This is a genomic window from Actinomycetota bacterium (assembly GCA_040757835.1).
Classification (GTDB): domain Bacteria; phylum Actinomycetota; class Geothermincolia; order Geothermincolales; family RBG-13-55-18; genus SURF-21.
In genome coordinates this window covers 199,281-256,951 of the sequence record JBFLWJ010000001.1, presented here as the reverse complement: position 1 = coordinate 256,951, position 57,671 = coordinate 199,281, and the positions used below count along the sequence as shown (strand labels likewise).

The 57,671-nt window shown below is 64.4% G+C and carries 52 protein-coding genes and 2 tRNA genes (2 of these 54 cut by a window edge); 12 read left to right on the top strand and 42 right to left on the bottom strand.

What is annotated here, in order from left to right; translation table 11 throughout:
- From murC to AB1384_01060, 21 genes are all read right to left on the bottom strand, one after another.
- Positions 1-1,350 carry the 5' portion of a UDP-N-acetylmuramate--L-alanine ligase gene (gene murC, locus AB1384_01160; protein ID MEW6552881.1) on the bottom strand. The gene continues 54 nt to the left of window position 1, outside the view, so the window shows 1,350 of its 1,404 coding nt (coding positions 1-1,350); it begins with the start codon at positions 1,348-1,350; its stop codon lies off the left edge, out of view.
- Entirely contained in the window at positions 1,351-2,451 is a 1,101-nt protein-coding gene (locus AB1384_01155; protein MEW6552880.1) for a UDP-N-acetylglucosamine--N-acetylmuramyl-(pentapeptide) pyrophosphoryl-undecaprenol N-acetylglucosamine transferase, read from the bottom strand. It abuts the gene before it with no gap.
- Entirely contained in the window at positions 2,369-3,757 is a 1,389-nt protein-coding gene (gene ftsW / locus AB1384_01150) for a putative lipid II flippase FtsW (protein ID MEW6552879.1), read from the bottom strand. The genes AB1384_01155 and ftsW overlap by 83 nt, the downstream gene beginning before the upstream one ends.
- Complete coding sequence (gene murD / locus AB1384_01145) at positions 3,750-5,186, bottom strand: UDP-N-acetylmuramoyl-L-alanine--D-glutamate ligase (GenBank protein ID MEW6552878.1); 1,437 nt, start codon at positions 5,184-5,186, stop codon at positions 3,750-3,752. Before murD ends, ftsW begins: the two co-directional genes overlap by 8 nt.
- A 5-nt stretch (positions 5,187-5,191) precedes the next feature.
- A complete protein-coding gene (mraY, locus tag AB1384_01140) occupies positions 5,192-6,211 on the bottom strand; it encodes a phospho-N-acetylmuramoyl-pentapeptide-transferase (GenBank protein MEW6552877.1) in 1,020 nt (339 codons plus the stop codon).
- A 74-nt stretch (positions 6,212-6,285) separates the two neighbouring features.
- Complete coding sequence (murF, locus tag AB1384_01135) at positions 6,286-7,686, bottom strand: UDP-N-acetylmuramoyl-tripeptide--D-alanyl-D-alanine ligase (GenBank protein MEW6552876.1); 1,401 nt, start codon at positions 7,684-7,686, stop codon at positions 6,286-6,288.
- Positions 7,683-9,176: a UDP-N-acetylmuramoyl-L-alanyl-D-glutamate--2,6-diaminopimelate ligase gene (locus AB1384_01130; GenBank protein MEW6552875.1), complete on the bottom strand. Its 1,494-nt coding sequence runs from the start codon at positions 9,174-9,176 to the stop codon at positions 7,683-7,685. The genes murF and AB1384_01130 overlap by 4 nt, the downstream gene beginning before the upstream one ends.
- Positions 9,173-10,888 carry a penicillin-binding protein 2 gene (locus AB1384_01125; protein ID MEW6552874.1) on the bottom strand — a complete coding sequence of 572 codons (1,716 nt, stop codon included), beginning with the start codon at positions 10,886-10,888 and terminating at the stop codon, positions 9,173-9,175. The genes AB1384_01130 and AB1384_01125 overlap by 4 nt, the downstream gene beginning before the upstream one ends.
- 108 nt (positions 10,889-10,996) lie before the next feature.
- Positions 10,997-11,467 (bottom strand): hypothetical protein, encoded by a 471-nt coding sequence (locus tag AB1384_01120; protein MEW6552873.1) that lies wholly within the window; start codon positions 11,465-11,467, stop codon positions 10,997-10,999.
- Between the two features lie 5 nt (positions 11,468-11,472).
- Positions 11,473-12,414, bottom strand: a complete 942-nt coding sequence (gene rsmH / locus AB1384_01115; protein MEW6552872.1) for a 16S rRNA (cytosine(1402)-N(4))-methyltransferase RsmH — start codon at positions 12,412-12,414, stop codon at positions 11,473-11,475.
- Between the two features lie 104 nt (positions 12,415-12,518).
- Positions 12,519-12,950, bottom strand: coding sequence for a division/cell wall cluster transcriptional repressor MraZ (gene mraZ, locus AB1384_01110; GenBank protein MEW6552871.1), 432 nt, complete (start codon positions 12,948-12,950; stop codon positions 12,519-12,521).
- 235 nt (positions 12,951-13,185) lie between these two features.
- A complete protein-coding gene (locus tag AB1384_01105; protein MEW6552870.1) occupies positions 13,186-14,478 on the bottom strand; it encodes a glycosyl transferase family 2 in 1,293 nt (430 codons plus the stop codon).
- Positions 14,479-14,494: 16 nt separating this feature from the next.
- Positions 14,495-15,721, bottom strand: coding sequence for a hypothetical protein (locus AB1384_01100; GenBank protein MEW6552869.1), 1,227 nt, complete (start codon positions 15,719-15,721; stop codon positions 14,495-14,497).
- Between the two features lie 357 nt (positions 15,722-16,078).
- Positions 16,079-17,083 carry an NAD(P)-dependent oxidoreductase gene (locus tag AB1384_01095; GenBank protein ID MEW6552868.1) on the bottom strand — a complete coding sequence of 335 codons (1,005 nt, stop codon included), beginning with the start codon at positions 17,081-17,083 and terminating at the stop codon, positions 16,079-16,081.
- Between the two features lie 8 nt (positions 17,084-17,091).
- Positions 17,092-18,195, bottom strand: a complete 1,104-nt coding sequence (gene hisC / locus AB1384_01090) for a histidinol-phosphate transaminase (GenBank protein ID MEW6552867.1) — start codon at positions 18,193-18,195, stop codon at positions 17,092-17,094.
- Between the two features lie 149 nt (positions 18,196-18,344).
- The gene (locus AB1384_01085; GenBank protein ID MEW6552866.1) at positions 18,345-19,124 is read right to left on the bottom strand and encodes a metallophosphoesterase; all 780 of its coding nucleotides are present in this window, start codon (positions 19,122-19,124) and stop codon (positions 18,345-18,347) included.
- A gap of 1 nt (position 19,125) precedes the next feature.
- On the bottom strand, positions 19,126-20,076 hold the full coding sequence (locus tag AB1384_01080; protein ID MEW6552865.1) for a GGDEF domain-containing protein: 951 nt from the start codon (positions 20,074-20,076) through the stop codon (positions 19,126-19,128).
- A 16-nt stretch (positions 20,077-20,092) separates the two neighbouring features.
- Positions 20,093-20,971, bottom strand: coding sequence for an ATP phosphoribosyltransferase (gene hisG, locus AB1384_01075; GenBank protein ID MEW6552864.1), 879 nt, complete (start codon positions 20,969-20,971; stop codon positions 20,093-20,095).
- 22 nt (positions 20,972-20,993) lie between these two features.
- Positions 20,994-21,359, bottom strand: a complete 366-nt coding sequence (locus AB1384_01070; GenBank protein MEW6552863.1) for a cupin domain-containing protein — start codon at positions 21,357-21,359, stop codon at positions 20,994-20,996.
- Positions 21,360-21,421: 62 nt separating this feature from the next.
- Positions 21,422-22,225 (bottom strand): alpha/beta fold hydrolase, encoded by an 804-nt coding sequence (locus tag AB1384_01065; protein ID MEW6552862.1) that lies wholly within the window; start codon positions 22,223-22,225, stop codon positions 21,422-21,424.
- Between the two features lie 80 nt (positions 22,226-22,305).
- Positions 22,306-22,776, bottom strand: coding sequence for a MarR family transcriptional regulator (locus AB1384_01060; GenBank protein ID MEW6552861.1), 471 nt, complete (start codon positions 22,774-22,776; stop codon positions 22,306-22,308).
- A gap of 176 nt (positions 22,777-22,952) precedes the next feature.
- Here AB1384_01060 and AB1384_01055 point away from each other — a divergent pair, with 176 nt between their 5' ends.
- The 3 genes from AB1384_01055 (at position 22,953) to AB1384_01045 (ending at position 26,201) form a co-directional block, all read left to right on the top strand.
- Positions 22,953-23,168, top strand: coding sequence for a hypothetical protein (locus tag AB1384_01055; GenBank protein MEW6552860.1), 216 nt, complete (start codon positions 22,953-22,955; stop codon positions 23,166-23,168).
- On the top strand, positions 23,165-23,923 hold the full coding sequence (locus tag AB1384_01050; protein MEW6552859.1) for a M48 family metalloprotease: 759 nt from the start codon (positions 23,165-23,167) through the stop codon (positions 23,921-23,923). Before AB1384_01055 ends, AB1384_01050 begins: the two co-directional genes overlap by 4 nt.
- A 199-nt stretch (positions 23,924-24,122) precedes the next feature.
- Positions 24,123-26,201, top strand: coding sequence for a glycoside hydrolase family 3 C-terminal domain-containing protein (locus tag AB1384_01045; GenBank protein ID MEW6552858.1), 2,079 nt, complete (start codon positions 24,123-24,125; stop codon positions 26,199-26,201).
- On the opposite strand, the gene AB1384_01040 is transcribed toward AB1384_01045, so the two are convergent.
- Positions 26,198-27,337 carry a xylose isomerase gene (locus tag AB1384_01040; GenBank protein ID MEW6552857.1) on the bottom strand — a complete coding sequence of 380 codons (1,140 nt, stop codon included), beginning with the start codon at positions 27,335-27,337 and terminating at the stop codon, positions 26,198-26,200. The two genes, AB1384_01045 and AB1384_01040, sit on opposite strands and share 4 nt — an antisense overlap.
- Positions 27,330-28,850, bottom strand: coding sequence for an FGGY family carbohydrate kinase (locus tag AB1384_01035; protein ID MEW6552856.1), 1,521 nt, complete (start codon positions 28,848-28,850; stop codon positions 27,330-27,332). Before AB1384_01035 ends, AB1384_01040 begins: the two co-directional genes overlap by 8 nt.
- A 98-nt stretch (positions 28,851-28,948) precedes the next feature.
- Here AB1384_01035 and AB1384_01030 point away from each other — a divergent pair, with 98 nt between their 5' ends.
- A complete protein-coding gene (locus tag AB1384_01030; GenBank protein ID MEW6552855.1) occupies positions 28,949-29,701 on the top strand; it encodes a class I SAM-dependent methyltransferase in 753 nt (250 codons plus the stop codon).
- Between the two features lie 81 nt (positions 29,702-29,782).
- A complete protein-coding gene (locus AB1384_01025) occupies positions 29,783-30,745 on the top strand; it encodes a carbon-nitrogen hydrolase family protein (GenBank protein MEW6552854.1) in 963 nt (320 codons plus the stop codon).
- A gap of 5 nt (positions 30,746-30,750) precedes the next feature.
- Here the strand turns inward: AB1384_01025 and AB1384_01020 are convergent, their stop codons facing one another.
- Together AB1384_01020 and AB1384_01015 are read right to left on the bottom strand one after the other, a co-directional pair.
- Positions 30,751-32,343 (bottom strand): DUF5719 family protein, encoded by a 1,593-nt coding sequence (locus tag AB1384_01020; protein ID MEW6552853.1) that lies wholly within the window; start codon positions 32,341-32,343, stop codon positions 30,751-30,753.
- Between the two features lie 334 nt (positions 32,344-32,677).
- Positions 32,678-33,577, bottom strand: coding sequence for an IPT/TIG domain-containing protein (locus AB1384_01015; protein MEW6552852.1), 900 nt, complete (start codon positions 33,575-33,577; stop codon positions 32,678-32,680).
- A 248-nt stretch (positions 33,578-33,825) separates the two neighbouring features.
- On the opposite strand from AB1384_01015, the gene AB1384_01010 reads away from it, so the two are divergent.
- Positions 33,826-34,383 (top strand): DUF2231 domain-containing protein, encoded by a 558-nt coding sequence (locus AB1384_01010; protein MEW6552851.1) that lies wholly within the window; start codon positions 33,826-33,828, stop codon positions 34,381-34,383.
- Positions 34,384-34,444: 61 nt separating this feature from the next.
- On the opposite strand, the gene AB1384_01005 is transcribed toward AB1384_01010, so the two are convergent.
- Complete coding sequence (locus tag AB1384_01005) at positions 34,445-36,250, bottom strand: AMP-binding protein (protein MEW6552850.1); 1,806 nt, start codon at positions 36,248-36,250, stop codon at positions 34,445-34,447.
- Between the two features lie 44 nt (positions 36,251-36,294).
- Positions 36,295-36,795, bottom strand: coding sequence for a flavodoxin family protein (locus tag AB1384_01000; GenBank protein ID MEW6552849.1), 501 nt, complete (start codon positions 36,793-36,795; stop codon positions 36,295-36,297).
- Positions 36,796-37,023: 228 nt separating this feature from the next.
- Here AB1384_01000 and AB1384_00995 point away from each other — a divergent pair, with 228 nt between their 5' ends.
- Complete coding sequence (locus AB1384_00995; protein MEW6552848.1) at positions 37,024-37,395, top strand: response regulator; 372 nt, start codon at positions 37,024-37,026, stop codon at positions 37,393-37,395.
- A gap of 109 nt (positions 37,396-37,504) precedes the next feature.
- Here the strand turns inward: AB1384_00995 and AB1384_00990 are convergent, their stop codons facing one another.
- On the bottom strand, positions 37,505-38,005 hold the full coding sequence (locus AB1384_00990; protein ID MEW6552847.1) for a hypothetical protein: 501 nt from the start codon (positions 38,003-38,005) through the stop codon (positions 37,505-37,507).
- Positions 38,006-38,234: 229 nt separating this feature from the next.
- On the bottom strand, positions 38,235-38,531 hold the full coding sequence (locus AB1384_00985) for a hypothetical protein (protein MEW6552846.1): 297 nt from the start codon (positions 38,529-38,531) through the stop codon (positions 38,235-38,237).
- 241 nt (positions 38,532-38,772) lie between these two features.
- Here AB1384_00985 and AB1384_00980 point away from each other — a divergent pair, with 241 nt between their 5' ends.
- A complete protein-coding gene (locus AB1384_00980) occupies positions 38,773-39,312 on the top strand; it encodes a signal peptidase I (GenBank protein MEW6552845.1) in 540 nt (179 codons plus the stop codon).
- An 87-nt stretch (positions 39,313-39,399) separates the two neighbouring features.
- Positions 39,400-39,639 (top strand): SDR family oxidoreductase, encoded by a 240-nt coding sequence (locus AB1384_00975; protein MEW6552844.1) that lies wholly within the window; start codon positions 39,400-39,402, stop codon positions 39,637-39,639.
- An 89-nt stretch (positions 39,640-39,728) separates the two neighbouring features.
- Here AB1384_00975 and AB1384_00970 read toward each other — a convergent pair whose 3' ends face one another.
- The 7 genes from AB1384_00970 to gltX form a co-directional block, all read right to left on the bottom strand.
- Entirely contained in the window at positions 39,729-40,814 is a 1,086-nt protein-coding gene (locus AB1384_00970) for an alpha/beta fold hydrolase (protein MEW6552843.1), read from the bottom strand.
- 30 nt (positions 40,815-40,844) lie between these two features.
- Complete coding sequence (locus AB1384_00965; protein ID MEW6552842.1) at positions 40,845-42,689, bottom strand: hypothetical protein; 1,845 nt, start codon at positions 42,687-42,689, stop codon at positions 40,845-40,847.
- A gap of 344 nt (positions 42,690-43,033) precedes the next feature.
- A tRNA-Glu gene (locus tag AB1384_00960) sits at positions 43,034-43,111 on the bottom strand.
- A gap of 20 nt (positions 43,112-43,131) precedes the next feature.
- Positions 43,132-43,205: transfer RNA gene (locus tag AB1384_00955), tRNA-Gln, on the bottom strand.
- 85 nt (positions 43,206-43,290) lie between these two features.
- On the bottom strand, positions 43,291-44,304 hold the full coding sequence (locus AB1384_00950) for a YhdH/YhfP family quinone oxidoreductase (GenBank protein MEW6552841.1): 1,014 nt from the start codon (positions 44,302-44,304) through the stop codon (positions 43,291-43,293).
- 106 nt (positions 44,305-44,410) lie between these two features.
- Positions 44,411-45,172, bottom strand: a complete 762-nt coding sequence (locus AB1384_00945; GenBank protein ID MEW6552840.1) for an MBL fold metallo-hydrolase — start codon at positions 45,170-45,172, stop codon at positions 44,411-44,413.
- Between the two features lie 2 nt (positions 45,173-45,174).
- A complete protein-coding gene (gltX, locus tag AB1384_00940) occupies positions 45,175-46,614 on the bottom strand; it encodes a glutamate--tRNA ligase (GenBank protein MEW6552839.1) in 1,440 nt (479 codons plus the stop codon).
- Between the two features lie 209 nt (positions 46,615-46,823).
- On the opposite strand from gltX, the gene AB1384_00935 reads away from it, so the two are divergent.
- The 3 genes from AB1384_00935 to AB1384_00925 are packed head-to-tail and all read left to right on the top strand — an operon-like array spanning position 46,824 to position 48,142.
- The gene (locus AB1384_00935) at positions 46,824-47,030 is read left to right on the top strand and encodes a type II toxin-antitoxin system VapB family antitoxin (GenBank protein MEW6552838.1); all 207 of its coding nucleotides are present in this window, start codon (positions 46,824-46,826) and stop codon (positions 47,028-47,030) included.
- Positions 47,017-47,427 (top strand): PIN domain nuclease, encoded by a 411-nt coding sequence (locus AB1384_00930; GenBank protein ID MEW6552837.1) that lies wholly within the window; start codon positions 47,017-47,019, stop codon positions 47,425-47,427. The genes AB1384_00935 and AB1384_00930 overlap by 14 nt, the downstream gene beginning before the upstream one ends.
- A gap of 40 nt (positions 47,428-47,467) precedes the next feature.
- On the top strand, positions 47,468-48,142 hold the full coding sequence (locus AB1384_00925; GenBank protein ID MEW6552836.1) for a RibD family protein: 675 nt from the start codon (positions 47,468-47,470) through the stop codon (positions 48,140-48,142).
- Between the two features lie 113 nt (positions 48,143-48,255).
- Here AB1384_00925 and AB1384_00920 read toward each other — a convergent pair whose 3' ends face one another.
- From AB1384_00920 to AB1384_00895, 6 genes are all read right to left on the bottom strand, one after another.
- The gene (locus AB1384_00920; protein MEW6552835.1) at positions 48,256-52,173 is read right to left on the bottom strand and encodes an MJ1477/TM1410 family putative glycoside hydrolase; all 3,918 of its coding nucleotides are present in this window, start codon (positions 52,171-52,173) and stop codon (positions 48,256-48,258) included.
- A 175-nt stretch (positions 52,174-52,348) separates the two neighbouring features.
- Positions 52,349-53,335, bottom strand: a complete 987-nt coding sequence (locus AB1384_00915; GenBank protein ID MEW6552834.1) for a hypothetical protein — start codon at positions 53,333-53,335, stop codon at positions 52,349-52,351.
- 349 nt (positions 53,336-53,684) lie between these two features.
- The gene (locus tag AB1384_00910; GenBank protein ID MEW6552833.1) at positions 53,685-54,443 is read right to left on the bottom strand and encodes a fumarylacetoacetate hydrolase family protein; all 759 of its coding nucleotides are present in this window, start codon (positions 54,441-54,443) and stop codon (positions 53,685-53,687) included.
- 126 nt (positions 54,444-54,569) lie between these two features.
- Positions 54,570-56,141, bottom strand: coding sequence for a citramalate synthase (cimA, locus tag AB1384_00905; GenBank protein MEW6552832.1), 1,572 nt, complete (start codon positions 56,139-56,141; stop codon positions 54,570-54,572).
- Positions 56,142-56,186: 45 nt separating this feature from the next.
- Complete coding sequence (locus tag AB1384_00900) at positions 56,187-57,104, bottom strand: branched-chain amino acid transaminase (protein ID MEW6552831.1); 918 nt, start codon at positions 57,102-57,104, stop codon at positions 56,187-56,189.
- Positions 57,105-57,162: 58 nt separating this feature from the next.
- Positions 57,163-57,671 carry the final stretch of a 3-isopropylmalate dehydrogenase gene (locus AB1384_00895; GenBank protein ID MEW6552830.1) on the bottom strand. 550 nt of this gene lie beyond the right edge of the window, so the window shows 509 of its 1,059 coding nt (coding positions 551-1,059); the start codon falls outside the window, past its right edge — the gene reads right to left on this strand; the stop codon is at positions 57,163-57,165.

Genomic DNA, 57,671 nt, shown 5'->3' with positions numbered 1-57,671 from the left:
GATCTCCGCGGCGCACTGGGTGATGTCCCCGGCCCCCATGGTCAGGACCAGGTCTCCTCCGTGCAGAAACGAGGCCGCCGCGCTCCCCAGCTGCGAACGCCTGGGGATGTACACGACCTGCTTTGCCGGATCGGCCTCCAGGATGGCATTGACGATCAGTTTTCCGTTGACGCCCGGGAGCGGGTCCTCTCCCGCCGCATAGACGTCCGTGACTATCACCAGGTCCGCCAGGAGCAGCGCATCGCCGAAACCCTGCCACATGGCGGCGGTGCGAGAGTAACGGTGGGGCTGGAAGATGCACACCAGGCGGCGTGCCCCTTCCATGGCCGCCGCCTTGAGCGTGGTCATCACTTCCGTAGGATGGTGGGCATAATCGTCGACCAGCCTGATCCCCGCCACCTCGCCCATGTTCTGGTAGCGCCGCTGGACGCCCCGGAATCCCTCCAGCGCCCGTGCCGCTACCTCGAAATCCACCCCTATGGTCAGGGTGAGCGCCAGGGCGGCCATGGCGTTGCGCACGTTGTGCTCTCCCGGTATGCCCAGGTCTACCCGCCCCAGGCTCCGGCCGCAGTGGCTGACCCGGAAAGAGCTTCCATCTGGGGACAGCTCTACACCCTCACTGCGAAAATCGTTGTCCTCGCCTTCCCCGAAGGACACCGCACGGCCCGGCCCCTGGCGCCGCAGTGAAGCGGCACCGGGGTCGTCACCCGCATACACCAGCAGCCCGTCCTGTGGCAGCAGGGAGACGAAGCGCTGGAAGTAATCGCGTACCTCCGATTCGTCGTGGAAGAAGTCGAGGTGGTCCTCCTCGATATTGGTTATCACCTCCGCCCAGGGCCGCAGGAAAAGAAAGGACCCGTCGCTCTCGTCGGCCTCGGCGATGACATACCCGCCGCTGCCGGCATGGGCTCCACTGCCCACATCGTTGAGCTCACCCCCTATCACGTAGGTGGGATCCAGCCCAGCCTCGCGCATGATCATGGCGATCATCGACGTGGTGGTGGTCTTGCCGTGGGTGCCGGCCACCGCGATGCCCCTTCCCTCCTCCATGATCATGTTGAGCATGGCCGCACGGGGGATGATCTCCAGCCCCAGTTCGCGCGCCCGTGCGATCTCGCGGTTCCTCTCCGGTATGGCCGACGAGGCGACCACGAGGTCGGCATCGTCCACGTTCTCAGCGTGGTGGCCTATATGGATCAGCGCCCCCATCTGCTGCAGGCGCCGGGTGTTCCGCGACTCCTTGAGGTCTGAGCCGCTCACCTGTATGCCCCTCGCAAGGAGCACCACGGCGATGGCGCTCATGCCCGCGCCGCCGATGCCCACGAAGTGTATCTTCTCGTTTCCTTCCACTCATGCCTCCCGGGTCTGCGCCAGTACCAGTCCAGCCAGACGGGCCGCGGCGTCCGGTATTCCCACCTTTCCCGCCGCTTCGCGCATGCACCGCAGCCTCTCCACGTCTCCCAACAGCGCGTCCACCTCCACGCTTAGACGGTCCCCGTCCAGCTGCCGGTCCTCCACCACCACCGCTGCGCCCACGCTGGCGAGGACCTCGGCGTTGGCGTCCTGGTGTGCCGCGGTGGCGTAAGGATAGGGCACCAGGAGCGACGCGCACGCCGCGGCGGCCAGCTCGGCGATGGTCGAGGCCCCCGCGCGGCACACCACCAGGTCTGCTACCAGGTAGAGGAGGTCCATGCGCTCTATGAACTCTATAGGCTTGTAGACGAGGGAGCCGCTGTCCACCTTCGCCGCCTGCTCCATGAATTCCCGGTACTTGTCCCTGCCCACCGCGTGGACAACCTGCAGGTCGCGGCGGCCGCTCCACGCGGGCAGCGCCTCGAGCACCGCCACGTTGAGGGTGCCCGCGCCCTGGCTCCCCCCCACAACAGCCAGGGTCTTTCTCCCGGCCTCCAGGCCGAAGGTCCGCAGCGCCTCCCCTACCGACCCCTTGGCCGCCTGCCTGAGCAGGGGGTTGCCGGTCACCACCGCCTTCTTCTTCCATCTTGGGAGCTTGACCAGGGTCACCCCGAAGGCGACGGCGATTACCCTGGCCACCGGGGCCAGCATGCGGTTGGCCATGCCGGGGATGGCGTTCTGCTCGTGCAGGACCAGGGGAACGCGCAGGCTGAGCGCGGCGATGGCCCCGGGCACGCTGGCATAGCCCCCAAATGCGGCAGCCACCGCCGGGGGATCTTTCTTCATCTCGCGGCGGCAGACCGCGACGGCCTTGAGAAGCGCGATGAAGGCCTTGAGGTTTGTGGGGTCCAGGCGGCGGGCGAAGCCGCTCACCTCGAGGGGTATGACCCTCTTTCCTTCCAGTAGGGCGCTGGACGGGGACTTGCGGCTCAGGTAGAGCGTGACCTCCACGCCGTCATGCGATACGAGCTCCTCTGCCAGGGCGAGCAGGGGGTGGAGATGTCCTCCGGTCCCTCCTCCGCATATCGCCACGTTCACGCGCTTTCCTCCCATCGTAAGCCGCGGTCGCCCTGCCTTCCTGGCGGGAGACGTTTATGAGTATACCTGCAAGGCACATGCAAATCACCAGCGAAGAACCCCCGTAACTGAAAAACGGCAGCGTGATACCGGTTATGGGCAGGACGCCGGACGCCGCTCCCATGTTGATCAAGGCCTGTACCCCCAGCATACAGGTTATCCCCATGGCCAGCAGCCGCCCCAACCTGTCCGGGGCACCCTTGGCGGTGCGGAACCCGAGGTATATGAAGCAGGCGAAGAGGAGCAATACCGACAGGGTCCCGATGAGGCCCGCCTCCTCGCCGATGATGGAAAAGATGAAATCGGTGTGGGCATTGGGAAGATAGAAGAACTTCTGCCGGCTCATACCCAGCCCCAGCCCGGTGACGTTACCCGAGCCCAGGGCGATCATGGACTGGATGATGTGAAAGCCTCCCTCGCGGGGGGCGCTCCAGGGGTCGAGGAAGGCAAGAAAGCGCGCCTTACGGTAAGCGGACGTGAAGATGAACACCAGCGTGGCCGATCCCCCCAGCAGCGCCAGCGCGGCCATCTTGCGCGGTGGCGTCCCGGCCAGCCACAATACCGCGTAGACGGAGATAGCCACCACGAGCATGGTACCCAGGTCGGGCTCGAGGATGATGAGCAGGCATGCGATGGCGGTCGCCGCCAGGACGGGCATGATTATCTGGCGCCAGTCGTCCATCCTGTCCTTGCGCTTACTGTAGATATAGACCGCGAAGACCAGCAGGGCCAGCTTGGCGACCTCCGAAGGCTGTATGACGATGGGCCCGAAGATGATGGAGCGCTTGCTGCCGTAGGCCTCGGTGCCGATGAAGGGCACGGCCGCCAGGGCAGCCAGGGCGATGACGGTGAGCACGGGGGAGAACTCCGCCACGCGGTGATAGTCGGTATAGGCCAGGGCTGCCAGGGCGACCAGCCCTACCGCGAACCAGATGGCCTGGCGCACCAGGAAATAATAGCTCGAACCGTAGGTGTGCAGGGCAAGTCCGGAGCTGGCGGAAAATATCATCACCATGCCGTAGAGGAACATGATCAGCGAGATGCCGAGGATGCCGTATCCGTTGCGCGTCAGTCCTCCTGCCGCAGGGAGCTGCCGCGGCCGCTCCGCCGGGACGGCGCGCAGGGTCCTGTTCCCGCGCGCGGCCGGCGTGGGTGCGGTTTGCGTGGCCGTCGTCTTCCTCTCCTGCCTCCGCCGTGCCTCCACCAGCGCCCGCGGGGGCTCCTTGCCCCTGGCGCCCCCTTTCCTCGCCGCCGCCTGCTCACCCACCGTCGCTACCCCCCGCCCTGTACGCGGCGAACAACTCCTGGAAATGTCTTCCTCTTTCCTCGTAGTCCCGGTAGCGGTCGAACGACGCGCAGGCCGGGCTGAAGAGGACCGTGTCCCCGGCCCTCGCGGTACGCGGCAGGTCCGCGAAGACATCCTCCAGTCCCGGAACCACCATCATCTTCACGCGTTCTTTCTCTTCACCAAAGGCGGCGGCTATCTCGCCGGCCGCCTCGCCGATGAGGTATACCGCCCTCACCTCGCCCAGGTCCGCACGGCGTATCAGCTCCGCGGCGAGCCCGTCGAATCCCAGGCCCTTGTTCCTCCCACCCAGGATGACCACCAGCGGCCCCGCGAAGGCGCCGAGGGCGCGCAGCGCGGCATGGGGGTTGGTGGCCTTTGAGTCCTCGTAGAAGGCCGCTCCGCCCGCCTCGCCCAGGTACTGCAGGCGGTGTGGAAGGGCGCGGAAGCCCGCGAGGGCTTCTCCCGCCGCCCGCGGATCGACGCCCAGGGCGATGGCCGCCGCCGCCGCCGCCATGGCGTTCTCCAGGTTGTGGTCCCCGGGCAGCTGCAGTTCCCGCGCCGGCATGATCTCCCGTGCCGCCTCCCCGTCGCCATACGTCCCTGGCTGGCGGAAATACATGGTGTCGCCGCTCATGAACACCGCCGCCTGTTCGAGCGGTCGCATGGAGAAGAAGAGCACGTCCACGGGAGCACCGGCCGCGGCCCGCGCGCATGCGTCATCGTCGAGGTTGCATACCACCATGTCGTCTCCGTGCTGGTTTAACCACATGCGGCCTTTCGCTGCCACGTACTCGTCCATGTTCGCATGCCAGTCGAAATGGTCCTCGCCTATGTTCAGGAGCACCGCGACGGCGGGGCGGAACTCCACGATATGGGAGAGCTGGAAGCTGGAGACCTCGGCCACCAGCAGGGTACCTTCCCCCGCCTCCTCCACCGCCGTGATGAGCGGATAGCCGATATTGCCCGCGGCTACGGCTGGCATGCCGGCCTGGTTGCAGATCCAGGCGATCATGCTCACCGTGGTGGTCTTGCCGTTGGTGCCCGTGACCGCGACCATCCTGGCGCGGGTCAGCCTCCAGGCCAGCTCGACCTCGCTCCAAACCGGGATGGACCTGGCCTCGGCCTCCCGCAGCAGGGGCAGCCGTGGCGTCACGCCCGGGCTCACTACCACCACGTCCACGCCGTCGAGCAGGGTGAGGTCGTGGCTGCCGAGGACACTCTCCGCGCCGCGTTCCCGCAATACCTCGGCCGCCTCGCGCACATCCTCCGTAGTGGAGATATCGTTGACGGTCACCCTCATCCCCTCGCGCAACAGCCGGTCCGCGGCGGCCCGTCCCGAGATGCCCAGGCCGACCACCAGTGCCGTGTCGATACCCCGCAGCTCCCGTGCTCTTTTCCCCTCGACCATCTCCACTACTTGCCCCCCACATAATTTATATAGAAAAGTATGAAGCCGACTCCGACAAAAGACCCCGCCACCACCCAGAACCTGATGAGCGTGGTCACTTCCGACCACCCCTTGAGTTCGAAATGGTGGTGCAGCGGCGCCATGCGGAAGACCCTCTTGCGCGTGGCCTTGTACACCAGCACCTGGATGGCGACGGATAGGGTCTCGAGGACGAAGAGGCCGCCCAGGACCACCAGCAGCAGTTCGGTCTTGGAGAGTATGGCCACCGTGGCCAGGCTGCAGCCCAGGGCCAGGGAACCCGTGTCCCCCATGAAGATATACGCCGGCGGCGAGTTCCACCACAGAAAACCGATGCAGCTGCCCATGAGCGCCCCGCAGAAGATGGCGATGTCCAGCGAGCCCTGCACGTGATAATAGAGGTACTGGTGGTTGCGGAATTGCGTGAAAGCGATGAGGATGTACGCGGTCAATACCAGCATGGCCGTCCCCGACGCCAGGCCGTCCAGTCCATCGGTGAGGTTCACCGCGTTGGAGGCCCCGATGATCATGATGAAGACGAGCAGGTAGTACAAGGGGCCGAGGTCGCAGATGACCGCATCCGAGCGGAACCAGTAGAGCTTGGTGTCCACCCCGAAGTGCTGCGTGGCCAGGTAGGCCAGGGCGATGGACAAGGCCAGCTGCCACAGCAGCTTGGTGCGCCCCTTGAGGCCCAGGGATCGCGCGTAGCGCAACTTGGTGTAGTCGTCGGCAAAACCCAGCAGCCCGCCGCAGAGCAGGGCCAGCCCCAGGGCGAACCCCGTGCCCGCCTCCAGCTGCTGCGCCCAAGCCAGGAAGCCCACCAGCGCACCGAGGACGATGAGCACGCCTCCCATGGTGGGAGTGCCCTGTTTCGCCAGGTGGGCCTGGGGCCCGTCCTCGCGGATGAACTGCCCGATGCCCCGCCTGCGCAGCCAGCCGATGAGCAGGGGCATGCCGAATATGCAGATGATAAGGCCAGTCAATAACGCGGCCAGTACCCTCAGCAAGGGTATCTTCCTCCTTGCCGGTCAGGAGACCGGTACCCCCGGTCCCTCAAGCGACCATTCTAAGTCAACCGCGACTACGCCACCAGGTCCACCAGCCTCTCCAGGCCCAGGAAGCGCGAACCCTTGATGAGGACGACGTCTCCCGGCTCGATGATGGCGCGCAGTATCTCCGCCGCCTTGTCCACGCCGTCGGTGGTGAAGACGCTGCCCCGCGGCAGGCCCTTCTCCCGCGCCGCCTGGGCGGTCTTACGGGATTTCCTGCCCACGGTGATAAGGATATCGGTGCCGTAGTCGACGGCCTGCTTCCCCACTTCCTGGTGCGCCTTCTCCGATACCGGTCCCAGTTCCCCCATGTCGCCCAGTACGGCTATGGCCCTCTTCTGGCGAGAGATCTCTCCCAGGGCCATCAGGGCGGAGCGCATGGACACGGGGTTGGCGTTGTAGGCGTCGTTGATGATGGTGATCTCCTCCGGTTTCCTGATCATCTCCATCCTCCATGCTGTCGTATCCGCCATGGCTATCCCCTCGGCGATGCTTTCCATGTCAACCCCCATGATCTTTCCTACTGCCGCGGCCGCCAGCGCGTTCTCCACGTTGTGGCGGCCGGGCAACGGCACAGCGATTTTCTTCACACCACCTCCTTTCGACCTCAGGGTGAAGACTACCTTCCCATATTTATCCACAAGCACGTCCTCCGCCCGCAGGTCGGCGGCGCGCGAGTACCCGAAGGTGACCACCGGGCACGGGCTGAGGCCGCGCAGGAACTTGGCATATTCGTCGTCGGCGTTGATCACCGCCCTGCCACGGCGGGGCAGGGACTGCAGGAGTTCCCCTTTCGCACGGGCCAGGTTGTCGCGGGTGCGGAAGAACTGCATGTGCGTCCACCCGATATTGGTCACCACTCCCACCTCCGGCCGCGCGAACGCGCACAGCTCCGCGATGTGCCCTTTCCCCCGCGAGCCCATCTCCAGCACCAGGAAAGAAGTGTCTTTGCGCAGGGACAGCAGGGTGAGGGGAACCCCGATCTCGTTGTTGAAGCTGCCCTGGGAGGAGACCGTCCTGCCTGCCCGTGCCAGGACCGACGCCATGAAATCCTTGCTCAGGGTCTTGCCGGTCGAGCCGGTGACCGCCACCACCCGCGCCGTGCTCAACCCGCGCTGCCATGCCGCCAACCTGGTCATGGCGGCCACGGTTCCGCGTGCGCGCAGCACCGCCGCCCCCCGCTCGCGCGCCATGCGCAGGAACTCGGGGGATATGCGCGCGACCAGCAGCGCCGCCGCCCCCTTCTCCAGGGCCCTGTCCAGGTAGTCGTGGGCGTCGAAGCGCTCTCCCTTCAGGGCTATGAACAGGGCCCCCCTCTCCAGGGTGCGCGTGTCGGTGCTCACCCGGGATATGGGCCGTGCCGGCCTTCCACCCTCCGGCAGCAGCACGGCTCCGGCCGCGCGCGCTATCTCGTCCGCGTGCATGGGGATCATCGTTGCCTCATCCTCCTTCTCAGGGCAACCCTGGCCTCCTCAACGTCGTCGAAGGGGACCACGCGGTCCGCGAAGATCTGCCCCTTCTCGTGGCCCTTGCCCGCGATGACCACCACGTCGCCGGCCGCAGCCGCGGCTATGGCCGCCGCTATGGCCGCGCGCCTGTCGGCGACGACCTCATATGGTGAGCCCGCCGCCACGGCTTTCGCCCCCGCCTCGATCTCCGCGATGATGGCCATGGGGTCCTCGCTGCGCGGGTTGTCGGAAGTGATAAAGACCGCGTCCGCCGCCGTCACCGCTATCTCTCCCATGAGGGGACGCTTTCCGCGGTCGCGGTCGCCACCGCAGCCGAAAACGGCGATGACCCGGGCATGTGTCGTCTCCCTCGCCGCCTCGAGAACGCGGCGCAGCGAATCCGGGGTGTGGGCGTAGTCCACCAGGACCGCGAAGTCCTGTCCCTCCTCCACCGCCTGGAACCTGCCGGCCACGCCTGGCTGGGACAGTATGCTCTCCAGGGACGGCCCAGCCTCCATCCCCAGCATGATGCAGGTCCCCATGGAAGCCAGTATGTTGTAGAGGTTGAAGCGGCCGGTGAGGGCGGTCTCCCCCACGTGTCGCCCGCCTTCGTATTCCACCTCGACCCGGCTCCTCTTCAGCCCCGCCTCCAGCAGCGTCCCCCGCAGTCCGGCCCCGGGGAGAGTGCCGTAGGTGAGTACCCTGCCGGTCGAGACGGCGGCGAGCCGGCCGCCGTACGGGTCATCGGCGTTTATCACCGCCGCGCGCGCCTCCAGGCCTCCCCGCGAACGCGGCAAGAACAGCCTCTCCTTGGCGCGGAAATAGTCTTCCATGTCCGTGTGGAAATCCAGGTGGTCCTGGCTGAGGTTGGTAAAGACCGCCACCTCGAAGTCGCAACCGTCCACACGGCGCAGGGCAAGTGCATGGGAAGATACCTCCATGCTCGCCACCTCGCATCCCTCTCCGGCCATGGCGGCCAGTATCTCCTGCAGGTCGGCGGATTCCGGCGTGGTACGTCCCACTGGCAGGTCACGCCCGGCCACGCGGTAGACCACCGTGCCGATGAGCCCGGAGACCATGCCCGCCCGGGAAGCCGCCGCCTCCACCAGGTGGGCGGTGGTGGTCTTGCCGTTGGTGCCGGTGATCCCCACCAGCTTCAGCCTGCCGCTGGGGTGCCCCCAGAAGCGGTCGCTCAAGAGCGCCATGGCCAGGCGGGTGTCGCCCGCCCTCAGTAGCGGGAACCCGGCGGGGACGGTATCGCCGCCGTCCCATCCTTCCGCGACCAACAGGGCCGCCGCGCCTCGCGAAAGGGCCTCCTTTATATATAGATGACCGTCGGTGACGTGGCCGGGCACCGCCACGAAGAGGTCTCCCGCCCGCACCCGCTGGGAGTGGTAGGCGATGCCGGTCACCTCGGCATCTCCGCCCTCGCGGCGCAGCATATCCAGTCCCTCAACCAGCTCCAGCAGCCTCATTGCTGCACCACCCTGTCCTTGGTGTTGACCTTCTCCATGCTCGGGGGCACTTCCAGGCGCTGCAGCGCGAACTCCATCACCTGCGAGAAGCACGGCGCCGAGGCCAGGCCGCCGTAGACCGTCCCCGGCTCGTCCAGGGTTATCACCGCCACCAGGGCAGGGTCCTCGCTGGGGGCGAACCCGGCAAAGGTGGCGATGTAGGCCTCGCGGTAGCCGCCGGTGGGGTCAGGTTTCATGGCCGTGCCCGTCTTGCCGGCGCAGTTGTAAAGGGTCATGGCGGCGCGGGTGCCGGTCCCAATCCTCACCACTTCCTGCAGGATGTAACGGAGAGAGGCAGCGCCGTTCTCGGAGATGACCCTCTCCCCCTCGCGCACCTCGTAGCCCTCCGAGCTCATGTCCGTGCCTATCTTACGCAGCAGGAAATGGGGGGTCACCCTGGTGCCGCCGTTGGCCACCGCCCCGGTTATCACCGCCAGCTGCAGCGGCGTCACCGAGATGCCCTGGCCGATGGCGATGGTCGGCAGCGAGGTGAGCGACCACTTGTCCAGGTTCAGCACCACCCCCGGGTTCTCCCCCGGGAAGTCCACCCCCGTCAGCTGCCCCAGCCCACACTTGGCGATGTAGGCGCTCAGCGCTTCCTTGCCCAGGGCCTGGGCGGTCTTGATGGTGCCTATGTTCGAGGAGTAGGCGATGATCTCAGCGAAGGTCATGTCGCTCTTGGGCATCTCATGGTCGTCGGTGAACTCGTAATCGGCCACCTGCAGCTTGCCCGGCACGTTGATCACCGAACCCGGGGTCACCACCTGCCCCTCCAGGGCGGCCATGGCAGTGAGTATCTTCAGCACCGAGCCGGGCTCGAAAGCGTCCGTCACCGGCTGGGTCCTGGTGATCTCCATGGGCACCAGGCTGACCAGGTTGGCATCGTAGTCCGGGACCACGGCCATGGCCAGGATCTCGCCGTTGCGGCAGTCCATGATTATCCCCGAGCCGCTCTTGGCGCCGCTCTCCTGCACCGAGGCAATCAGCTGTTCCTGGAGTTTGAACTGTACCTCGGAGTCGATGGTCAGCTGGATGTCGATGCCGTCTATGGGCTCGGTTATCATCTCGGTGACGCCGGGGATGGGTTCGCCGCGCGGGTCGTACTCCACCCCCGCCTCCCCGGGTACGCCGGCGAGGTCGGATTCGTACTGCAGCTCCAGGCCGGAAAGCCCTACGTTGTCCATGCCCACGAAACCAAGGACCTGCGCCGCCAGCGACCCCTGCGGATAGTACCTCTTGCTCTCCTTCTCCAGGCCGATACCGGCCAGGCCCAGCGCCTCTATCTCCTCCGCCACCTCGGGCGACACCTTCCTCTCTATATAGACGAACCCGCCCTCGGAGCGCAGCTTCTCCTCCAGTTCCTGGCGCGGCACCTGAAGCGCCAGGGAGAGCTCCGCCGCCGCCAGCTGTACGTCATCCACCAGGTAGGGTGTGGCGTAGATGGAATACGCCTCCTTGCTGATGGCCAGGACCTCGCCGTCCCGGTCAAGGATGCAGCCGCGCCGCGGCTCCAGGTCGGTGAGGTGGTATCTCTGGTCCTCGGCTATGCCCTTGAAGCGGTCGGCTTTCACGATCTGGAGGTCGAACATGCGGTAGGCGATAAGACCCAAGCCCAGCAGTAGCAGCAGGGCTGCCAGGTTAATCCTGGCATCCCCTCTCTTTCTTCTTGACACCTCGTCCTCCTCGGATGCCTCTCTATGTGCGGGCCGTCCCGCCGGCCCTAAGATGGGGTTCGCCGCCACGGCGCCGGTGACCTCTTTGCTCGCACTGCTCCAACGCCGTCAGGGTGCCCCTTGTGTCGCCTCGGTGACCATCCCCTCCCCGTTTGTTTCGTCCTGTCTCTGACGCGTCTCCATGGCGGTCCTGTAGGACGGTGTCTCCAGGTATTCCACCTGCGCCACCTGCACCATGCCGAGCTGGCCCACCGCCGCGCTCTCGATGCGGGCCGGCGATTCCAGGGACGCTATCTCCACCCTCATCGCCTCGTGTTTGCGCCTCTCCAGCTCGATCTCTCTCTCCACCTCGTTCACCTTCATCTCGTTCTGTACCACCATGACGTGCAGGCAGATGATGAGGATGAGCAGGGCGCTCACGAATGCCGCTACGCTGACGAAGCAGATGAAGGTCAGGCGCAGGCGGCGGCTCTCCCGGGCGCACTTGCGCCGGTGCAGCTCCTCACCGTTGCGGGCACGGTCCTCCGTCCGCTCCCGGGCGGGATAGCTGTGCTCCTTCCACTCCAGTGCCAGCGACATAGCCCCTACCTCTTCCGTGCCGCCCGCAACTTTGCGGAGCGGGCTCTCGGGTTCTCCTCGACCTCGCGCTCCGAGGGCCGCAGGGGGCGGGACGTCAGGATGCGCAATCCCTCCGCGGCGCCGCAGGTACATTCATCTGCCTGCGGTGCGCACGCGCAGCGCGACCCGTTTGCAGCGAAGAACCTCTTCACCAACCTGTCCTCCAGAGAGTGATAGGAGATAGCGACAAGCGTGCCCCCGCTTGCGAGCGCATGCAGCGCCTGCGGCAGTGCCTGCTCCAGCTCGCGCAACTCCCCGTTCACCTCCATCCGTATCGCCTGAAAAGTCCGCCTCGCCGGATGCCCGCCCGTGCGGCGAGCCGCGGCGGGGATCGACTCTCTTACAACCTCAGCAAGTCTATCCGTGGTGTCGATGGACGAGCGCTTTCGCGCGAGAGCGATGCCCCGAGCGATACGGGCAGACCAACGCTCTTCGCCGTACCAGCGGATAATACGCGCCAGCTCTCTCTCCTCATACTCGTTCACCACCTTCCAGGCATCGAGTTCCTGTCCCGCGTCCATGCGCATGTCCAGCCGCGCCGGCTGGTGGAAGGAGAACCCCCTCTCCGCTTCCTCCAGCTGCAGCGAGGACACGCCCAGGTCGAAGAGGACGCCGTCCACTGCGGCTACCCCCAGCTCCTCCAGCACCTCCTGCAGGCGCGAGAAGCGCGCGTGGAATAGGGCCAGGCAGGGCTGCCCCCGCAGGCGCTCCAGCGCCCGTTGCAGCGCTTCCGCGTCCCGGTCCAGTCCGATCAGGCAACCCTCTCCCCCCATTTCCTCGAGGAGAGCCAGGGCATGCCCCCCCTCGCCGAGGGTTGCGTCAACGAGTACGCTTCCGGGGCGGGGGCGCAGACAGCCCACGACCTCCGCGAGCATGACCGGTACATGCTTGACCTCACCTTCGTCCATTGATCTCTACGAGATGGCGCAGGATACGGTGCATATCGCACTCCTGTCGCGGCCAGTGGCGGCGGCCCTGCATGATTAGCTCCAGCATCATACGTCCTCCCCTTCTAGAAGCCGAGCTCCGAGAGCTTCTCCGCCGTCTGCTCGAAGCGGTCCAGCCCCCCGCGAGTCGACTCCTCCCAGCGGGCGCGGTCCCAGACCTCCACGCGGTCCATCATCCCCACCACCTCGACCTCGCGGTCGAGCCCCGCCACCTCTCGCAGCTTGGGCGGAACGGTGATGCGCCCCTGGCGGTCCGGCACGCCCTCGTAGGAATGACCGAAGAACACGCGGCTGAACTCCCTCTTCTCGAGGTTCCCCTCCGGGAGGGCCTGGATACGCTCGGCCATCTTCTCGAACTCGCTGCGCGGGAAGATGGCCACGCACTGTTCGAGCCAGCGGGCCATCACCACTCCTTCCTCCAGCTTCGCACGGAACCTGGAGGGCATGATGATGCGGCCCTTATCGTCCAGCGCGTGTTCGAAAGACCCGAAAAACATCCTCGTTGCCTCTTTCGCTCCCCTTGTTCCCGTCCCGGGCTGTATTTGGTTCGTCTCTCCACATATTCGCCACTCGGGACGGCCTATCCTCCACTCTGTTCCATTGCAAACCATTTTACTCCATTATGGCTATATATTCGACCCCGAAAACCTAAAAATCAACCACTTTTTACAGGGATTTCGGGAAAAACAACATAGTGTGGTAGACAAAGCAAGAAAATAACAAATTGTAGGGTTATGAGGAGACAGGGAGGAGGTCCTGGGGTTCGCTGCTGGCCCTGGCCTTGGCCTTGAGCCACTTATCCACCAGGTAAGGCTTCAGCCACTCGAACTCCTCCGCCTGGCGCTGCACCAGGAGCTCGGCCTCCATGGTGGTCATGTTGCGCGTCCGGATGGCGTTGTCCGCTGTGCGCGCGCAGTAGAGCGGCACCATGGACCTCACCAGTTCCTGCCTCGGCACGTCGCAGTCGAAGTTGTAAGCCACCGCGAAATCGTAAACGATCTTCGCCCACAGCTTCTCGGGGAACGAGAAGCCCTGGGGGGACAGGGCCTGTGCCGCGTAGGACACCTCCAGCAGGTTGGCGGGCTCCAGTACTTTCTCCCACAGCTCGCGGTAGTTCGCGAAGCCGTCCTCGAAGTGGTCGATGAGGTTCTCCACGTTGATCTCGATGGGCGACGGCTCCACGTGGCCCGCGTCACCGAAGACGCGCGTGGCGGTGGATCCTTTCGTCCTCATCCATTTCACCTCGTGGAGGCCCATGAGGTAGAAGATGGTGGAGGTCACCTGGGTGAACATTGAGGCCAGGTCGCTCCCGGGGTCCTTGATGTTGTGGATCTTCACCCCCATGGCCGACTGGCAGATGCGGAATCCCTCGGTGAGGGCGGTGGTGGTCATCCAGATGTCGATGCCGAACTTGGCGATGTCCGACTGCCATACGTCCATGTGGGAATAGAGCAGGGCCAGGGAACCGGTAAAGCCGAAGTCGCCGCCGATGGGCTGGCGGATGCGGCGCCCGTACAGCGCCTGGGTGAGTGGGAAAGCCAGGTTGTTGGTTATGGTGCCGTCGTACTTATGGCGGATGTAATATGGGGCCACGAACCCGTAGGAGCTCACCCACACCGGCTCTCCCAGCAGCCGGATCCACTCCGGGGTGATGCTGCGCAGGTCCGAGTCGACCACGATGCAGATGCGCGTGCGCAGGCGGCTGGCGATCTCGAAGATGGCGTGGAAGGCCGAGCCCTTTCCCGGCAGCCCCCTGTAGGGGGTAACGATCTTCTGTACCTCCGGGGGTACCAGCGTCTGCAGCACCACGTCCACGGTGTCGTCGGTGGAACCCCCGTCGGAATTGACGATGACCGGCTTCAGGCCCGGGAAGTACTTGACCATGCCGGCGGCGGCGGCCTGCACCACGTGGGCGATGGTGTCGGCATTGCGAAAACTCGGTATGCCGACCACGATGTCGGCGCACCCGATGTCATCGCATCGCCCGATGACCTCGGCGTCGAGGACGCTGCGTGACTCCGCCATCACTCGCTCACCACGCTCACGCGAACTGCTCCATCATATATTCGTGCAGTCCCCTGTCCGCGGAGATGAAGGCCATGAACTCTTCCCAGCGGTCCCTCCAGTCCAGATACCACTGGTAAGGATCTCCGCCTGCCTGCGCGCCGGTGCGGGTCCGCAGGACATTGGCCATACACTCCTCATAGCCCCTGCCGTCGCCCCGGGAGAGGTAGTCCATGCCCATGAGCACACAGGTGCGGAAGATCATGTCCTCCAGGTCTTCGCGCAGGAAGCGTCCGGGGTAGGGGTCCAGATCCTCCACCTTCACCACGCGCCTGCCCTCCCCCTCCCGCTGGCGGCGCAGCTTCTCCCTGCTGTAGACGAAGCGGTCCAGGTCCTCGCGGAACCGCCGCCACAACGGGGCGGTCTTGGGCGGCGGCAGGTGGCGTATCCACAGGGTGCTGTCCAGCAGCCAGTCATGCCCGAAGAACTTCGCGTTTATCAGGTAGTCGATGTCCTCGCCCCGCGTCACGTTGGGGTCGAAGGCGATGCGTGTGAAGAGGTCGCGGTGGACCACCATGTTGCCCCCGAAGACCCAGGGGGTGACCTCGAGCCTCTCCCCGCCCGCGATGATGTCGAAGGCGCGGCTCATATACTCCGCCGCCGGCCACTCCGCGAACACCGGGTCGCGGTTGGGGGGCACGCGGTAGTCGCCGTTGGCGTTGACGTAGTATCCGGCGAGGCCGCCGACGAAGCGCCCGTCGTGCTCGCCCCCGATGTTCTCGGCCACCTTGTCGAGGTAGTAAGGGTCTTCATAGACCTGGTCGTCGTCGAAGAGCACCGCCGCCTCCGCCTCGCTCAGGCAGGCTGCGATGAGGCAGAGGTTGCGGATGTTTGAGTAACCGCGCAGGGAGAGCATCTCGTCGCAGTCCCGCGGCCCCCTCTCCACGAGCATCTTCTTCATCTCGCGCACGTTTGAGTGGGTGAGCAGGGCGACAGGGTAGTAACGTCGGAAGGGGGCCACCGTCTCCTCAAGGCGCCGCTCTACCTCCGCCTCGATGTCGGGGTGGGTGGCCGTCCCCAGCACCACCAGGCGGAAGTCGCTTGAGGCCAGGAGGCGGACGCTCTCCAGGGCGCGCGCCAGGGTCCCCTCCGCGTCCAGGGGGGTGGGGTGGTCATAGACGGCGTCCTCCTCGTGGAAGGGCTCGCCTGACTTCCTCCCCCAGTACGAGGGGATGACGATGGTGAATCTCTTTTTCTCCGGCACGGTTTTCTTCGCTCCCGTCTCAATCCGCGTTACTTGGCGCGGGCGTTTACACCCAGACCTTATACTCCGATTTCTCGGGATTTATACCACGGCGCTTGAACGACACCGTCCATATTAGAGGGAACTCGCGCGCGCTCCGTTCCGCGCCGCAGCCCACTCTTTCCCATGGGTCGTTATCATACACGATAACCACCACGATGGCCTTATCATCGAACAGACGCGGCGCAGGTGCGGCGACCGGTGTGTGGGTTGCCCAGAGCATTTCCGCTCGGACACGGCCCGAGGCTGGGGGCCGTATCTTCACTCTTCACTTTCCGACAGTCATTCGATTTATCGAAGAATGAAGACACGACCCCATTAAGCGGGGTTCATGACGTTCTCGGGCTCGCCGCGATAGAAGGCGACCACGTTGCTTACGGCGATGGCGGTCATGCGGTCCTTGGCCTCACGGGTGTTGAAGGCGATGTGGGGGGTGAGCACCACCTGGTCCAGCCTGACCAGGCGGCTGAGGTCAGGGTGGGGCTCACCGGGGAAGTTGTCCAGCCCGGCCCCCTTGATGCGCCCCTCCTCCAGGGCGTCGGCCAGGGCCTCCAGGTCCAGCACCTCCCCCCGGCTGGTGTTGATGAGGATGGCGCCGGGGCGCATCCAGTCCAGCTCCCGCGCCGCGATGAGGTTGCGCGTCTCCGGCGTGTAGGCGACGTGCAGGCTGACGATATCGCAGGACGTGAAGAGCTCCTCCATGCCCAGGTAGGCAGCGACGTCCTCGATATCGGGGCGCCTGGCCACGTCATGGTAGTACACCCGCAGCCCGAAGGCATGGCAGAGGCGGGCCATCTCGTGTCCGACCCCGCCCATGCCCACCAGCCCGATGCTGCGCCCCGAGACCTGCGCTCCCTCACGGTCCATGGAAGTCCACACCCCGCCCCTGAGGTCGCGGTCCCCCCAGGCGATGTTGCGGGCCACGGCCAGGATCAACCCCAGGGCGTGTTCGGCCACGGAGCGGTTGCCGTAATCCGGGGTGTTGGTGACCGTGATGCCCAATTGAGTAGCCGCCGCGATGTCTATGAAGTTGGCCGCTCCCACGCCGATGTAGGAGACGATCTCCAGGTTCTGGCAGCGCGCGAGCACTTCCGCGTCCATATTCGACCAGTCCAGGAAGACGGCGTGGGCGCCGGAGATGCGCTCCAGCAGCAAGCCGGCCTCGTCCAGCCTGTTCTTGTAGTAGCGGTATGAGCCGTAGTCAAGCAGCGGATCCATCACCCGTTCGTAGGCGCTGGTTCCCTCAATGAACTCCAGCCCGTCGAGGAAGACGAAGAGGCGGCCTGACTCCACCCTCGCCTCGCGCTCGCCGATGAGGGGCATGGCAGCCGTCAACCTCCCGCACTGATGGCGCGCAAGGCCTGCTCCAGCATGTCGTTCTGGGCGTCGTCGCCGATGGTGATGCGCACGTGGCCGGGGATGCCTATGGCCTCACCGTCCCGGACGATGACGCAGTTCTCGATGAGCTTGCGGAAGAGGTCCCCGTAAGGCCCGTTCTTGACCAGGATGAAGTTGGCCTGGGTGGGGACGTACTCGAACCCCGTCTCCTCCAGCAAGCGATAGAGCCGCTCTTTGCCCCGCTCGTTGTTCTCGCGGGAACGCGCCACGTGCCCGGCGTCATCCAGGGCGGCCAGCGCCCCTACCTGCGCGAGCCGGTTGACGTTGAAGGGCAGCTTCACCTTCTCCAGGGCATCGCGCACCGGCCGCGAGGTGATGATGTATCCCACGCGCAACCCCGCCAGACCGTAGACCTTGGAGAAGGTGCGGGCGACGACCAGGTTGGGGTGGTCATCGAGGTACGCCAGGGCCTCGGGATGGCCGGTGTCGGTCACGTACTCGACGTAGGCCTCGTCCAGGACCAGCAGCACGCCGGCGGGCAACTCCTCCAGCATCTGCTCCAGTTCCTGCCTGGTGACCGCGGTCCCGGTGGGGTTGATGGGCGAACACAGCGCCACGTACTTGGTGCGCTCCCCCACCGCCGCCAGCATGGCCGGGATGTCCTGGCGGTAGTCGCGCAGGGGTACCCGCACGGCCCGCGCCCCCATGGTCATGGCGGCCAGCTCGTAGGAGGTGAAGGTGGGCTCCCCGACCACGATCTCGTCACCCCGGGCGAGGAAGGCGAAGGCCATGAGGTCGAAGGCCTCGTCCGCGCCGTGGCAGACCACGATGTGGTCCATGTCCACGCCGAGCTTACGCGCCAGGGCACTCCGCAGCTCGATGCTGTTGCCGTCGGGGTAGATGTGGATCTCCGGCAGGGCCTCGCGGATGGCCTGCATGGCCAGCGGAGAGGGGCCAAGGGGGTTCTCGTTGGAGGCCATCTTCACGCAGCCTAAGACGCCCAGCTCGCGGGCGACCTCCTCCGGTGACTTCCCAGGGTTATAGATGGGGAGGTCCCTTATCTCCTCCCTGATCAACTTCTCGATGTCGAACTCCATGGCTCTGCCTTTCTCTGCATGCCACCGTACTCGTCTATTATATTAGGTCTTTCTCCGCTTCTGGCGACAAAACGGGGTCAGCCCCTGACATGTGACATTGTGTTGCGCAGAGGCAATCAGAGCTTCCTGTGTAACTGGCATGTCACATGTCAGGGGCTGACCCCATGGGTATGGACGTAGCCGGTGCGCTTGTAGTAGGCGACGTTGATCACCCGCGTCTCCCCCACCCTCAGTTCGCGCTGGGCCGGCTGGTGGACGTGACCGTGATAGACGATGTCGGGATGGTGCTCCTCGATGTAGCGCAGCAGCGCCGCGCTGCCCTCCACCGGCCTGCCGGCGACCACGTCCATGGTCGCCGCCTCCAGCCGTGGCGGGATATGGGTGCAGAGGACCTCCACAGGCCCCAGCTCGTCCAGGTGCATGCCGAAGGCCTCGTCGCTCATCTCCGCCGGCATCATGAAGGGAGAGTAAATGGCTCCGGGCACGAACCCGAACGACCGGCCCGCGATCTCCACCTTTCCTTTCGCCAGCTCCACGCGGGATGAGCCGTTCAAGCGGGCCTCCAGCAGCTCGGGGATGTCGCCGTTTCCGTAGATGACGAAAGCCTCGCATTCGATCTCCTCGAGCACCCGCAAGAAGGTCGCGTACGACTCGTCGACACGGCGGAAGAGTTCCGGGAAATACTCGCCTTCCGGCGAGAGCAGGGCCTCACGCAGCGCGGACGCCGCTCCAGGTCCCGCGCGCACCGCGGACATCAGTTTATCTATCAGGTTCTCCCGGCCCAGCACGTCAGCGAGGATGCCGCTGATATCGGCCCAGTCGATGAGGTCGAGCATATCTCCCAGGACCAGCAGGATATCACCGGGCTCGATGGTCTCGGAAAGGTCCTCGAAGCGGCCGTGGGGGTCGGCTATGAGCTTTATCGCCAAGTCAGTTCCCTTTCCCGCCGGCCCCGCCCCGGTATATCACCACTTCCCCGGGTGCGCCGGAGCGTGACGAGCGCATGGCCTCCACCGCCGAGGCGTAGAGCATCTCCGGCTGGCTGACCTCCTCGGGGAACGAGGCCACTCCCCAGCAGAGCTCAGGGGCTTTCTCCCCTTTGACCATGGGAGGGAGTTCCCTCTGCAGATGCTTGGCCAGCCTCTCCGCCATCACCTGCCCGCCTCGCCATCCCGTCTCCGGCAGCAGCACCGCGAAGCCGCCCTCTCCCATCCTGGCCACGACGTCGCAGTCCCGGGTCATGCGCCCCAGGGAGGCCGCGACGTAGCGCACGATCCCCCCGATGCCCTCCTCGCCCTCGCCGTCCCTGACATCGAAGTAATTGTAGAGCTCCAGCATCACCAGGGTGATGTCGTGTTCGTACCTGACCGAGCGCCGCAGCTCCTCGATCATGCGCCCGTGGAAATAGCTCTTGTTATAGAGCCCGGTCTCGTCGTCGCGCAGGGGGTTCTCCATCATCTCCCTGGAGTGTTCGTAATGATAGGCGGAAGCCGCGGCCTGCAGCAGCAGGTCGAAACAGCCGTTGATCCTCTTCTCGAGGTGGAAATCCACCACCTGCTTCATGTCGACCTGTTCGCGGAAGACGTTCCAGAACTCGTTGCGCAGGATGACGTGTTCCTGCACCAGCTCCTCTATGGAGTAACCCTGCTGCCTGCGCAGTCTCCCCAGCACCTCCGCGTCCGCGTAGGCGCTTCCGCTGGCCCCGAAGCGCTCTACCGCCTCCGCGTCCTTGACCGCCTCCAGCAGAGCGCCCGCCAGCCGTGCCATCCTCACGTCCGTTTCCTCGTCCATCACCTGCACGTGGGCCGGCAAGGGCAAGCGCTGTATCTCCTGTTTCCACCTCTCGAGGAACAGGTCCGCTCTGTCCGGCAGCGGTGTCATGGCGCCTCCCTTCCCTCTAGGCAATGATCTTGGAGATCGGGATCTCGATGATATCGCTCGCCCCCCGCTTCACCAGTTCCGGGATGAGCAGGTTTATGCCCTTCTTCTCCACCACGCTCTCCACCGCGAAATAGTCCCCCGCGAGCAGGCGCGACAGGGTGGGTGCCTTCATGGAGGGCAGCACCTCCACCACCGCGTCCAGGTCCGCTTCGGCGACGTTGAACTTTATGAGCACTTTGCCGCGGGCGTTCATGGCCCCCAGGATGAGCAGCCTGATCTCCTCCATGAGCTGGCGTTTCTCCTTGTTGTCGAAGCTCTCCCGGTTGGCTATGAGGCGGGTGGTCGACTCCAGCACGGTATCGATGATGCGCAGGCCATGCTTGCGCAGCGTCCCCCCGGTCTCCGTCAGCTCGACCACGGCGTCCGCCATCTCCGGCACCTTGGCCTCGGTGGCCCCGTAGGAGAGATAGACCACCGCTTTCTTGCCCAGTGCCCGGAAGTACTCCTCGACCAGCATAGGGTACTCCGTGGACACGCGCAGGCCGTCCGGCAGGTCCTCCGGCTTCTGATAGGGGGATTCGCCGGCCACCGCCAGCACGATGCGCACGATGGTGCCAACATCGGTCTTGGTGTAGGGGAGGTCCGCGATCTCCACCACGTCCGCTCCCGATTCCCGCACCCAGTCATGGCCGGTTATGCCCAGGTCGAAGAAACCGTCCTCCACGTACTTCGGTATCTCCTGCGGTCTTAAAATGCGCACCTGTTCGATACGCGGGTCGTCGATGCGGGCGTGATACTCGCGGTCTCCGCTGCGGCGCACGTTGAGGTCGGCGTCCGCCAATATATCCAGGGTGGTGCCTTCCAGGCTCCCTTTGGGGATGACTAGCTTCAGCATCTCTCTCCTCTCCAGGCGGCCCTCACAGCCCCTGCTCGTCTTTCTCCTCCAGTTTGCGGCCGTAGGAGTCGTTGATCCGGTAGTTGTCGTCCTCGCTGGTGAACCCGATGTCGATCTCCAGCACCCTGCCCCGCTTTCCCAGGGACCTCAGTTTATGCATGCCCATGGCCGGCACCATGAACTCCTCTCCCTCCGCGGGCAGGTAGGTCTGCTCGCCGATGGTGACCTCCAGGCCTCCGTCCAGGATTATCCACATATCGTCACGCAGTTTGTGGTAATGGAGGCTCGTCTCCTGGCCGCCTTCGACGGTGATCAGTTTCACCGTGCACGGCTGGTTCAAAGCGTACGCCTTGATGCTGCCCCATGGCTTCTCCAGGAACATGTCCATCACATCCTCCATCACTGGTGCGAGTATCCTACTAGTATATTACCTAAATAACCGGAGAGAGGTCAGCCCCGGGAGACGAGCCAGTCCACCAGGTCCGCCTCGCGTCCCGCCAGCTCGGTATGCCCGGCCCCCTCGATCACCCACAGTTCCGCGCGCCCGCCCAGCTTGGCGAGCATAAGGTCCAGGTCCTGGCGGGAATAGAAGGCCTCGTTGCCGCCGTGCACCACCAGCAGGGGCACCGCCGGAAAAGCCCCCGCTGCGTCCACGGGCAGGAGGCCCCCCTCGCCGCGCACCGCCCGGAAGCGCGCGCCGAGGAAACGCAGGAACAGGGACCAGGCGGGCAGGACGCGGCGATACCTCTCGATGTCCGGCAGTGAAGGCGGCGCCCCCACCGTGACCACCGCGTCCAGGCCGCCGTACGTGGCCGCATGCACGAAAGCGGCCATGCCGCCCAGGGAGAAGCCCACGGCCCCCACCCACGCGTACCCGCGCCGTCTCACCATGTCCACCATGCTGCGCAGGTCCTCGACGGGCCCTCCCAGGTCCAGCTCCAGCCATCCGGAACTGCGGCCGTGGCCGCGGAAATCGAAGGTATAGACGTCGAAATGCTCCGCGAGCATCTCGGCGAGGTCGACCAGGGGGGAGTAGCGCTGCCCGGTGACGGCGGGGTGGGCCACGATCACCGCCCCGCGCTCACCGCCGGGTATGCGCCGCGCGGCAAGGCACAGGCCGCCGGCGCTGATGACGCTCAGTTCCTCGAAGGGGCGTAGCGGGTCGCGGCGGGGCATGAGCCGGTCACGCCAGCGCCTCAGGGCCCTCACACCCATCACGCAGAGCGCTGAGGACAGCGCTGAGAGAACGAGCACCATGCCCCCTTTGGCGCCGTTAAAAATAGAAGGGCCGCGGCCCTTCTTCTCGCTCGTGACCCGTTTTCCTCCCCGGCCGTTCAATCCCTCTTGTCTCCCCCGGCCTCCTCCTTGGATATCGCCTCCAGCTCGCCCTCGATCTTCTCCACCGTGTTCAGGAAAGCCCTTATCTCCTTTGCCGGCACCTTTTTCAGGATGCGGGCCAGCCGCTCCCTCTGGCGGTCCTGTATCTCCGCCACCACCTCTTCCCCCCTGGGGGTCAAGGCCAGAAAGACCAGGCGCCGGTCGGCTTCGTCCACCTTCCTGCTCACCATGCCCTTGTCGCAGAGGGTATGCGCCATGCGGCTGGCGGTGGGCTTGGAGACCATCATCAGGTCGCTCAGCTCGGTCACCCTGATCCTTCCGCTCGCCCTCATATGCAGGAGGAGGTGGAACTGGTGCAGGGTAACGCCGTAACGCGGCAGCATCTCCTGGAAAAGCGCGTGGCGGCTGCGGGCCATGCGGTAGAGCACCTGCATCAGGCGCGAGGCGTCTATCTCGCTCTTCTCCATGATCCCCCTAAACTAGTTAGCATTGCTAATAAACTAGCACCGCGATCTCCCCCTGTCAAGGGAACTGGCCGCGCCCCGCGGCCGCCGCGGCACGGGAAGCCGCCCACTGGCCCACGCAGGCGAAATGCCCGATAATATCCCGGGGAGGCTTGCAGCGGCCGAGCGATGGGGGCGGGATGATAGAGGATGACGTCGAGGTTTTCAGAAGAAGGGTCCTTGCGGACAAGCTCTTCTTCCTGCTCTATTTCTGTCTGGTATGCGCCGCCGTCATCTCCCCGATGTTGCTGCTCGTCATCTTCGCCTATTCCCTGCCGGGCAGGCTCGCGCTGCTCTTCTCGGTGGTGATCTTCGCGGTCGCCATGTTCTTCATCACGCGCACGGCGAGCGTATGATCACCGCTATCACAGATGCGGCCTCCATCCATCCGGAACAGCAGTACGTCCTCGAGAGCATGGCGGACGACGTCCACATCGCCACCGGCAAACCCTTTCCAGCTCTCATGCTCATCAACGACCCTCACCTGTGCAACATGTTCTCCGTCAAGAGAGGTGGGAGGGCGGCCATCTATCTGACCCGGGGTATGCTGAAACACCTGGACGACGAAGAGCTCAGGTCGGCCCTTGCCCACGAGATGGCCCACATCCACCAGGGGGACGCCGCCGTACACAACCTGGCCATCTCCTTCATGGCCTTTACGCGCCGCCGCTGGTTCTCCAGGCCCGAGGGCACTTCCGGCAACCTTCCCATCTCCACCGACCTCCTGCTGACCGTTCTCTTCATGGCCGCGCTCTTGCTGTCGCTGTACTTCGTCGAGTACTTCTATATCTTCCTCGCCGCGGTCATAATCCCCCTCTACCTCGTCTACGGGTTCAGTTTCGCCTATCCCCTCCTGCTCCCGGCCATCTCCCGCAACCGCGACTTCCTGGCCGATGAACTCGCCGCCAAGCTGACCCTGCAGCCGGAAGCGCTCGTCTCCGCCCTGCGCGTGGCCGATGAGTGCGACCGCGGCGACGGCCTATCGTTCCTGCAGTGGATGACCTTCGTCCCCGCCGCGGAGATGGCGGGCCGCAGGCGCCGCCGCCTGCCGGGGGTGGAGGAACGGATCGACAACCTGGAACGGGCATTCCGCATCCAGGAGGAGGCATAGCGGGTAACGGGCCGCCATGTCTTTACCCCGGCACCAACCGATACGGTCCCAGCGCCGGGGCAAAGAGCAGGTTATCGCAGCGCGGCAGGGGGGAATACATTGATGGTAGCGGCGGCAGTCGCGGCCGCCTTGCAGGTTCTATGGATGCTGTGGGAGAAATCTTTGATAGGATCTGGTCACCACGCGAGGGGAGGGGGAGATGAGCGGTAGCACTCACCAGGGGGGAGCAACCACTTGGGATGCCATCGTCGCGACCGCGGAGGGGGAAAGGGAACGGCGTATCGCAGGGCTGGTGGACAGCATGACCCTGCACGAGAAGGTGCGCGAGATGGCCGGGACCACCCCCCTGCATAGACTGGCGGTGATGCTTGTCCGTTACAACAGTTATCCCTTCCTTGCGGGCGGTAACCGTCGCCTGGGCATACCTCCCATCGCCTTCACCGACGGGCCGCGCGGCGTGGCTCTGGGACGTTCCACCTGTTTCCCGGTGGCCATGGCCAGGGGGGCCACCTGGGACCGCAGGCTGGAGGAGCGCGTCGGCGAGGTCATGGGCATCGAGGCGAGGACGCAGGGCGCGAACTTCTTCGGAGGGGTATGCATCAACCTCCCCCGCCACCCCGGCTGGGGGAGGGCGCAGGAGACCTACGGAGAGGACCCCTACCTCCTCGGCGAGATGGGCGCGGCCGCGGTCAGGGGCCTGCAGCGGCACGTCATGGCCTGCGCCAAGCACTTCGCCTGCAACAGCATCGAGGAGTCGCGCTTCTTCGTGGACGTGCGCATCGGGGAGCGCACGCTGCGCGAGGTCTATCTCCCCCACTTCAAACGCTGCGTCGACGAGGGAGTGGCCGCCATCATGAGCGCCTACAACAAGGTGAACGGCTGGTACTGCGCCCAGAACCGGCACCTGCTGCGCGACATCCTCAAGGGCGACTGGGGCTTCGTCGGCCCGGTCATGTCCGATTTCGTCTGGGGCACCAGGTCCACGGTGTACGCGGCCTTGGGCGGCCTGGACATCGAGATGCCCGTGCGCCGTTTCTTCGGGCGCCGCCTGGAGCGGGCGGTGCACAAGGGCACGGTGCCGGAGACGGTCATCGACGCCGCGGTGACCAGGATCCTCCGCACCAAGGCGAGGTTCGCCACCGTTGGCGATCCTGCCGCCTACACCCCGGACAAGGTAGGCTGCAGAGAGCACGCCGAGCTCTCCTTCGAGGCCGCGCTGAAAAGCATGGTACTGCTGAAGAACGATGACGGCATACTTCCCCTGCGGCGGGAAGGCCTGGAGAAGCTGGCTGTAGTCGGCAAGCTCGCCGACCGCGGTAACATCGGGGACCGGGGCAGCAGCCGGGTAAGGCCCCCCTACATCATCACCCCCCTGCAGGGCATCCGCGGGCGGGCGGGCCCCGCCGCCGTCACCTATGAGAGCGGCGAGGACCTCTCCCTGGCCGCCGCGGCGGCGCGCGAAGCCGGGGCCGCGGTGGTGGTGGTCGGGTTCACGGGCAGGGACGAGGGGGAGTCCATCCCTTACGTCAAGGGGGGCGGCGACCGCGAGGACCTAGGCCTGCGCGCGGAGGACGTCGCGCTCATCGAGGCGGTGGCGGAGGCCAACCCGCGCTGCATCGTGGTCGTCGAGGCCGGCTCGGCCTTCCTCACCTCGGGGTGGCGGGACAGGGCCGCGGCTATCCTCGTGGCCTGGTACCCGGGCATGGAGGGGGGCAACGCCATCGCGGCCCTGCTCTTCGGGGAAGAGAACCCCAGCGGCAAGCTGCCGGTCACCTTCCCGGAGAGCAACGGTCAGGTAGCGCCCATGGACAAAAAAGCCAAGTCGGCCGAGTACGGCTACTACCACGGTTACCGCCTCTGCGACCGGGAGGGCTACGAGCCCGCCTTCCCCTTCGGCTTCGGCCTGCACTACACGGAGTATGCCTACTCCAACCTGCGCCTGAACGCGCACGAGATCGACCCGGACGGCACGCTGACGGTGAAGGCCGACATCACCAACACGGGGGAGATGGCCGGCTGTGAGATAGTCCAGCTCTACGTGGGGCACCCCGGCTCGGCGGCGGACCGCCCGCTGCGGGAACTCAAGGGCTTCACGCGCGTCCACACCGAGCCGGGGGAGACCAAGACCGTCTCCTTCGATATAAAAGGGGGAGACCTGGCATACTACGACGAGGATGCCGGTGCGTGGAAGACAGAGCAGAGGGAATACGCCTTCTACGTGGGCTCGTCATCGCGCGCGTCCGACCTTTACCTGGAGGGGACATTCCGCGTCCGCTAGCCCTTGTACATGCGGTCGAAGTGGCGGTAGGCGTCTATCACCGTCTCGCGCACCAGGTCCTCGGCCCTGGCCGTCTCCCGCCGTGACAGGTACTCGAGCAGCAGCATGCCGTCCATCTCTTCCTCCGCCAGCCTGCACGCCTCCCAGCTGAGGATGGACCGCACCACGCGGTCCACGGCCTGCCCGGCGTCGTCATAGGGGCGCGCCTGCATGTCGTGCCCGCTCCACCTGGCGAAACCGGCGCGCCGCGCCAGGCCGGCGACGGCCACGTTCATGCCGTTCATTCTCGCGCCATGGTCGATGTCGAACTTCCCCGGCCCGCCCAGGATGATGCCGTCGCTCAGGCCCTGGCTGTTCACGTGCATATGCACGAGCATGCCGTTGTCGACCTCCTCGACGGTATCGTAGACGTGATCGAGCCCGATCATCTCGGAATGGCCGAACTCCTTGTTGATGCCCTTCCTGGCCAGGTCCACGCCGTACTCCTCCCCCAGCCGCTTCCAGAAGAGGATGGCGCTGGCCACCGTGGGCAGGAGCATGGCGGGGTGCCCCTCGTTGGGCTTGGGCTCGATGGCCATGAAGAGGGCCCCGCCTTTTTCCGCCTCGCTCCGGCAGAGCCCGGCGACGCTCTCCTTGAGGTTGCCGTACATCTTCGCCACGGCGGTGGATGCTAGGTCGTATCCGAACGAGCCGTTCCAGAGCACGAAGGAGGGGGCCAGTTCCGGCTCGGGACGCCATGCCTTGCGCAGGGGCCCGTAGGCCAGCTCCAGCGTGCGCAGGCCGTATTCCTCGGCCCGTCTGCGCTCGCCGCCGTCCAGGGAGGCTATGCCCCCGTAAGCGAAGTGGCGGTGGGCCCCCGGGGTGATGAGCGCGAGGTCGATAGAGTTGGCGACGAGGGCGTCCGCCACCTCCGCCGCGTTCTCCTCGTCCACCTCGTAATCGTAGTGGAATTCCATGCCCAGCCGGATGTGGTCCGGCAGGCGCGGGGCGACCCTCTCCCCCACCAGCCTCACCGTTCCCGCCGTGTCCAGGCGGGCGGCGTCCCATTCCGGGATGGCATCCTTCGGCACGAACCCCCCTTTTCCGGAATGGAAGGTCCACCGGCATACACTGTGGTTGGAAACCCTCTCAGCCATGCTGTACCTCCAAGTCCCTATCGAGGCGCTCCTGCAGTGTTTCGCGCCACCTTGCATAGGCCTCCAGGTAGGCGTCGCGGAGCGGCGCCTCGGGCTCGACCGTCCTGGTCCGCCTCAAGCCCGTGTAGGCCTCCGCGGCGTCGGCGTAGATGCCGGCGCCGAGCCCGGCTCCCCTCGCCGCCCCCTGGGCCCCGTCCGTATCGTAGAGCTCGAGCGCCGCCCCGCTCACGTTGGCGAAGGCCTCGCGGAAGAGCGGGCTGAGGAACATGTTTGCCTCGCCCGCCCGCACCGTCTTCACCCGCACGCCCATGTCCCGCATGATCTCCATGCCGTAGGCCAGGGCGAAGACGATGCCCTCCTGCGCCGCGCGCAGCAGGTGCGCCCGGGTGTGCAGGTTGAGGTCCAGCCCGTGTACCGAGGCCCCGAGGTTGCGGTTCTCCAGGGTACGCTCAGCGCCGTTGCCGTAGGGCAGCACCACCAGCCCGCCGGCTCCCGGGGCGACGCCGGCCGCCATCTCGTTCATGCCGTCGTAGCCGAGGCCTCCGTCCGCCCCGGCCAGGTTGTTCTTCAGCCAGCGGTTGAGGATGCCGGTGCCGTTCACGCACATCAGGACCCCGTAACGGGGATGCCCCTCGTCGTGGTTGACGTGTATGAAGACGTTCACGCGCGAGCGGGGGTCGCTCTGCCGCTCGCCCATTATCCCGTATACCACGCCGGAGGTGCCCGCGGTGGTGGCCGCTGCCCCGGGGTCCAAGACGCGCAGGGAGAAGGCGTTGTTGAGCTGGTCTCCAGCCCGGTAAGCGACCGGCGTTCCCGCCTTCACCCCCAGCTCCTCCGCCGCCGCGGCGGTGATTCCACCCTGCATCGAGAAGGTGGGCATCACCTCGGGCAGCAGCTCGGGTGAGATGCCGTAATGCTCGAGCACGATTTCTGCGGCGCGCTCACTCGTGAAATCCCACAGGATCATCTCGGAGAGGCCCGACGGCGTGGTCACCACCTCCCCGGTCATCTTCATGGCCAGGTAATCTCCCGGTAGCATCACCTTGTGGATGCGGGAATAGAGTCCGGGCTCGTTCCGTTTCACCCAGGCGAGCCGGGAAGCGGTGAAGTTGCCGGGGGAATTGAGCATGCGCAGCCGGCACGCCGCTTCCCCGATGCCCGCGTAGGCCTCGTCGCCGAGGGAGACGGCGCGCGAATCGCACCAGATGATGGAGGGGCGCAGGGGTTCCAGGCTGCGGTCCACGACGACCAGCCCGTGCATCTGGTAGGCTATGCCCACCGCCCTCACCGCCGTGAGGTCGGCTCCGGACCCCTCGCGCAGCAGGGCGGCGGCGCGCTTCAAATGCTCCCACCACACCAGCGGGTCCTGTTCCGCCCAGCCGGGCCGGGGCGCCGCGATGGCCAGTTCACTACGCGGGGACGAAGCCGACGCCACCACCTCTCCCGTGGCCATGTCCAGGAGGGCTGCCTTGATGAACGAGCTCCCGGCGTCAAAGCCCAGGAGATATCCCATCTTTCTCCTCCCCTCGCGGCGTGAGCAGCCCGGTCTTTCCCGTTCCCATCTATAATATTGAAAGAAAAGGCCCACCGGAAGATACGGGGTGCGGTAAGGTGAAGGACTCCGAGTACGCTACCCTATACGAAGTGGAGGACGTCCACTGGTGGTACCTGGGGCACCGCCGTCTCTACGCGGCCCTGCTGGACCGCCACTGTGCGGCGTCAGCGGAAGGTCGCGTGCTCGACGCCGGATGCGGCACCGGCGGTCTCACGTGCTGGCTACGGGACAGGTACCGGCCGCGGCGCCTGGTGGCCCTGGACGCGAGCGAGGAGGCGCTGACACGCTGCGGGGAGAGGGGCCTGGAGGAGCTTATCCACGGTTCGGTCGAACGCATCCCCTTTCCGGACGCCTCCTTCGACCTGGTGCTCTCCCTCAACGTCATCTACCACCGCGAGGTCGGTGACGACGGCGAGGCGCTGCGTGAGATGCGCCGGGTGCTGGCGCCCGGGGGTTACCTGCTTCTTAACCTCCCGGCCCTCTCTTTCCTGGCCGGCAGGCACGACGAGGCCGTCGGAGGAGTGCGGCGATATGGCGCATCCATGCTCGGGGAGCTTCTCTTGCGGGCCGGTCTCGAGCCCGTGCACATGACCTACTTCGTCTTCAGCCTCCTGCCGGCCATCGCAGCGTACCGCTGGTGGAGCAGAAAGAACGTGGCGGAGGACGTGGCCTCGGACCTCCGGCTGCCCCCGGCGCCACTGAACCGCGCCCTGGAGGCGCTGCTCTACCTGGAGTCACGCGCCGCCGTCCGCCGCGGTCTGCCCCTGGGCAGCTCCCTCACCGCCCTTGCCAGCAAAGTGGTGCAATGAACATGATGAGGGGTAAGAAGGCGGCCCGGTTGACGGGGGTGGAGATGGTGGAGGTGTAGAAGAGGACATGGGGGTGAGTTCATGCGGGCAGATGCGAGGGTCCTGACCGTCGCGGCGGTGCAGATGGAGTCCAGGAACGGCGATATCCAGGGCAACCTGGAGCGCGCCACCCCCCACGTGGAGGAGGCGGCGCGGCGCGGCGCGGCGCTGATCGTGCTGCCGGAGTTCATGCCCACCGGCTATATCTTCACCCGGGAGATATGGGACGCCGCCGAGCCCAGGGAGGGCCCGACCATGCGCTGGCTGCGCGAGAGCTCGCGGCGCCTCGGGGTATGGCTGGGCACCAGCTACCTGGAGGCAGAGGGGGAGGACTTCTTCAACAGCTTCGTCATCACCAATCCGCGGGGCGAGGAGGAGGGCAGGGTCCGCAAACAGACCCCGGCCTTCGCCGAGGCATATTTCACCCGTGGCGAAGCGGGCCCGCACGTAATCCCCACCGAGCTGGGCAGGATAGGGGTAGGCATATGTTACGAGAACCAGCTGGCCTACATGCCGCAGCTCATGTGCTCACATGCCGTTGACCTGCAGCTCATGCCCCACTCGGCCCCCTCACCCATGCCCAATCCCCTCTTCCCCGCCTCTGCCGTCGCGAGATACAACGAGAACCTTTGGAAGCTGCCCGTCTTCTACGCGGACATGCTGGGTATCCCGGTGGTATTCATCAACAAATGCGGTGACTGGGTATCGCCCATCCCAGGCCTGCCCTTCCTCACCCAGAGGTCGAGCTTCCCGGGTTATACCGCCATCGTAGACTCGGACGGCGCGGTGAAGGCACGGCTTGGCGGCGAGGAGGGGATCATCGTGGAGGAGGTCACCCTGGACCCCGCGCGACGCAGGGACGCGCGGCCTCAGCCCTGCGGTCGCTGGGCTATAAAGACCCCCTGGTTGATGAACCAGTTCCGGGTGATAGAGGCCATGGGGAGCGTCTACTACAGGCTCAGCCGTGAGCGCAGGTGCCGTTCCAGGCGGATCTCGATCTCATGACGGCCCTACGGCGCGCTCTCTTCCCGAGAAAAACCCAGGGAGCAGTGTCCCACCTCCCCGCTGTTCCAGTAGACCGCGCGCTCCGCCACTACCGCTTGGTCTGACGCGACCCGGGTGGAGACGTGGAACGAGGTGACGTAGGTCCCGGCGTTCCAGGTAAGACGGGATTCGGGGGGGATGGTGGCGCTGGGTCCGGATACCGGGCCTTCCTCGGTCATGAAGGTGAGCTCCACATCGGCCGGAGCGCTGCCGGGGTTCTGCACCAGGATCCAGGTCTCGAAGCCGCCCGCGGTGCAGCCCTCGGCCAGGTACCATAACGGCGCAGGAGCCGTGGCTCCTATGGAGTCGTGTCCGCCTCCGCGGTCCCCCCAGTAGACCGCGCGCTCCGCCACTACCGCTTGGTCTGACGCGACCCGGGTGGAGACGTGGAACGAGGTGACGTAGGTCCCGGCGTTCCAGGTAAGACGGGATTCGGGGGGGATGGTGGCGCTGGGTCCGGATACCGGGCCTTCCTCGGTCATGAAGGTGAGCTCCACATCGGCCGGAGCGCTGCCGGGGTTCTGCACCAGGATCCAGGTCTCGAAGCCGCCCGCGGTGCAGCCCTCGGCCAGGTACCAGTTCGTCCCCTCCCTTTCCAGCCAGATCGGAGAGGTAACAGCGACCTGTTCGCCCCACCCCGCACCGTCATCACCGTTCTCATCGCGCTCGATTACGCGCAGGAAGAAGTAGTCCCGTATGCCCACCTCGACCGTGGGGCTCCAGGTGACGCTCCTGCTGTCCTCACCGGGGTCGAAGTCCCGCCTGGCTGCGACCCTGCCTCCGGCCGTTATCAGTTGCAGGGAGACGATATCTTCGTCATCCTCGACCGCCACGTCGAACTGCGCTGTCTCCCCACGGTTCTCCACAACCGAACCCATCCAGCGCTCTCCCAGCTTGAAGGCGATCCTGATATCTGGGTCATCCGACGAATAGACCCTGCGTTCTCTCAATGCTTCAAAGAGGCCGTCCTGGGTCAATTCCGGACTGATTATCACGGTACGATTACTGAAGGAGGCAAGGCCATGGTTGTCCTGATTGTTAGTGGGCGCCAGCCTCCACCCCTTGTCCAGGGCAGCCTGATAACGCAGATAGTGCGACAGGTCGTTGTTGCCGGTGTCGCGGTTGCCGGTCTCGCAGAGACAGAGGTCGTATGAGACTTCGGGGTAGTATCTAAAGCCCTCGAAGTATCCTGTATCCCTTGCGGGATGGTTGAACTGCGCGGGCGCATCCCTGGCTCCGATCCACTGATACAGGGACTCCAGGGTTGAAGTGACGTCGCTGCCGGTATAATCATCGGACCCGAAGACGTTTACGTGCCCCAGAGAAGGGGAACTCCATTCGAAACCGCGCAAGGCCAGGAAAGAACCTTCGGCATTGTACATATCGGCCTTGTCCCCCGTATCCTCCCACTCGATCTGGGCAAGCTCTTCGGCGTGATCAGTTATGGCGTAGAAATCAAACCTCGCGACATCACGCGCCCAGGCATAAGCCTGGCTGGGTGAGGCCAGGCCATCGGAATAGAGGGTATGGCTGTGCAGGTTCCCATAATAGAAACCCATATCTCCAGCGAGCGCGTCTAAAGAAACCGGGGGATTGGCCTCCGTTCCCACGGCCGTACGGGCGCCCGGTAAGGCGGTGAGCGAGGCAAGCAACACCGTCGTCATCAAGAGGTATCGCGCCGTAGTTCTTGTCCAACCACTCTTGCCCAAATGACGACCCCTTTCGCCAGGATCCCGGCGCTTATGCTTCAGAGACCGATCTGTCCACGCATGACGCCGCTCGCGCCGTCTAAACTTCTTTATCGGCATGTAGAGTGGGTGTACCTGATCGTCTGGCATTCTTCAAGCGGAGACCCCCGGAACATATTGTCCGGGGGTCTCCGGGATAACGCGATTACACGTCGCTGATGTCGGATGGTACGGGTTCGCCCTTGAACTCGACGCCGCTCCACGGCGGCTCGCCGGTCTTAAGGCATTCCCAGTCCCCCAGCATGTTGTTGAAGACGAGCACCGCTTCAAAGGTCTTGCTGTCCGGGAGGGTGACCTTGACCACCTCCCAGTTGGGGTCCTGGCTGCTCCGCTTGACCAGGGCGACCTTCCACTGGTCCGAGCCGGCCGTGGACTGGCCCTGTGCCTGCAGGAAGGCCACGACGGCCTGCTTCTGGGCGTCGAGCTTGTCTGTGTCGCTGCCGATCTTGAAGATTGCCTGGTTGCTCTTGCCAGCGGCGTTCTCCACCGTCACCCCGTAGGTGTTGGCGCCTAGGTTCGGTGGCACGGTGATGGTTATCGAGGTATCGGACCATTTGTCGGCCTGCGCCGTCCCCGTCCCGAAGAGCACCTTTCCGCCCCCCTGGGTGGCGCCGAAGTTACTGCCGGTGATGGTCACCTTGTCTCCCGACTTACCGCTTTCGGGATCGAGCGAGGCTATCCTGGGGGCGTTAGCGGCGCCCTTCTCCACCTTGAACTCCACCTCGTTGCTGGCGCCGTTGTCCGTCTCCACCGTCACCCCGTAGGTCGCCTCCTCCAGGTCGGAGGGTATCTTCACCGTGATCACCGTGTCCGCCCACGCCACCACCGTGACCTCTTTACCGCTGAAAAACACCACGCCGGTGCCCTGGCTGGACCCGAAGCTGCCGCCCTTGATGACCACCTCGCTGCCGGGAGGCCCACTCTCCGGGTCCAGGGTCTTGATCTCGGGCTTCGCCCCGGCCCCTCCGCAGCCGAAGAACAGCAGCGCCGCCGTCATGGAGAGGACGGCAGCCAGGACCGCCGCGCATATGGTCTTTCTGTTCACGGACCGACCTCCTTCCCTCTTTTTCGGTTACGGTATGCCATCGGCAATGCCTGCCTGTTTCGTTAACCTCGACTCCTCACCCGTATCTTCTCCCGCACGTCCCACCTTCCCTCCTTTCCATCAGCGGCGCGCGTCCGGGGCCTGCTCCCGCCGGTGACACACGCCGTTAGAGTCACGCAGGGGCGGGAAGAATAGATATCCAGCGGACAGACGGTTCAAGGTTTCGGCATCGGAGCAGGAGGTGGCGGATGAGCGGCGGCGAGGACGATCCGGTAAAGCATGGGACGACATCCGAAAAGCCCCGCGAAGACGGCGCAACCGGGACAGGGGCGGTGAACCGGCGCTATGCCCACCTGCCCCAAGGCATGCAGGGGCTGCTCGAGAGGTATCCGGCGCTGGGTATAAGCCAGCACCCGAGGATAGTGCATTTCCCCATGGCGGTTGCGGTGCTCTCCCCCTTCTTCAACCTGGCTTACCTGGCCAGTGGGAGAAAGGGCCTGGAGGATACCGCCTACCACCTCAGCCTCGTCGGGGCAGCGAGCGTCCCTCCGGTGGCGCTCTCCGGCGCCATGAGCTGGTGGGTCAACTACCGCGCCCACTGGTTCAGGAACATCAAGGTGAAGGTAGCCCTCACCCCGTTGATGCTGGCACTGTTCACGGTTCCCGCCGTGATGAGATGGCGCGACCCCTCCATCATGGCGGAGGCGGGGAGAAAACGCCGTGTTTATATGGGGCTATCGCTTTCCATCCTTCCATTGACGGGCATGATGGGATACTTCGGCGGCAAGATCGTCCACCGCCACTGACATCAGGCGCGGCCAATTGAGTTTGCGGCACCGCGGCCCTCGTAGGCGCATCCGACCCGACTCAGGTCAGCTCCACGCCCTCGTACTTCTGGCTCACCATCTTCTTCAGCTCGCGGTAATGGACTTTCCCGGTGATGAGCCGCGGCAGTTCGTCCACGAATATCACATATTTGGGCGCCTTATAGTCGGCCAGCCGCTCCTTGCAGAAGGCCTTCAGTTCCTCCTCGCTCGCCCGTGAGCCCTCCTTCAGCTGGACCACGGCGGTGACCGCCTCCCCCCAGCGCTGGTGGGGCACGGAGGTCACGCCGGAGAGCTCCACCGCGGGGTGCCGATTGAGCACCTCCTCCACCTCCTCCGGAAAGACCTTCTCGCCACCGGTGTTGATGCAGCCGGAGCCGCGCCCGATGAGGTGGATGTGGCCGCGCTCGTCCACCATGCCCATGTCCCCGGTGAAGATATAGGTTCTGCCCCCCACGTTACGGTAGGTGCGGGCACTCTTTTCGGCGTCGTGGAAGTATCCGGTAGAGCCCTGGTGCGCCCGCGCCACCGCCACCTCGCCCACCTCGCCCGGACGGACTTCCCGGCCTTCCTCGTTCAGCACCTTCACCGTCTCGCTGACCCTGAACACCGTCTTGCCCAGCTCCTTGTCCGCCGCCGTATAGGGGGTGATTGAGATATAATGCCCCTCGGTCGAGGCCAGGACGTCCAGGATGATCAGCTTGGGGAGGTGGCGGAAGAGCCGCTCCTTGACGTCCACGGAAAGGGCCATTCCACTGGTGAGCACTACCGCGAGCGAGCTGAGATCATAGCTGCGCCCGTCTGCTTTCACCTTGTCGAGCTCGTCGGCAAGGGGGCGGCACTGGCCGTCCCCCACCGCAACCAGCACGTTGGCACGGGTCCTTTCGATGGTCTCCAGCATCTCCACCACGTCAAAAGTCTTGGACGGGAGGAGGACGCTGGTGAAGCCTCCGATCATGCCGATGATGGCGTGGTTGTATGCCCAGGCATGCATCATGGGGCTGGCCAGGAGCATCCTCACCTTGCCTCCGCTCAGGTGCGCGTTCACACCGAGCACGGCGCGTATCACGGCATAAGGGGACTTCTCGATGAACGATCCGGCATGCCTCCCCACGGCTGATACCGCCCTCCTGGTGGCGTCCTTGGAGAGAACCCACGGCAGGAAACGCGCGGTCCCTGGTATCTTCACCGCTTTTTCGATGCTGTCGAACACGTAAGGCGGCGCCTTGGCCATATCCTTGAGGCCTCCGGCGAGGTTCCTTATCATCGCCTCCAGGGGCGCGCTCAGCACCTGGTCGTGGGTGTAGATGACCCCTTTGGGGTAGCCGGTGGTCCCGCCGGTGTACATGAGCACCACGATATCGTCGCTTCCGAAGGTATCCCAGGGCACGTCCGGGTGGGTGGAGGGCCTGCCGGGGAAGAGGTCCGCGTAGTTGAGCATGCCGTCGACCTTACGCTCCCCGATGATCACGTAGTGTTTTACCCCCGGCAGCTCCGGACGCAGGTTTATCATGCGGTCCGCGAGGTCCTCGTTGAAGAAGACGGCGGTCATGCCGGCGTCCTCGATGACGTGCTTGAGTTCCCACTCCTTGAACTTGAAATTGAGGGTGATGGCCCGGGCGGTCACCTTCCAGGCCGCGGTGGTCACCTCGAGGAAGGGCGGAGTATTGTACTCCGCGATGCCGATGTTGTCGTCGCGCTCTATCCCCAGCTCCAGCAGGGCATGGGCCAGGCGGTTGGTCTGTGCGTCGAACTCCCCGTAGGTTATGGTGCGGTCGCCGTAGATCATCACCGGGTACTTGTCGAAGCTCTTGAGGATTGCCTTATAGAAGCCGTTGAAGTCGGTCATCTACATCCCCCCCTTCCGCGTTCTCCCCACACGGAACGGCCGCCTCAAGCCTTGGCTATCACTTCCCGGGCAAAGGCCCGCGCCCGTTCGAGCCTGGCCTCATCCGGCAGGCCCTTGGCCTCCGCAGCCTCCTGGCCATACCTTCGCATGTCCGGGTCGTCGCTGCCCAGGAGGAAGTCGACGATGGCCCGCGACGCCTCTCCCTGACAATCGAAGAGCCCCATCAGCTCCGCCCCCACGCCAGGGACCAGGCCCCTGATGATGTCCAGCCACGGCCCCACCCGCTCCGCTCCCTCTGGGGCCCCATGAGTGACAAAGACCGCTATCCTCTTTCCCTCGCCCTGCGCCTTGAGAAAATCCCCGGCGTCCTTGGCCGGGTTCCCCGCCTGGATGGGAAAGCCGTAGAAGACGAGATCGTACCCCTCCATGTCCGTGAGTTCGCCTATCTCCCTCATCTCCTTCTCCACGTCGATCTCACCGTATATCGCCTCCGCGACCTTCCTGGTGTTCCCCGTCTGCGTGAAATAGGCCACCAGTACCTTCATGTGGTTCTCCCCTCTCTGCCCGTGGACGATATCGTGGTTCCTTACCGTCAGGCGGCGGTCCCGTGCACGATCGGCGGCTCAAATATTCTACCATGCTCTCCCCGTTTCCCCCCTCATATTACCGCCAGGTAGGCGAAAACGTCCGTTCACGGATTTTTTATTCACATCAGGAAATATCAGCCAATATTATAAGAGTGAACGCGTTGTGAACAAAAGGAGCCCGCAAAGTTGAAGACGATCGCCTACATAGAGGACGACCCGGACATGATCGACCTCGTATCCATGATCCTGCAGAAGCACGGCTACCGCGTAGCAGGATTCACCGAGAGCCGCGAGATCCTGCCGCGCCTGGAGTCGGTGAAGCCTGAACTCATCCTCCTTGACCTGATGATGCCCCACGTCGACGGCCTGGAGGTATTCGAAGAGATCAAGAGCCAGGAGGGGATGGACGGGATACCGGTGGTCATCATCTCTGCCATGAAAAGGGCGGTGGACGAGATCCGGCGGGATGGCACGGTAAAGGTAGAGGCCTGCCTGGTCAAGCCCTTCACCATCGTCGACCTCCTCGGTACCGTCGAGAGCCTCATCGGCAGCGCCTGACGCCCGGTTGCCCTTCAGTGTCGTCGCTATCCTGCGCATGGGTCATCCCGGGATGCAACGTTTCATGTCAAATGGCCGGGGTAACGTTACAAAGAGAGGCCCGGTCTCTTCAGTTGAGGGATGCCGCCATGTGCGAGATGTCTATCCTGGTCACCCCGTCGCCCTTTTCGACGTGCACGGCGGTATAGTCACCGCTCGTGATCTCTCCGAGCAGCCAGTCGGCGGTCTCGGCGGTGGCGGATGCGGGCTCGCCCAGCCTGCCCCGATACCAGCCCACTACGTCGCCAAAGCCGTCGTCCGTGATAAAACGCGCGGTTCCGGTGAACGCGGAAGCGTCCCCGCTGCTGTAGCTGACGATACCGCTGTTCTCGGCATCGTACTCCGCCCCGGGGTAGATGGGGGCCCCGAGGTCGTCCTCGCCGGGCGCCTCCGTGGGCTGTTCGAGGGTCGCCGATTCGTCCCCCTCGTTGATGACGGTCTTGTCGTTTCCCTGATCGATCTCTGCGTGGCCGCTGGGGGTTTCGGTGGTCTCCGTGTTTCCGCATCCGGCGGTGATCATCAGCGACAGGACCACCGCGGACAGCATGATGGCCATGACGGTCTTTCTCATGACCCTACCTCCTTCGGCAACTGTCTTCCCCGCCGTGCCGGCCGGCAGCTCCGGTGAGCGTTCCTCTTCCGGCCCTGTCGGGGCATCGGGCCGCTAACCCCCTGATTCCAGCACGGATGATCGGGCGCCAAGACTGGCAGCGGATCGCCGCGCGGAATTAGGGACAGTGGCGCTTGCGCAGGCCGGGACCCACGCTCGGGGATCGTTCCCCCGCCTTCGACTCCTATCTCTACGGCTCTTTGATCGCGACTTCCAGGACCTCTATATCCGGGGTCCCTATCAGCATCGCCGTGAATTTCCGGATCTGATCCTGCATGAACCCGCTCTCCTGGGCTGCCAGAAGCGCGTCCTTGTCTTCCCACAATGAGATGGAGATGCCCCTGCCGGTACTCCGGTCGACGAGGAGCATGGCCCCGACGCCTCCTTCCCGCATTTGAATAGCCGGCAGTACGCTTTCTTCGTAGATCTCTATGGCCCTATCTATGCGGTAGACATCGACCAGAACCGTTATCACGCGCGCATACATGATGCCTCCTCTCGTTGAATCCAATAACACATGTTACAGAAGAAGCCCGCATCCCCCCTTCCATCCAGAGTGCCAGGATCGGCCGATAGACCGGGTCCGAGGCGGTGCGATCCGCTACTTATGAATTCCCATTGTTCGGCCGAACCAAACCCTGTATGGCCTGTCTTTCGACATGTTCTTCTTGAAGTCCTGGACAGGCGGAGTCCGCTGCATAGAAAGACTGGCGGTACGGAGCTGAATCATGGACGAGAAATGGGGCAGGGAGGTCTCCTTCAAGCGGCTGCGTGAAGACCATCGTGCGGTATATTATGTCCTGGCGGGAACGGCCTGGGCCGCATTCGCCTTCTTTCTTCTTCTCTTTCTGCTCTTGCTCTTCTCCGCCGTGAACCCGTGGATGCAAGCCCGGGTGATCATCTCCGACTCGATGGAGCCCGCCATTATAACCGGGAGTATGGTCATCGTCGTCCCGCAGGACGGATATCACGAGGGCGACATCATCTCCTTCGTCGATCCCGATATCGGGATAAACGTCCACCGCATCGTGGGAGAAGTGAGCCGCGATGGCGAGACCTATTTCATCACCAAGGGCGACAACGCCAGGAGAGCGGACCGCACACCGGTCCCCCTGGACAAGGTCGAGGGCAAGGTCGTGCTCATCTTTCCTTATCTCGGCTACCTCGCCTACCTCGGCTTTCTCGTGGCCCTTATCCCCATAGGGCTCATTGTCCTGCGCCTGGTCAGAAAGGTGCGCTCGAGGGCCGCTGCCGGCGGGGGCGGGTGAGCGCCGCCGGCGGCTCGAGAAGATCCACCACGTTGTCTCCGCTCCCTGCTGCGCCCCGGGCTTGCGTCCGGCACGTCGAGTGCCGACATGTTGCTGAAATGGCTGCCGATCAAGGGGGCATGCAACGCCATCGCCCCGGGCCACATCGAGACGTCGCTGACCGGGTGGATGCCGGAGGAACACCGCCCCAGGCTGATTCCCCGTATCCCCTTGCGCCGTTTCGGGACGGTGGAAGAGATGGCCGGGGCGGATGCCTTTCCCATCGAGGACGCCACTCGCACCACGGGCCAGACCCTGGTCATCGACGGCGGGATCCTGGTCGACTGAGGGCTAAAAAAAGGAGTGCTCAAGATCGCGCCGGGGAACAATGCCAGATCATCCTGGCAACCAGATATGCTGGCTACAGGTATCCTGGCCTAGAGCAATCCCGCGACGTCCATGATGCTTTCGGCCACTTCCCCGGGCCTGGCCTCTTCGATGAAGTGACCTGCGCCTTCACATATCTTTACGTGTCCTTCAAGCTGCGGCAGATTTTCTATCCACTGTTCTATGACCTCGTCCTTGCCGAGCGCATCCCATCGCCCCAGCACCGCCCTGACCCCGATATTCCGTCCCTCCGGGCCCCAGATGCTTCCGATGTTCTCTTGGATGAACCTGTAGAACGGCGATGTGTCCTGCAACCCCAGTGTGGGCTCCACGAAAGTATTGCCGTGGCCCCAGGCTCCCGACTGCCGCACAAAACGCCTCGAGCACAGGGTGTTGGGTTTGGACCTGAACTGTTCCCTGAACAGCCGCTTTGCGTTCTTCTCATCTTCCGTACCCGAGAATACGCCGATCTCGGCCTTTACCAGATACAGGAGCAACTGCGCGATCAGCTCAAACGGTCTCGCGGGAGTCCGGAAAACGGCATATGAGGAATAGGATCCCCAGAACCATCTCGGCATGATAAGCGGTATGTTTGCCCAACCGAGCCAGCTTATCGGGTAGTTCTTATAGGTGAGCCCGGACTCGGGCATGGGAAACACCGTGCTGTTTGTCACCACGAGGTTCGCTACCCGCTCTGGTTCTCTCAGGAACGCCCCTACGCCGATCGGTCCACCCCAGTCATGGACCACCAGCGTCACGTTCTCCAGGTCCAACTCCCGTACCAGGGACAGCAGGTTGCCGGCGTGGTTCAGGCACTCCATCTGATAACTCGCTTGATCCGAAAGCCCGAACCCGATGTGGTCCATGGCGAGGATACCGCAAGGCCTGCTGGCCCTGGCGATGATCTCCTTGATGATTTTTCTGTATATGTATGACGACTCCGGATTGCCGTGGACGAAGACAATGGTGTTCTCTGGGATCCCATCGCCGTGGGTGCTGTAGCGATAGAACATCTTCTTTCCCGCGTCCAACCCTTCGGGCAACGTATACCAGAAGCCGCATCCTGGAGGATAATAATCATCGGGTATTCTACGAACCGGCGTATTCCCTGGCGTAGTCGTTATGCTCTTCTTCATGGTCCTTACCGCCCGCTTACAAGGCACATGTCAGAAGCCATAGAAGGTCCTGTACCTTATGGCTTCGATGAGATAATCGTCGATCTCAGGATCGTTCTTCCAGAATATCAGGTTCTTGACGGCCCATACCACAAACGCGAGCACCTTGAACCTCGTGACCTCCCTGTACATCTGGAAGCGTGTCCTCAGGTCCTTGGCACGAGGGTATTCCGTCCGGTATGGCATCGCGCCGTTTGTGTCCTTCTTGTCATAGATGTAGCGCTTGAAGGGCTCCTCTTTCGGGTACTGGTTGAAGGGATTGAAGAGGTCCTTCTTCTTCCATCTGGTCGCCACGAAATGCGCGTAGCGGCTGGCGACCTTCATGCTTGGCGTGGGCTCCCCGATCAGCTCCACATATCTCTGCCTCATCTTTTCGACCCTGCGCCGGACCACTCCGTTGGGAGCGAAGCGGTACATGGCCGGGACGATGACCATGGTGAGGGCGGCCTGCTGCCTGAAGAGCTTCGTCTTGTGTTCTCTCATCATCCTGTTGTCCGACTTCATCCAGTACTCGTACCCATTGAGCACCACGTCTAGCCTGCGCAGAAGAGAGGGCCCCCATGTCTCGTAGAGCAGCTTGTAGCCGTATTCCGTGAGGTTCAGGGTCTCATGGGTCTCGAGGTGCGTGTTCACCTGCGCGTTGCTCCAGAAATGGACGTCCTCCCAGGGGACATTGCGCACTCTTCCTTCCTCCTTGAGCTTGTCGTACAGGACCGTCCCCGGGAAGGGAGACATGCGAGTGAGCTGCTCATAGGTGGGATAGCATGCCACGAAATAGTTGAGGTCCTCGAGCATGTTCTGATGGGTGTGGAAATCCCAGCCGCATATCCACGCGCCCACCGTGCGCACCCCCCGCTCGTGGAGCTTGCTGAAGACCTCGCGCGCGTCCATCTTCTCGCGCTTGTCGTATCCGTACTCGCCGGCGAATTTCGATTCCACGCCGATGAATATCGAGCCGATGCCGATCTCGGAGATGTAGTCCCATCCGTATTTGTCCGCGAATTCGGCGATATTGTCGATGGATCCGAACGCGAACCAGTCAAGCCTCTCGATGATGTCGGGATGGGTCTGCCAGTATTCGCGTATCGCGTGGAGATAATCATGGTGCCGGAAGTGGTCCTCCTCGATGACGAAGATGTTCTTTACCAGCGGGAAATTATCGTAGTAGGCGCGCACGTGCTCGACGAATTCCTGCGGGGTCAGCATCTCGATGCGCTTTCCATCGAACATCACCGTCGTCGAGCAGAAGTCGCATCCACCCGGGCAGCCCAGCCCCGATACGAAGAACCCGATATTTCCTCCCGGATACCTGCTTATGCAGATGGGCCCTCCTCCGCATTTCGGCATCAGTTTCTGCTCTATGGGGCGGTCGAGATCGCCTTCTCCCAGGAAGTCCCGGAACCACCTGACCCCCTCGCCCAATACCACATGATCGACGTTCCTCAACTCCGGCTCCTCGCCGTACTTGGCGGCGAAAGCCTGGGCGGCATAACTCCCGAGGAGGATGGTGGTTCCCGGCGATTTCTCCTTTATGTATTTGCACATCTTCATGACGTTGTCCAGATGGACGGGAAAGGCGCTTATCCCGATGATGGCATATTGTTTATCGACCTCTTTTGTAAAATCCTTCCATCTGGGATACTCCAGGAGGATGCATTGCTTTCTTACGTTCTGGGCGAGGATATGGTTTGCGTAACAGTGTGTATGCGAGTTCAGCGTGAACAGGTCGTCCCCGTGGGTGAACCGCTGGCCCATGGCATCCGTCAGCGAGTCGTTCGGAGGCAGGGTCGGGTAAGGAAATGTCGGAGTGGTTAGCAGGATGGTGTCTTCTATCATGGTGTTCCCCCTTTTCTGATGTACCCCACACACAGGATATATTTGCCCCGGATGACACCCCCACCAATGCAAATAAGACATATCTGCATGTGGTTAGATATTTGCCCGTGAAGACCGTTGCTGCGAGTAACTGAAGATCATTACCGCATAGTAACACTACTATATATCTGGGATTTTATCAAATGGCCCGGCATACGGAGCACTCAGGATAAGGTTGAAAAACCACCCCGCCCTGAACCCTCCTAACCCCGAAAGCACGCCGCTATGCTCCGGAAACGGTGTTCCCCCCATCTTCCTCATCGTATTTACGAGAAAGAAAAGGCCCCCGGAGGGGCCTTTGATACTGGTAGCGCATGCGGGATTCGAACCCGCGATCTCCGCCTTGAGAGGGCGGCGTCCTAGGCCAACTAGACTAATGCGCCACGCATTCGATATGCAATTCTGGCTGGGGGAGAAGGATTCGAACCCTCACAACGAGATCCAGAGTCTCGCGTCCTACCATTAGACGATCCCCCAGGGAATGTCCCTGGCTATGATAGCATAAGCCCTGATAGCGCTCAATGAGCCGGCCGGGCTCAATAACCCGAAAGGCGGAGGCGCCTCAGATCCTGACCACGGCGCGCCCCACGGCGGCCTTGGCGAGGAGGAGCTGGATGCGCTCCTCCACCTCTTCCAGGCCTATCTCCACGGACAGTTCCTCGAGGTTGTCCAGCTTCCACTCGCCCGCCAGCTTTGCCCACACCTCGAGGCGGGGCTCCATGGGGCACTCCACCGAGTCCACGCCCAGGAGGCTGACGCCGCGCAGGATGAAGGGGTAGACGTTGAGGTCCAGCTCGTGGCCGGCGGCGTTGCCGCAGGTGGTCACCACGCCGCCGTAGGCCGCCGACTTCACCACGGTTGCCAGGATGTTGCCCCCCACGGTGTCCACCGCGTTCGGCCACACCGGCTTGAGCATGAGCTTGCCCGAGGTATCGTCGACCTCCGCGGCTGGTATCACCCGCGCGGCCCCCAGGCCCTTCAGCACCTCCCCGTAGCGCGCGAACTCCGCGTCGTCCATGAGCCCGGCGACCGCCACCACGCTGTATCCCAGCTTGGCCAGGATGCGCATGGCGATGCTGCCCACCCCTCCCGAGGCCCCGGTGACCAGCACCTCGCCGTCTCCGGGCTTCACGCCCGCCCCGGTGAGCTTCCATACCGAGAGGGCGGCGGTGAAGCCGGCCGTGCCGTAGATCATGGACTCCTTAAGGGTCAGGCCCGCGGGCAGCTTCACCACCCAACCGGCGGGGACGCGGATAAACTCGGCCAGCCCGCCCGAGGTGTTCATGCCCAGGTCGTATCCGGTCACCAGCACCTCGTCGCCGGGCGCGAACCTGCCGCTGGCGTCCTCCTCCACTGTGCCGGCGGCATCGATGCCGGGCGTATGGGGAAAGTTCCTGGTGACGCCCCGGTTACCCGAAGCGGAGAGCGCGTCCTTGTAGTTGACCGAGCTGTAGAGGACCTTGATGACCACGTCACCGGCGGGGAGGTCCTCGATATTTTTCGTCTCTATGCTGCGGGTGAAACCCTTGTCCTCGCCTTCCCGCGCCACCAGCGCCCTGAACGACTTGTTCTCCATGACATCCCTCCAGGTCAAATAGCGTGTTTTACCAAACCATTATCCATGACCGTGAAAGCCTCGTAAAGGCGGCCGGAGCCGCATGGCGGGCGTGGCGCCTCGGTCCTCAGAGCTCCATGAGGCGGTTGATGGCGGGGACGCGTACCTGCGCCTTTATACCCCGCCGGCGCAGCTCTTCCTCGAACCCCGCCAGGTCGATATCCTGGCTGATGGGCGGGAAGAAGTCGTCGTGATGGTGGGGGATGATCACCGACGGCTTCACCCTGCGCACCAGGTCGGCGGCGACCGCGCAGATGTCCGTCCTCCCCTGCACCGGCACCATGTACACATCCACTTCAGCATCGAGGTCGTAGGGGAGGCAGGCGCTGCCCATGTGGAAGAGCCGCTTGCCCTCAACCTCTATATACCAACCCAGCACCTGGCCGCAGGGGTACTTCGCGGTGCTCACCCTGGACAGCTCCAGCAGGTGGGGAATGCTCCTCCAAGCCGCGGAGAGCACCAGGGGGACGTCGAAGGTCACGTGCCTGGCGGGCACGGCGGTGAAGCGGTAAGGCCCCACCTCGCAAGTCTCCCCTCCCCAGCACGGGCGCAGCTTCTTCCATGGCACCCCTTTCATGGCCAGAGACTGGCAAACCGTGGGCGACGCGAACACCAGGGCCCCCGACAGCTCCACGATGGCGGGCACATCGAAGGCGTGGTCGAAATGCCCGTGGGTGAGGAAGACGGCCAGCACGTGAGTGAAGTCGGCGGGCCGCAGGGGCTGCTGCGGCCTCGACCGGGGATTGCGGCTGAAATAGGGGTCGATGAGCACCGAGGCGGCGCCGCTGATCAGCTCGAACCCGGCCGTCCCCAGCCAGCGCAACTGCATCTCTATGCCTCCGTTTCCAGGGCGCGGGCGATACGCTGCAGGCACTTTTCGCGGCCCAGTATCTCCATGGACTCGAACAGCGGCGGGCTCACCTTGCTCCCCGCGATGGCCACGCGGATGGGCTGGAAAGCCTGGCGCACCTTCATTCCCAGGTCTTCCGCCATGGCGCGCAGGGCCGCCTCGATGCTCGCGGTATCGAACTCCTCCAGCTCCAGCAGGCGCTTCCCCGCCTCCCTTAGGACGGCACGGTTCTCCTCTCCGGTCAGCAGTCCGCGCGACTCCTCCTCCACCTCGACGTCGCGGAAGAGGAAGGCCACCAGGGGGGCGGCATCGGAGAGCACCCTCATGCGCTCGCGGACCAGCGGCGCGGCGCGCAGCATCTTGTCGCGTGCCGCCACATCGTCCGCGTCCGCCAGGCCCTCACGGGCTAGGAAGGGCATGAGCGCCTGGGCCAGCTCCCCGTCGTTCATGGCCATGATGTACTGCTGGTTCATCCAGGCCAGCTTGCCTGAGTCCCATACCGCGGGCTTGGAGCCGACCCGCTCCAGGGAGAAGTTCGCGACCAGGGTGTCGCGGTCGATGATGGTGGTGGAATCGTCCAGCGACCAGCCTAGCAAGGCCAGGAAGTTGACCATGGCCTCGGGCAGGTAGCCCATCTCGCGGAAGCGCCCCACCGCGACGTCGCCGTGGCGTTTGGAGAGGGGTTTGCCGTCCGTCCCCACGATCATGGGCAGGTGGGCGAAGGCCGGTTCGGTGACGTCCAGCGCACCGTACAGGAGGACCTGTTTGGGGGTGTTGGAGAGGTGGTCATCTCCCCGCACCACGTGGCTTATCTCCATCTCCCCGTCGTCCACCACCACCGCCAGGTTGTAGGTGGGGGTGCCGTCGCCGCGCAAAAGCACGAAGTCCTCTATCTCCGCGTTGTTGAAGGCTATGTCCCCCCTGATCAGGTCATGTACCACCGTCTCCCCCTCCGGCACCAGAAAGCGCAGGGCGAAGGGCCTGCCCTCTTTCTCCATGCGCTGCGCATCCTCCTCGGGGATGGAACGGCAGCGGCGGTCGTACATGGGGCTGCGCCCCTCCGCCATCGCCCGCTCGCGCCGCTCCGCAAGCTCCTCTGGCAGGCAGAAACAGCGGTAGGCCTTGCCCGCCTCCAGCAGGTCGCGGGCCGCCTTGAGGTAGAGGGGGGCGCGGCCGGTCTGGCGGTAAGGCCAGTGCTCGCCGCACACCTCCGGGCCCTCGTCCCATTCCAGCCCCAGCCAGCGCATGTCCTCGACGATGGCCTCGATGGCCTCCTCGGTGGAGCGTGATATATCGGTGTCCTCGATGCGCAGGATGAAGGAGCCCCCGGCGTGGCGCGCCAGCAGCCAGTTGTAGAGGGCGGTGCGGGCACCACCCACGTGGAGGTAGCCGGTGGGGCTGGGCGCGAAACGCAGGCGCAAGGCTGTCTCCCCTCTCGCGATGCGCGAACGGACGATGGGAAATATGATATCACAGCCCGCCGGAGACGTATTTCGATGTCATCAGCGATGGATAGAATGAGGCCCAGGCCGATCATCCCGGGTTGGTCCGGCGATGCTGTCAGGGCATACGTGGCCAGGATTGCAATACACATAATCCAGGTATAATATGTGTATAGAGGTGATGCGGGATGAGGACGAACATCGTGATCGATGACGAGCTGGTCGAGAAAGCCCGCAGGTTGACGGGCATCAAGACGAAGAGGGCCCTGGTCGACATGGCCTTGCGTGAACTGGTCGCCAGGAAAGAGCGCAAAGGCATCCTCTCGCTGGAGGGCAAGGTGGAGTGGGAAGGAGACCTGGAAGAATGGAGAAAAGCCCGCTTTGATACTGGTTGACACCTCCGTGTGGGTGGAATTCCTGCGGGGGCCCGCTTCGCTTTACCGGTCCGTCCTGCACGGACTGATAGACGCCGAGCGAGACGTCTGTCTGGCCGACATAATCCTCACGGAAGTCCTACAGGGGATCAGGTCCGACCGGGACTTCAGCGCGGCCAGGGATTACCTCCTGAAGTTCCCTGTCTACGGCCTGGACGGGGTGGAATCATATGCCTCCGCTGCCCAGCTCTACCGCCGCTGCCGGAAGAGGGGCATAACATTGAGAGGCGCCGTCGATTGCCTCATCGCCCAGATCGCCATCGAACACGGCTTGGTCCTCTTTCACAAAGACAGGGATTATGAACGGATAGCGAGGGTAGAGAGGAACCTCCAGGTATTGCGATTACCCATCAGCTAGATCCATACGGTCAAGAATCACGCAGGAGAAAGGGGTACTTATGCTGCCGCGAGTGATCATCCACAACCAGGTGAGCGTCGACGGGCGCTTCGACTGGATAACCCCAGACCTGGCGCTCTTCTACGGGGTAGCCTCCTCTTTCGGGGAGGAGGCCACCCTGGCGGGCTCCAATACCATCGTCACCGGTTACCCGCAGGAGGCAGGGCTCCGGGAGGTCGGCGAAGATTACGAACCGCCACAGCGAGACGGGACCAGCGACCTCCCCCTTCTGGTGGTGCCGGACAGCAGGGGGCGCGTGCGCGTCTGGCACCTGCTGCGCGAGGAGCAGTACTGGCGGGACGCCGTAGCCCTGGTCTCAAGGTCCACGCCCCGGGAGTACCTGGATTACCTGGAGAAGCTGCGGGTTGACTACATCATCGCCGGGGACGACCATGTCGACCTGCGCGCGGCCCTGGAGGAGCTCAATACCCGCTACGGGGTGGAGGTGGTGCGCGCGGACTGCGGCGGCACCTTGAACGGCGTGCTGCTGCGAGAGGGACTGGTGGACGAGGTGAGCGTGCTCTTAAGCCCTTGCCTGGTGGGGGGGAGCGAGCTGCGCTCTATCTTCATCGCACCGGAACTGGAGGCGGCGGAAGGCGTCATCGGCCTGCGCCTGCAGCGGGTCGAGAAGCTGGACGGCGACGTGGTCTGGCTCCTCTACAAAGTCACCAAATAGAGTTTATGGGGTCAGGTCTTGTTTCTTGGATACCACGGTATCCTAAACCGAAAACATGGACTTCTAGCTGCAAGTACGTGGTAGAGGAAAATCCAAGAAGCAAGACCTGACCCCTAATCGGGTTCGTGGCCGGGGTTGATGGTGAGGAAGTCGAGGTCGCGCACGGTGGCGTAGGGGATGTAGCCCTTTTCCTCCGTGCGCTCGTAGAAGTCGTCGATCAGCGCGGCCTGGGAGGGGTAGTCGGTGACCAGCACCACGCGTCCCGCCCGCAGGATGGTGTCCAGGTAACCTTCGGCCTCCCGCGTATATCCCACCGGCTGGGGTGCGTCGTCGTTGTAGTAGAGGTCTTCTTTTCCGATGCCGGTTATCGCCTGCACGTAATCCGGGTAGACGGCCAGGCCCTCCCCGTTCTGGGGAAATACCGCGAAACCCGCCCTGCCCTTGTCCACCCGGCAGTGGGAGGCGATGGACTTCACGAACTCCACCATCTCCTCCTTCGCGGTGGCGCGGTCGAGGCCGCTGTCCCCGCCCGGCTCCCAGAACTCGTAGGCGTCGACGAGGTCGAGGTAGACCCCGTCGAAACCCGCGGACATTACCTTATCCAGATACTGCACGACTATGGCCTGCCAGTCCGGGTCCCAGTAACGCACGTAGTAATTGCCCTCCCAATCCGGGTCGACCGGCCCCAGCCACGCCGGGGCGCAGGGGTCGGGCACGCCGTCGTGGTCGGCGTCCCAGGCGTTCCTCCAGTACCAGCGGTAAGTCTCCGCCTCCCCGATGCTCACGTAAGCCAGGACCGTTTTCTCTCCCCCGGCGCTGTGCTTGAGGGCATCTATCTGTGAGGCGGAGTAACGGCCTGCTTCGCTGCCGTCGGCCGAGAAGTCCATGACCACCAGGTCGAAACGGGAGGCTCCCATCTGCGAGAGGTCCACGTCCTGCAGCTGGTATGCGAAGTCATCCGCGCCCGCGATGGCCGGCGGCGGCAGGGAGCGGCCTGCGCCGTCGTGCCCGCCGTCGCGCCCTGCCCAGGAGAAGTACATGGGGCGCTCGGCTGCCACCGGCGGGCCCGAGACCACGCTCACCCGGGTCGATAGCTGATAACCGGGGCCCGCCAGGTCGTTGGCCCTCAGCGAGACCCGGCTGTAGGCGGGCACGGTCAGCGCCACGGGCGGCAGCGCCCCCACCTCCTCGGTGAAGAAGAACACCTCCACCCGTGCATCGCCGCCGTAGGGGTTCTGCAGGCACAGCCAGGTATGGAAATCTCCGCCGGTGTACCCCTCGGCGAAGAAGAGGTCGGATGCGGTGGAGAGAGCCCCGACGGCGCAGTGCCCCCCGTCCCAGTCCGCCCCGAAGCCACGGTAGCGGAAGTACATGGGGCGCTCGGCCAGGAAGTCGGCATCACTGTGGATATGCACCGAGACGTCCTTCTCCTCCCCCACCTCGCCGGCCACGTATATGGTATGGCGCCTGCCGCCCTCCACGGTGTAGGAACGGTGCACCGGCTCCCCCTGCCCCGCGCCCAGCTGGTAATCGGCCTCCACGGTGATGGGACCATCCCCGGGGTTCTGCAGGGTCAGCCATTCCTCGAAGCCGGCGCGGGTGGTGCCCTCGGCGAAGAAATACTCCCCCGACAGGGCGGGCACCCCCATGACGCAATGGCCGCCGTTCCAGCCGTAGGCGCCGTTACGGTAGTCGAAGTACATGGGGCGCTCCGCGACCACGGGGTGGCTGGACGATAGCTGCAGCGAGTTCTGGAGTCCCGCACCCAGCAGGTCGTTCACCAGGTAGGTGCGGCGGCTGCGGGCGGGGACGCTCCCCCCGTCGCGCACCACCTCCCCCGCCTCCTCGGTCTGGAAGCGGAAGGTGAGGTCGGCGGGGGCGTCTCCCGGGTTGAGCACACAAACCCACTGGTCGAAACCCTGCCCCGTATAGCCCTCGGCGAAGAACCACTCCTGCGATGGAGAGGCGGCGCCCGCCACGTCATGGCCGCCGGTCCATCCCGGTCCGTAACTGAAATACATGGGGCGCTCCGCCCCGATGTCCCGGTCGGAATAGACCACCGCCGCCACCTCGCGTCCCTCCCCCACCCAGGCGTTCACGTCCACGGTGCGACGCGAGGCAGCGGGCACGGTGAGGGCCTGCGACGACCCGCCCCCGCCGGAGAAGAAATAGTCGATGAAGACATGGGCTTCAGAGGGGCCGGGGTTGCCCAGGCAGAGGTACTCCTGGAACCCGGCGCCCGTGTATCCCTCGGCGAAATAGTAACGGTACGGGTATTCGGAATGGGCGGCAAGCGCCTCGCCCATGCTCGCGCGCGCCGCCTCCCAGGCCGCCACATCGTCGCTCCAGCCGGTAGCCCTGCCCTCGGCGTCCCCGAAGGCGTAGGGCACCAACCCGGACACCAGCTCATCCACCAGCGCCCCCTGGCCCTGCTGCCGCAGCAGCCACATGTACTCGTAGTCCTGCGCCCCCCGCCGCCACGCCTTCATGCGCACCGACGCGACCGGCCCGGCGATGCCCCTGGGGGCGCCGGGGTAGAAGAGGGTGCCGTCGCCGTTGCCCCAGTCGGGCCAGGTGGTGCCGGAGTGGCGCTGGTCGTAGGTTACGGGGTCGCTCCACACGTCGTTGTCGGTCTCGCCGTTGTAGAGGTCGTGGAAATAGCAGACGTCCCAGAGCAGCCAGCACTCCACGCCGTAGCGCTGGGCGATCCAGGCCCAGGTGCGCGGGGCCACCCCCGTCGTGTCTATGATCTGGCTGCCGGCGTACGGCTCGCCCCCGTTGTAGGTCCAGGCGCGCTCCCCCAGGGCCTGCCGCTCCTGCATGGGACCCGGCCAGGCATCGCCGCCGCAGCACCAGATGTCCACGTAGCCGGCCAGACTGCCCCACCCCGCCTCCTGCGGCACCGGCCCCTCGGTGACCATGAGGGGGAAGCCCGTCCCGGAGCCGTCCACCAGGTCCCCGTAGTAACGCACCAGGTCGTAGGCGTCGGCATCGTTGGGCTCGTCCACGATATAGAGGAAAGAGCGGCCGAACCAGCCGCGCGCCTGGAAGTGGTCGCGGAACTGCCGCAGCATGGAGATGAAGGTGGCCTCGAACTCCGCGCTTCCCAGCCCCCCGTGCTCGGCGGGGTCGGGGTTGTCCCGGCCGATGGGCAGGGCGTAGAGATCGTCCCCCCGCCCGTCCGGGTAGACGGTGCCGTCCAGGTGCCGGGAGGCGAGGTCGTCGTGCCACGAGTCCCAGACGACGGTGGTGGCGTTCCCGGTGCCGTGCACCTCGGGATAAATGGAGGTGGACGCGTTCATGCGGTGGGCGCGGGCCATGCGCAGGTACGCGGCCTCGATGTCCAGGTACTCATCGCCGTACTTGTCCACGCCGTGGGCATCCGCCACCTGGCCGGGCTGGTACATGAAGAAGGACGGCAGGTGGGTCTCCTGCGGTAGCGTGAAGCCCCATACCTCCAGCTCAACCGGGAGGATCACCGCGGTCTCGCCCACCGCGGTGATGCGCATCTCTCCCCGGTACGTCCCCGGGGCCGTGGTGGAGGGGACATAGATATCCACCCAAATACCCTGGTTATCCCCCTCGGGGACATCGAATGGCGCGCCGCCGTCCGGCGCGTCCAAGGGTACCAGGGGGTCGGGGTACCAGCCGGGGCCAGTGGTTGACTGCTCGCCGTACATGGCCGTGGATGGCTCCGTGACGTGCAGGTAGTGTTCGCGGAACAGGCTCACGCCCGAGGCCGGGATGGTGCCGCCCGGGCCGGTCAGCCCGCCCAGCGATGCGTTCACACCATGCAGCTCCGCTCCCTGCGCGGTGATCATGGCCTGGAAGGCCACGTACTCGTTGCGTGCCGAACGCAAGTTCACACGCCCCGATTCCTGCGACCATACGGCGGAAGCGGTCAGGGGAGGCGCGTTCCGCAACACCTTGTCGCAGTCGGAGACCGCCCACACCTGGAGGTGGGAAGCGGCGGCGGCGGCAGGCACGGGAGCCAGGCACAGGCAGAGCACCATCGTGAGTACGAATGACACTGTCCTTGGGCGATGTGACGGTCTGCGCATGGGATCCCCGCGTAGTCCGTGGCCGTTCTCTATACCATTACCTATATATTATCTCCATCGGTATAAGGAGGGACCGCATTAACGGTGCCCGTTCGCCAACGCGGTGAGGATACCGGGTTCTGCGGCCGATGGCCTCGGGTTATATTCAGGAAGAGGGCATGAAGTCCGGGGGAGGTCCCGGCAGGTCGGTGAGGGGCGGCTGGAAGGTCTCCACGTCGTCCCTTGAGTCCAGGGGAATGGGGCCCAAGCTCTCGCCTGTGCCCTCTCCCACTAGCCGGAGATAGGTCATGGTCCATAGCGACGACCTGTAACACTGCACTCCGGCCTGCATGACGATGAGGCCACCTGCCAGCAGGACGTAAGCTATGATGCGCATGAGCCACCGCGCGGGAGCGAACCCGATGGGGTCGGCGACCTGGTCGGCCACCCATGGCAGCAGGGCGGAGAGCGGCCAGGCGACGACCACGAAAGCTGCGGCGGCGGCGAGAACCTGCAGCCATACCAACCCGCACTTCATGGTATGGGCGCGGAGTAGTCCCCAACCCTCCCGCCAGGCCTCACCAATAGCCCTTCCATCCAGAAGGGAGAACCGCGCCGCCAGCGCCGCCGTTATGCCCACGAAGAACTCCGAGGCCACCATCACCGCGAACCACAGCAGGATGACCGCTAGGTAGAGGAAGATGTGGTCCAGGCTGGGGTCCCACCTGTCCCACAGCGCGATGATCACGGCGGGCGCATATATGAGGGCGATACGCAGCGCGTCCCAGGGGAGCAGGGTAACGGCGAAGGGGAGGTACCGGCGCTGCGACCCGGAGAAGGCCTGGGTGAAGGCGGGGATCTCACCTATCTGCCCGTCCGCCACCTGGCGCACCAGGAGCATCTCGCCCAGGTAGCCAAATGCCTTCAAGACCACGAAGGCGGCCAGCGCCGCCAGCAAGAAGGCGAAGAAGGCGCCGGCTTCCCCCAGGCGCCCTCCCAGCGCCCGCTCCCACCGCTCGCCCAGGTACTCCGGACCCCAGCCGAAGACGATCCACCACGCCTGGGAAAAAGCCAGGGCGGCGATGAGCCCCGCGGCCCACAGCCGCTTCTCCTCCAGCGCGTACTTTATGGCCCGCTTGTAATCCGTCTCCATGTCATTTCACCAATAGCACTATCAATGTCGCCAGGGAAACCGCTAAAAAGGCTCCAGCGAGTACGAAAAGATATATTGGGCTATACTTCAAAGTCTTAAAAAGGGCTTATCTCCTTGCTGGCTTTTTTTCCTGACTCTTTACGCTTCTCTCTCCAGTTTTCATAAGCCGCACAAGCAAGTACAGCCGGGACGACAAGCAAGAGGACTATACATAGAACGAAGATCAGGAAACCCATTTCTTCATCCTTTCCGACTATCATCTTTAATCAGCGCCGGTCGTATTCATTCTGGATTATCGGACACTGCGCGGCTTTGCCAAAATGCTCCTGCAGAGGAACCGGCACGCCTTCTAAGGTGCAACGACTGTGTTCTTCAGGGGGTCGAGGCCGGAGATGACGACCTCTACCACATCGCCGGGGTGCATCTCCCCTACGCCGGAGGGGGTACCGGTCATGATCACGTCGCCGGGATAGAAGGTCATGATGCGAGAGACGAAGCTCAGCAGCTCCGCCGGGCTGAAGGCCATGTTGCCGGTGTTCGACGACTGGCGCACTTCGCCATTGAGCCGGAGCTCGATGGCCAGGTCCGCGGGGTCGACGTCGGTGTCGACGAAGGGGCCTAGCGGGCAGAAGGTGTCGAAGCTCTTGGCACGCGTCCACTGGCCGTCCTTCACCTGCAGGTCGCGGGCGGTGACGTCGTTCCCGCTGGTGTAACCGAGGATGTATTCAGGAGCGTCCGCGGGTGCGACGTTGCGGCATCCCTTCCCGCACACCAGCACCAGCTCCGCCTCGTAGTCGACGCGTCCGCTCATCTCCGGGTAGACGATGGCGCCTCCCGGGGGAAGCAGGGCGGAGGGCGGCTTCATGAACAGCACTGGGTCCTCGGGCAGCTGCAGTCCGAACTCCTCCGCATGGTCGCGGTAGTTCAGTCCCACGCAGACGATCTTCTGGGGGAAGACGGGGGGCAGCAGCTCCACCTCCGCGAGGCCGCGGGTATTTCCCTGCGTCTCGATGCCGCCGAAGGGCGGGCGCACCAGCTCATGCAGGACATCCCCCTCCACTACGCCGTAGCAGACGCGGCCATCGTAAGTGTATCTCGCCAGCTTCATCATCATCTCCTTTATAGGGTCATTCCAGGTCTTGGATTTTGGATTATGAGTGGTAATAAACACCCAGTTAGATAAGGATAAGTCGCACCTTACATACCCCGGTATCCAAAATCCAAGACCTGACCCCTAGGCTTTGCGGTGCAGGAGGCCGTACTCTATGGAGTCCACCAGGGCCTGCCAGGAGGCCTCGATGATGTTCTCGGAGAGGCCGATGGTGCCCCAGGTCTTCTCGCCGTCTCCGCTCTCGATGAGCACGCGGGTGACGGCGGCAGTGGCCTTCTCCGGGTTGAGGATGAGCACCTTGTAGTCCTCGAGGTCGATGTCGTCCAGCTCGGGGTAGGCCCGGCCGATGGCCAGGCGTAACGCGGTGTCCAGGGCGTTCACCGGGCCGTTGCCCTCCCCGGTTGCGATGATCCGCTTGCCGCGCACGTGCACCTTGATGGTGGCTTCGGTCATCACCTTGCCGTCCTCACGCTTCTCCATTATCACCCGGAAGCTCTCCAGGCGGAAGAAGACTTTGTGCATGCCCAGGTGGCGGCGCATGAGCAGCTCCAGGGACCCGTCTGCCGCCTCGAAGTGATATCCCCTGTGCTCCATCTCCTTGATGGCGTCCAGGATCTCCTGCACCTTCTCCGGGCTCTGGGTGAGGTCGCGCCCCAGCTCCCTGCCCTTGATGATGATGGTGCTCTTGCCCGAGAGCTCGGAGACCTCGATGTGCTGCACGTTGCCCACCGCCTCCGGCCGGATGTGTTCGTAGGTCTCGGGCTCGCGCGTGACCGCGCTCACATGCATGCCGCCCTTGTGGGCGAAGGCCTTCTGGCCCACGTAAGGCTGGTGGGAGTTCGGCTTCATGTTCACGATCTCGCTCACGAAATGTGAGAGCTCGGTGAGTCCGGAGAGATCGTCCTCGGAGACGGCGGTGCGGTCCATCTTGAGCATGAGGGCGGGGATGATGGAGCAGAGGTTGGCGTTGCCGCACCTCTCGCCGTAACCGTTTATGGTGCCCTGCACCATGGTCGCCCCCTCCTCCACCGCCACCAGGCTGTTGGCCACGGCGCACTCGCTGTCGTTGTGGGCGTGGATGGCCAGGGGAACTCCTATCTCGTCCCGCACCGCCCGCATGATCTCCCTCACCTCTGAGGGGAGGGTGCCGCCGTTGGTGTCGCAGAGGCACACCCAGTCCGCACCGGCTTCCACCGCCGCCTTCACCGTGTCCATGGCGTAGCGGGCATTGCTCTTGTAGGCATCGAAGAAATGTTCGGCGTCGTAGATGACCTTGCGGTCGCGGCGCTTCACGAAGTCCACCGTGTCCGCGATCATGTACAGGTTCTCGTCGAGCTGGGTGCGCAGAGCGGTGCGCACGTGCAGCTCCCAGGTCTTGCCCACTATACAAACCGCGCTCGTCTCCGCCCGCAGCAGGTCCTCCAGGGCCTTGTCTTTGTCCGTCCCGATCATCGCCTTGCGGGTGGAGCCGAAGGCCACGGGCACTGCCTGCTTCAGCCCCACCTCGGGGAGGCGGCGGAAGAACTCGGCGTCCTTGGGGTTGGAGCCGGGATAACCGCACTCGACGTAGTGGAAGCCGAACTCGTCCAGGCGGCGCAGGATCTTTATCTTGTCCTCGACCGACAGGGACACGCCCTCCATCTGCGCGCCGTCGCGCAGGGTGGTGTCGTACAGCTGTATGACCGTGTCAGCCAATCAAACCCTCCAGAGACAGCCGCGCGCGAGATGTCTTGGCGACGCTCAATCCACGTAATCCAGCCAGTTCTCGTACTCCTTCTCCCGGCCTTTGACGATGGCGAAGAACTTCTCCTGGATGCGCCGGGTAATGGGTCCGGGATCACCGATGACGCGGTCGTCCACGGTGCGGATGGGCACCACTTCCGCCGCCGTGCCGGTGAAGAAGGCCTCCTCGGCGGTGTAGAGGTCGGTGCGCGCCAGGTCCTTCTCGCGGCAGGGGATGTCGGAGTCCTCGGCGATGCGGATGATGGAATCCCGCGTGATCCCCTCCAGGGCGCCCGAAGTGGTGGGCGGCGTGAGCAGCACGCCGTTGCGCACCACGAACACGTTCTCCCCCGATCCGTCCGCGACGTGGCCGTGCATGTTGAGCAGGATGGCCTCGTCGTACCCCGCCTCCACCACCTCCATCTTGGCCAGGATGGAGTTGAGGTACTGGCCGGTGGCCTTGGCTGCCGTGGGGATGGAGTTGGACTCGTTACGCCGGAAAGACGACACCTTGGCCCGCACACCGTGCTCTATGCCCTCGTCCCCCAGGTATGCGCCCCAGGGCCATACCGCGATGGCCACGTTGACCGGCGAGTTCAGGGGATGCAGCCCCATCTCCCCGTAACCCCGGATGGCCAGGGGGCGGATATAGCAGCTCTTGAGGCCGTTGGCGCGGATGACCGTCTTGGTGGCCTCGATGATCTCCTCCTGCGTGTAGGGCATGGGCATATGGTAGATGGACGCGGAGCGGTAGAGCCGCTTGATGTGATCCGCGAGGCGGAACACCGCCGCCCCCCGCGGGGTCTCGTAGGCGCGGATGCCCTCGAACACCCCCGAGCCGTAATGCAAGGTATGCGTTAGGATGTGGATCTTGGCCTCGGCCCAGTCCACCAGCTCTCCGTCCATCCAGATCTTCTCTACTTCCGGGATCGGCATGTGGTCTCCTTCCAGAACCCGTTGCGCTAAAAGGGGCGCCGCGCGGCGCCGCCTGCTTCTAGTCCTCTCTGATGTATTTTACGACAAGATCCCCCACCTCTGTAGTCGATTTGCCCATCTTGCCCGCCGACATGGACTCCAGGTCCTGCGAACACACGCGCATGACCGCTTTCTCGATGCAGTCCGCCGCCTTTCTCTCCTCCAGGTGGTCCAGCATCATCTGCACCGCGCAGATGGCCGCCAGGGGGTTGATGACGTCTTTGCCGGTGTACTTCGGCGCCGACCCGCCGATGGGTTCGAACATGCTGGTGCCCCCGGGGTTGATGTTGCCACCCGCCGCGATGCCCATACCCCCCTGGATCATGGCCCCGAGATCGGTGATGATGTCACCGAACATGTTGTCGGTTACCACCACGTCGAACCACTCCGGGTTCTTCACGAACCACATGCAGATAGCGTCCACGTGGGCGTAGTCGGTGGTGATGTCCGGGTACTCGGGCGCCAGCTCGTCGAAGGCGCGTTCCCACAGGTCCCAGGCGTAAGTGAGGACGTTTGTCTTGCCGCACA

Excerpts from the sequence above, each read along its gene's own strand:
- AB1384_00970 (MEW6552843.1), bottom strand. The coding sequence starts at position 40,814 with ATGAAGAAGAGCATAACGACTACGCCAGGGAATACGCCGGTTCGTAGA.
- rsmH (MEW6552872.1), bottom strand. The coding sequence starts at position 12,414 with ATGGACGAAGGTGAGGTCAAGCATGTACCGGTCATGCTCGCGGAGGTC.
- AB1384_00985 (MEW6552846.1), bottom strand. The coding sequence starts at position 38,531 with ATGTATGCGCGCGTGATAACGGTTCTGGTCGATGTCTACCGCATAGAT.
- AB1384_01040 (MEW6552857.1), bottom strand. The coding sequence starts at position 27,337 with ATGGCTGAGAGGGTTTCCAACCACAGTGTATGCCGGTGGACCTTCCAT.
- AB1384_01070 (MEW6552863.1), bottom strand. The coding sequence starts at position 21,359 with ATGGACATGTTCCTGGAGAAGCCATGGGGCAGCATCAAGGCGTACGCT.
- AB1384_00965 (MEW6552842.1), bottom strand. The coding sequence starts at position 42,689 with ATGATAGAAGACACCATCCTGCTAACCACTCCGACATTTCCTTACCCG.
- AB1384_01005 (MEW6552850.1), bottom strand. The coding sequence starts at position 36,250 with ATGACCGACTTCAACGGCTTCTATAAGGCAATCCTCAAGAGCTTCGAC.
- AB1384_01105 (MEW6552870.1), bottom strand. The coding sequence starts at position 14,478 with ATGGCGGAGTCACGCAGCGTCCTCGACGCCGAGGTCATCGGGCGATGC.
- AB1384_00975 (MEW6552844.1), top strand. The coding sequence starts at position 39,400 with ATGTTGCTGAAATGGCTGCCGATCAAGGGGGCATGCAACGCCATCGCC.
- AB1384_01000 (MEW6552849.1), bottom strand. The coding sequence starts at position 36,795 with ATGAAGGTACTGGTGGCCTATTTCACGCAGACGGGGAACACCAGGAAG.
- AB1384_01020 (MEW6552853.1), bottom strand. The coding sequence starts at position 32,343 with ATGGGTTTCTATTATGGGAACCTGCACAGCCATACCCTCTATTCCGAT.
- AB1384_00990 (MEW6552847.1), bottom strand. The coding sequence starts at position 38,005 with ATGAGAAAGACCGTCATGGCCATCATGCTGTCCGCGGTGGTCCTGTCG.
- AB1384_00980 (MEW6552845.1), top strand. The coding sequence starts at position 38,773 with ATGGACGAGAAATGGGGCAGGGAGGTCTCCTTCAAGCGGCTGCGTGAA.
- AB1384_01025 (MEW6552854.1), top strand. The coding sequence starts at position 29,783 with ATGCGGGCAGATGCGAGGGTCCTGACCGTCGCGGCGGTGCAGATGGAG.
- AB1384_01080 (MEW6552865.1), bottom strand. The coding sequence starts at position 20,076 with ATGACACCGCTGCCGGACAGAGCGGACCTGTTCCTCGAGAGGTGGAAA.
- AB1384_01060 (MEW6552861.1), bottom strand. The coding sequence starts at position 22,776 with ATGGAGAAGAGCGAGATAGACGCCTCGCGCCTGATGCAGGTGCTCTAC.
- AB1384_00950 (MEW6552841.1), bottom strand. The coding sequence starts at position 44,304 with ATGGAGAACAAGTCGTTCAGGGCGCTGGTGGCGCGGGAAGGCGAGGAC.
- mraZ (MEW6552871.1), bottom strand. The coding sequence starts at position 12,950 with ATGTTTTTCGGGTCTTTCGAACACGCGCTGGACGATAAGGGCCGCATC.
- AB1384_01095 (MEW6552868.1), bottom strand. The coding sequence starts at position 17,083 with ATGCCCCTCATCGGCGAGCGCGAGGCGAGGGTGGAGTCAGGCCGCCTC.
- hisC (MEW6552867.1), bottom strand. The coding sequence starts at position 18,195 with ATGGAGTTCGACATCGAGAAGTTGATCAGGGAGGAGATAAGGGACCTC.
- AB1384_00900 (MEW6552831.1), bottom strand. The coding sequence starts at position 57,104 with ATGCCGATCCCGGAAGTAGAGAAGATCTGGATGGACGGAGAGCTGGTG.
- hisG (MEW6552864.1), bottom strand. The coding sequence starts at position 20,971 with ATGCTGAAGCTAGTCATCCCCAAAGGGAGCCTGGAAGGCACCACCCTG.
- AB1384_01055 (MEW6552860.1), top strand. The coding sequence starts at position 22,953 with ATGATAGAGGATGACGTCGAGGTTTTCAGAAGAAGGGTCCTTGCGGAC.
- murF (MEW6552876.1), bottom strand. The coding sequence starts at position 7,686 with ATGATCCCCATGCACGCGGACGAGATAGCGCGCGCGGCCGGAGCCGTG.
- AB1384_00935 (MEW6552838.1), top strand. The coding sequence starts at position 46,824 with ATGAGGACGAACATCGTGATCGATGACGAGCTGGTCGAGAAAGCCCGC.
- murD (MEW6552878.1), bottom strand. The coding sequence starts at position 5,186 with ATGGTCGAGGGGAAAAGAGCACGGGAGCTGCGGGGTATCGACACGGCA.
- AB1384_01010 (MEW6552851.1), top strand. The coding sequence starts at position 33,826 with ATGAGCGGCGGCGAGGACGATCCGGTAAAGCATGGGACGACATCCGAA.
- AB1384_00915 (MEW6552834.1), bottom strand. The coding sequence starts at position 53,335 with ATGGAGACGGATTACAAGCGGGCCATAAAGTACGCGCTGGAGGAGAAG.
- AB1384_00925 (MEW6552836.1), top strand. The coding sequence starts at position 47,468 with ATGCTGCCGCGAGTGATCATCCACAACCAGGTGAGCGTCGACGGGCGC.
- AB1384_01120 (MEW6552873.1), bottom strand. The coding sequence starts at position 11,467 with ATGTCGCTGGCACTGGAGTGGAAGGAGCACAGCTATCCCGCCCGGGAG.
- AB1384_01050 (MEW6552859.1), top strand. The coding sequence starts at position 23,165 with ATGATCACCGCTATCACAGATGCGGCCTCCATCCATCCGGAACAGCAG.
- AB1384_01035 (MEW6552856.1), bottom strand. The coding sequence starts at position 28,850 with ATGGGATATCTCCTGGGCTTTGACGCCGGGAGCTCGTTCATCAAGGCA.
- AB1384_01045 (MEW6552858.1), top strand. The coding sequence starts at position 24,123 with ATGAGCGGTAGCACTCACCAGGGGGGAGCAACCACTTGGGATGCCATC.
- AB1384_00910 (MEW6552833.1), bottom strand. The coding sequence starts at position 54,443 with ATGAAGCTGGCGAGATACACTTACGATGGCCGCGTCTGCTACGGCGTA.
- AB1384_00945 (MEW6552840.1), bottom strand. The coding sequence starts at position 45,172 with ATGCAGTTGCGCTGGCTGGGGACGGCCGGGTTCGAGCTGATCAGCGGC.
- AB1384_01130 (MEW6552875.1), bottom strand. The coding sequence starts at position 9,176 with ATGAGGCTGCTGGAGCTGGTTGAGGGACTGGATATGCTGCGCCGCGAG.